The following is a 49177-nucleotide window of genomic DNA, read 5'->3' on the forward strand; positions in this document are numbered from 1 at the left end:
GTGGCGCCCAGGCCTGCTCGACCAACGAGTGAGCGCCGGATGCCAGCACGTCGTGCACCGAACACGGCGGCCCGACGTAGCCTAGATGGCGGCACATCTAGAATTCTTCTCCGGAAAGATCTCGGGCACAACGGAATCCGGAGAAGATCTGACGCCTGACGGGGTGGTCCCAATTTCGGAACGATCCCCGGCACGCCACGGAGTCGGTCCCGAAGGAACCTCCACGCAGAATCCGGTAGTCACCGCCGAAGAACACCTCGGAATACTCGCGGTAGGGAAAAGCCACGAAGCCCGGGTACGGCTCGAACGCCGACGAAGTCCATTCCCAGACGTCGCCGATCAATTGATGCACGCCGAGTGCAGACACACCTGCCGGATAGGAGCCGACGACCGCCGGCCCGAGGAAACGTTGCCCCAGATTGGCGGTCGCTTCGTCCGGGTCGGCGTCACCCCAGGGAAATCGGTGCGAACGGTTCGATGCAGGGTCCCATCGGGCGGCCTTCTCCCATTCGGCTTCGGTCGGCAAGCGCTTCTTCGCCCACTTCGCGTACGCCTGCGCCTCGAAGTAGCAGACGTGCACGACCGGTTCCTGCAGATGAATCGGCTCCATCACACCGAAACGGTCTCGCCACCACGTCCCACACCCGTCGTTCTCCCAGAAGAGCGGAGCAGCGAGTCCGGCCTCGCTGCGATGTTCCCATCCTCGCTCGCTCCACAGTTCGGGCCGCTCGTACCCGCCGTCCGACATGAAGGCGAGATACTGCTCGTTGGTGACCGGTGTCGTGTCGATGGCGAACGCCGGGACGTTCACCGGGTGCGCCGGCCGCTCGTTGTCGAGCGCCCACGCTTCGTCCGAGGTTCCCATCGTGAATACCCCGCCAGGGACCAGAACCTCGTCCGTGGCCACCTGTCCACCGATCCGAGGTGCCGTCGGTGCGGACAGCACCGGATCACCCGTCCGCAGTTGGTGCGTGGCCAGCATCGTTTCCGCGTGCTGCTGTTCGTGTTGGGCGATCATTCCGAACACGAATCCCCGCTCCTCGAGCGGTCCTCCCGAGAAGTCGGCGGAATCGAGTACTTCCCAAGTCTTTTCGCGAACGGTACGTACGTATGCACGAGCCTCGGCCGGGTCGAGCAACGGCAGGCCCGGCCGGTCCGCCCGAGCGTGCCGGAAGGCGTCGTAGAGTTCGTCGATGTCACCACGGACGGCGGCCTGCCCACCTGCCTCGCGAACCAGCCACAGATCTTCCTGATTCCCGATGTGAACGAGGTCCCACACGAGTGGGCTCATCAGAGGTGAGTGCTGCGCGGTCAGATCTGCGTCGTTCACACTGTCGGTGAGAACGTGGGTGCGCTCGCGCGCCCGGCTCAAGGCCGCGTGAACGCTTTCCCGGATATCACTCACCGAGCGGCTCCCGGCGACTGTCCCCGACAGCAACGTTCGGCCGCGGCGTCGAGCAGACGTACGAACTCCGGATCCGGTGAGTACGACGCCGCGAGCGACAAGAGCGCCGTGGCCGCCGACCGTAAATCGACGTCCGACAGTCCGAACTCTGCCGCGTCGCGCCACCGCCCGGCCGTCGTCCGTGCCGCTCCCCGCGCCTCGCTCATGGCGCCCGGCCCCGACAGCAGAGCGTCGAACGCCGCTACCGGAACCCGCCACAGATCGCCTGGCTGCGCGTCCACATAACGCACCTCCAGATGCCCGGTCGCCCGTACCGGCGGGAACATGGTGGTCAGGTGGTAGTCGAGATCGGCGTACGCAGGAGCGCGCCCGATCTCGTTGCCGAGTGCGCCGTCGATCCAGTCGCCGAAGGTGGCCCCCGGCGGTGCAGTCCAGTCGGCACCGTCATTTCGGACGCACATCAACGGCACGTCCAGTACCCACGTCGCGTAGTCGCCGGCGTGAATCGGCGCGGCCGTGCGTGACGAGTCGAGACACAGCCAGGTTCGCATTCGCTGAGACGCCCACGCGCCCTCTGGAATTCCGTACAGATGCGGCGAACACGCGAACGCTGCAACAAGAGCAGGACCCACTTCGTGCAGCAGAGTCCAGCGGTCTTCGACAGCGCTCGCGTCACTACCGGCATCGACGCTCACCTGGGTGGCGGCGGTGTTGCACATCATCAACTTGCCGTACGGGCCGATTCCGCCGAACCGCGATTCCATTGCGCAGTACCGGGGCGACTGCAGCAGACGTTCCGGTGGCCGGGCTGCATCGGCCGCCGCCGCGTGGAGCTCGATCGAGTGCGCGCCCAGAAGGCTGCGCAGCACCTGCTCGTCGGCGGAAAGGTCGTCGCACAGTTCACGAGCCGAACGCCGCGGTGAGCTGGAGAGCTCCACCTGCCCACCCGGCTCGACCGTGACCCCGCTGCCACCCGGCAACGGCTGCGCCGGTGACCAGGGATTGATCGTCTTCGGTGCGTGGGGACCCAGTGCGGACGCCATATCCAGGAGATCAGGTCGCTGACCGTCCGTGGTGCGGGCCGACATCCACTCCAATTCGGCACCGAGCAACTGCGGTGGAGCAAGCTCGAAACACACACCTTCGATGTATGCCTCGGCCGCGGCACGTGAAGCGAGGTGCCCGTCCTCGAACATGTCGAACTCGAAGGATTGAACTGCGGTAGCCATTCGACCTCCCGTTCCGGGTAACGCCCGAGCGTCATCACCGACCTTAGAACTCTCCGCCGACATGTGCACGCATACACGCGCGGCCGGCCACCACTAGCTTGGACGTCACGGCCCGAAGGAAAGGACGCTCATGCTCGATCTCGCACGTGCCCGGCTCGACACGCCAGGCTGCACCGACAAGGTCTTTCTCGACAGTGCAGGCTCGTCGCTGCCTCCCACGCCCGTGCTCGAGACGGTGATCGGTCACCTGCGCCGTGAGGCCGAGGTGGGTGGGTACCTCGCGCAGAGCGAGCGGGCCGCGGATCTGCACGCGGTGAAGGAGTCACTCGGGAAACTCCTTCGGAGCAGCGCGTCGAACATCGCACTGAGTGACAGCGCGACCCGGTCGTGGAACGACTTCTTTCGAGCAGTCCCCTTGCGCGCCGGTGACCGTGTCCTGATCTCGGAGGTCGAGTACGCCAGCAACGCCATCGCCGTGCTGCAGCGGGCCGGAAGGGTCGGAGCGGAAGTCGACGTGGTCCCGAGCGATCCGTCCGGCCAGATCGACCTGAGTGCGCTCGAGACGATGCTCGACGAGCGGGTTCGATTCGTGTCGCTGGTGCACGTCCCCACGAACAGCGGACTGGTCAACCCGGTCCGAGAGGCCGCCGACATGGCACATCGCGTCGGCGCGCTGGTCCTGCTCGATGCGTGCCAGTCCGTCGGACAGGTCGACATCGACATGCCTGCGCTGGGAGTGGATGCACTGTCGGCGACGGGCCGCAAGTGGCTTCGAGGCCCACGTGGCACCGGATTCCTGGCACTTCGCCCGGGTCTCGACGAGTCGGTGCAACCACACGCGCTCGACCTGCACAGCGCCGAATGGACCGCTCCCACCGACTTCACGATGGCGACCGACGCGTCCCGGTTCGAGTTCTGGGAATGCGACGTGGCCGCTCGGCTCGGCCTGGGCGCCGCCGTCGACCTCCTCCTCGAACTCGGTGCGGACACGGTGGAGCGGGAGATTTCGGAGCGCGCCGACTATCTGCGTGGCGAACTGAGTCGACTCCGCGGCGTCACCGTTCGTGATCTCGGCGAGCGGCAGTGCGGGATCGTCACGTTCACGGTCGAGGATCGTGATGCGCAGAACGTCCGGAGGTCACTGGCCGCCCGAAATGTGACCGTCACGGCCAGCGGACGGTCGTCGACTCTTCTCGACATGACAGGACGCGGCCTCGATGCCGTCGTGCGCGCGTCGCCGCACTACTTCGTCTCGTACGAGGACCTCGACATGGCGGTGACGCAGCTCCGCTGCCTGTGAGTGGTCTGCGAGTCCAGAGACTCGTCAACCACTCACGGGAGAACGTGTAACACGTTACAGTTTCGAGAACTTCCGCCGCCTCGAAAGGACCGCCATGTCCGACTCCACTCCGGTTCACCCCCGCTCCGCCGAGAGCATCGACGTCTGGGACAGGGAAGCGGACGTCGTGGTCGCCGGTTACGGAATCGCCGGTGTCACGGCCGCCATCGAGTCTGCACGTGCAGGCGCCGAGGTGCTCGTTCTCGAACGGACGAGCGGCTGGGGTGGCGCAGCCGCCCTCGCAGGCGGATTCGTGTACCTCGGCGGCGGAACACCGCTGCAGACCGCGTGCGGATTCGAGGATTCTCCGGAGAACATGAAGAAGTTCATGATGGCCGCCCTCGGTCCCGGCACGGACGAGGAGAAGGTCACCGACTACTGCAACGGCAGCGTCGAGCACTACAACTGGCTCGTGGAGTGCGGGGTTCCGTTCAAGCCGTCGTTCTGGGGTGAGCCCGGGTGGGAACCGCCGTTCGACGACGGCCTCATGTACTCGGGCGGCGAGAATGCAGCACCGTTCAACGAGATCGCCACACCGGCACCGCGCGGTCACGTTCCGCAGATGGAGAACAAGCGCACCGGCGAGAAGGGCGGCGGCTACATGCTGATGCAGCCGTTGGTGCAGACTGCCGAAAAGCTCGGGGCGCGAGCCGAATACGACGTGCGGGTGCAGACCCTGGTCACCGACGACAGCGGCCGGGTCGTCGGAATCGTCGCCAAGCAGTACGGCAAGGAGGTGTCCATCAAGGCACGTCGCGGTGTCGTGCTGGCCACCGGCAGTTTTGCCTACAACGACAAGATGATCGAGTCGTACGCGCCGCGCATGATCGGTCGTCCCGGCGCTGCCATCGAGGAGCACGACGGCCGTGCGATCCGAATGGCACAGGCCCTCGGCGCGGACCTTGCTCACATGGACGCCACGGAAGTCGCATTCCTGTGCGACCCACAGCTGATGGTCCGCGGAATTCTCGTCAACGGCCGAGGCCAGCGCTATATCGCGGAAGACACCTATTCGGGACGTATCGGCCAAGCGACCCTGTTCCATCAGGACAACCAGGCGTTCCTGGTGATCGACGAGGCCGCCTACGACGAGGGTGCCGCGGGCACGTCGTCGACACCGTTCCTACGCCAGCGTCCGAAGTGGGTCGCAGAGACGGTCGAGGAACTCGAGGCGGAGATGGGTCTGCCTGCCGGCGCGCTGCAGACGACCGTGGAGGTCTACAACAAGCACGCCGCAGAATCCGCCGACCCGCTGCTGAAGAAGAAGTCGGAGTGGGTGAAGCCGATCGGAACTCCCGTCGCTGCCGTCGACCTGCGCGGGATGACGTTGGGCTTCACCCTCGGCGGCCTCCGGACGACCATCGACTCGGAGGTGGTGCACGTGTCCGGCGAGCCGATCGCCGGGCTTTTCGCTGCCGGGCGGTGCACGTCCGGAGTGTGCGCAGGTGGCTACGCGAGCGGTACCTCGCTCGGCGACGGCAGCTTCTACGGTCGGCGCGCCGGAATCAGCGCGGCGAAGAACCCGCAGTCGTAGGCGCGATCACGTCTTCGAGGTAGGCGCGGCTCACATCGGGGTCGGCCTCGTCGCTCAGGAGTCCGAGGAGATCGCCCGGCGACAGTGAGGCAGTGTCCCGGTAGGTATCGCAGGCGAGGTCGACTTCCCACTGGTTCACCCCGTAGAAGGTGGTCCGGTCCTTCTTCGGATGTCTCGTCCACTGCGACAACAACATCTGCGACCGAGCGATGCTGCCGAACGGGTGGATGCACGGCGCGTACAGACAGGGCGCCTCGGCCGGTGACACGTGAATTCGAGGAACCGTCCACTCCCCTTCCGGGCGCTCTGCCGTCCGCGTGACCGCTCCTAGGGCCCCGTCGCAATACGACAGCACCACGCGGCCGTCGATGAATTGCGTCGACAGTTCACCGATGGCGCCCCGCGGCAGCGTGGGCATCAGGATCGGCGTCGAGTAGCCGCCCCGTCGCCATGCCCACTCTCCCGACGAATCGCATCCCCAGAATTCGTAGGTGCTGCGATTCCACATCGTTTCCCAATGCACGCGCATCAGATGCACACCGCCGCCGGGCCTACGACCTTCGTCGGTTCCGTGGATGTACACCCACGGTTCGTCCGGGATCATCGTCATCGAGTGGTTCTGGAAGTGCCGCCACTCTCCCGAGTTCGGGAAGTCCATGTTCGGGTGGTCACCTTCGATGTCCCAGGTGCGCTCCCAGTTCTCGGCATCCCGGTCGGTCGACGTCCACATTCTGGAATGGAACGTGGACCAGCTTCCGTCCGTCGTCACCGGATCCCAGGATCGGACGGCGGCGGTCGTCATGATGAAGCGCCCGTCCGGCAGATGAATCAGATCGTTGGGGATGTTCGTGAAACCGTCGGGAAGTCGCCCGGCATGCGGCGTGCCCGAATGTCGGTACGGAAGCATCTGTCGCGCAACGTCTCCACCGATCGCGTTGTCCCAACAGATTCCGTTCTCGATGTCCCGGTTGGATTGCCGAAGACCGACCGGACACCGCCAGTTCTGCGGAACCGAGACCGGGTCCGGTGTGTCGTCGAACGTGTCCCCGAAGATCGCGATCGTGTAGGCGTGGTTCGTTCGCGACACGTAGCCGAGGTCGGTGGCCCGGAAACCGAAGCGCACGGTCTCGTCACCGGTCAGGGCCTTCTTCAGCACTGCCATAACCACTCCTTTCGAAGTCGCACGATGGATTCGAGTCCCACGGTATTCACACTGATGCATCCCCGCATAACATCGAGCACGTGGACGAACGGCGCGTGGCAGACCCCCTCTCTCTCACCGGGACGTGGGCGTTTTCACGGGTGATCGACGACCGTCTGACGGGAACACGCAGCACGGTCACCGGCAGAACGGAACTGGTGGCCGAAAACGAGCATCGGGTTCGTTGGCACGAAACGGGAACCCTGGTCACGGGTGGCCAGGAGCTCCCCGTGTACCGCACCCTGCTGATCGTGATTCAGGACGGGTCGTGGGTGGTGACCTTCGAAGACGGCCGATACTTTCATCCGTGGGCACCCGGTGAGCAGGTCGAACACCCCTGTGGACCGGATCTGTACGTCGGCCACGTGGAGGTCGGCCACGCCGGCCCCGACTCCGTCGATGGTTGGACGGTGCGGTGGGACGTCTCCGGCCCTGCCAAGGACTACACGATGACGACGGTTCTCTCACCTCCCTGACCTGAGGAGATCTCCGACTCGCCGCGAAGACGCCGCCCGCGCAGCGCTTGCTCTCACCGCCGACAATGCGGAGGGGCGGCTCCTTGCGAGCCGGTTCGCATCACTGCGCGGTGCTGATTAACGCAGTGGGTTGGATTTCCGGTAGAGTCGATCAAGTTGTCTCGGCGAGGGTGAACCGCGAAGCTCCAATAGCTGGCTCACCGTGATCGACGCGGCCACGGCTCTGCTCGAGCGTTTTCGCTCCTGGCCGTGCGCGCCTGTCCTCGCCCGAGGCATGAAGACGCCAGCCAGTAATCACCGTGAGTTGTAGGAGCCGTTTCACCATGTCCGACGAAAATCGTCTCGTAGCCTCCACCCGCACCGAGTTCGGCAAGGGTGCCGCACGCCGTGCACGTCGTGACGGGCAGGTGCCCGCGGTTCTGTACGGCCACGGAACCGACCCCCGCCACCTGAACCTTCCGTCCCTCGAGTTCGCCGCGATCCTGCGTAACCACGGCACCAACTCGATCCTGCACCTCGACGTCGACGGCGAGGAGCACATCGCGCTGACCAAGTCGGTCGTCGTGCACCCGATCCGCCCGTACATCGAGCACGCCGACCTCCTCGTCGTGAAGAAGGGCGAGAAGGTCGTCATCGACGTTCCCGTCGTCGTCTCCGGTGACGCTGCCGCAGGCACCCTCGTGTCGCACGACTCCACCGTCGTGTCCATCGAGGCCGACGCACTGAAGATCCCCGAGCAGATCGAGGTCTCCATCGAGGGCGCCGAGATCGGCACCCAGATTCTCGCCGAGAACCTCGAGCTGCCCAAGGGCTCGACCTTGCAGTCCGATCCCGAGCTGCTCATCGTCAACGTCCTCGAGGCGCCGTCCGCCGAGGAGCTCGAAGAGGACCTCGACGAGGACCTGGTCGCCGACGAGGCTGCACCGGCGGAAGAGGCTTCCAGCGAAGAGGCCGGCGAAGAGAAGTCCGACGACTGAATCTCTCGTACCTGACTCGACGGCGCGTCGTCCCGGCTTCCGGGACGACGCGCCGTTCGCGTACGAGAATCGGTGTCATCGATGGCCAACCGTGACGACGAAAAAGGGACGACGATGAGTGACGACACCGCCCTGGTCGTGGGGCTCGGGAACCCCGGACCGCAATACGAGAAGACCCGTCACAACGTGGGATTCATGGTGGCGGACGTGCTTGCCGGAAGAATGGGCAGCAAGTTCAGCGCGCACAAGAAGAGCGGGGCCGAGATCGTGCAGGGCCGCCTCGCAGGGCGCCCCGTGATTCTCGCCAAGCCACGATCCTTCATGAATCTGTCGGGCGGTGCCGTGTCCGGCCTGACCCGCTTCTTCTCGATCGAACCGTCGAACGTCGTGGTCGTGCACGACGAACTGGACCTCGACTTTCCCACCCTCCGCCTCAAGCAGGGCGGCGGTGAAGGTGGGCACAACGGTCTGCGGTCCATCTCGAGTTCTCTCGGCACCAAGGACTACCTGCGCACGCGCGTGGGGATCGGACGTCCTCCCGGCCGCCTGGACCCGGCGTCCTACGTGCTCAAGCCCTTCTCCTCGGTCGAACGCAAGGAATTGCCGCTCGTCTGCGAGGAAGCGGCCGATGCTGTCGAACTGCTCCTTCAGGTGGGGCTCGAAGCCGCCCAGAATCGACTCCACCAACCCCTGTGAGTGGTCTGCGAGTCCCTGGACTCGTCAACCACTCACAGGGGGGATGAGGGCGGAAGAGGAGTTGCGGCGCAGTTTTCCCGAGGACGTCTTGGGAATACTGCCCGGCCCCAACACCGCCACGGTGCGCGGTCGGGCGCCGACCTCGGAGAACACGGCATGCACCACCTCACGCTCGATGCGTTTCACTTCTTCCGGATCGTCGATGCTGTTCGTCTCGACGGCGACGCCGAAGCTTTCACGTTTCTGTCCGGCATCGATGCGGATGGCCACGGCATTGCCCGGACGGACGCCGACAACCGATCCGGCGGCCCGCTCGATGTCGGTCGGGTAGATGTTGCGGCCGCCCATGATGATGACGTCCTTCACACGTCCGCACACCACCACGAGACCTTCCTCGGTGAAGTATCCGACGTCCCCGGTATCCAGCCATCCTTCGGCGTCCTGCGCCACCTTCTTCCCTTGCAGGGTGATGTAGCCGGGCGTCACGGCGTTGCCCCGGACCTGAATGACACCGACACCGCGATCGGGTAGCACCTGCCCGTCCTGATCGACGACTCTTCCTTCGAGGTCGGGGACCAGCTTCCCCAGGGTTGCGAGGCGACGCGCGTTGGGCTTCGTCGACGGCACTGCCCGATGCATCGCTTCGAGAAAGTCCGGGTCTACGAGATCGAGCACCTGTCCTCTGTCGGGCTCCGGGATGGACACCGCGAGCGTCGCCTCCGCCATCCCGTACGTGGGCGCGAGTGCAGTCGGCTCGAGCCCGAACCGGGAACCCGCCTCGGCGAGCGCGTCCATGGTGTCCGGATCGACCGGCTCGGCGCCGTTCCACATGTAGCGGACGCTGGACAGGTCGACCGCCCCGTCCTGCGCTTGCCGCAACCGCCGAGCCAGCAACGAATACGCGAAGTTCGGTGCGGCCGTGACGGTGCCCCGGTACTTCCCGATCAGTTCTGCCCACAGCAACGGGTTCCGCAGGAAGTCCATCGGCGTGATGCTCACGACCTCGGCACCCACCTGCATCGGAACGCTCAGGAACCCGACCATCCCCATGTCGTGGAACAGCGGCAGCCAGCTGATCATGACGTCGTCCTCGAGGGAGAACTTGATCCGATCGATCATCGCGTACGCGTTCACGTAGAAGTTCTCGTGCGTGATCAGCACCGCTTTGGGCGCTCCCGTCGACCCGGACGTGAGCTGCTGCAGAACGATGTCCGTCTCGGCGGTCTCGACTGGGTCGACGGCCACCCCACGTCGGAGATCTTCGACGGTGACGACCGTGATGCCACGCTCTTCCAGAAGCGGCTTCGCGACGTCGAACGGCGCACCGAGCACGACCGCCTTCGCCGCGATCATCCCGATGACGGTCTCGGTGTCCTTCGCCCACACCTCGAGATCGGTTCGCGGCGTCGGCTGGTGCAGCATGGTGACTGCGCCGCCGCGCATCCAGGTGGCCTGACATGCCGGCGCGATGTCCACCGGTTGGCCCGCCAGAATGCCGAGAGCATCACCGGGGCCTATTCCGGCCGCCGCGAGCGCCCCTGCCATGTGCCGGGCGGTCTCGTGGATCAGGCCCCAGGTTTGCCTGTCCGGGGTATCCGGCTCACCGGTGACGAGCCCCTTCCCGGAGCGCTGCGCGGTGGCGAACATTTCCTCGGTGAACCTGCTCACGAGAATCTCCTCCTACGTGGCCCCGCCTACTACTTGTCATCAGGCCAGGGGAAGACATCGTTACCGGCACCGCTGCGATCGGATCCGCAGGCGGCCCCGCGTATCCTGGTATGCGGTCGTCGGCCGAACACGTCGTTACCGGCCTTGCACGCACACAATCTTCGAGAGGCTTTCCGTTGACTACCCCGTCCGACTCGGCCGAACACATTCCAGCCGAGGAGACCTCCTCCGTCGCGCGCACTGCGCCGAAGGGTCTGGCCGCCGAGGCTCGGCGTCGCCGCACCTTCGCCGTCATCTCCCACCCCGACGCCGGAAAGTCGACGCTGACCGAGGCGCTCGCGCTGCACGCCAAGGTCATCACCGAGGCGGGAGCGGTACACGGCAAGGCCGGCCGGAAGTCGACCGTCTCGGACTGGATGGAGATGGAGAAGGCTCGCGGAATCTCCGTCAGCTCGACCGCGCTGCAGTTCAACTACCGCTCGACCGAGAGCGACGAAGAGATCGACAACGTCGTCAACCTCGTCGACACCCCGGGTCACTCCGACTTCTCCGAGGACACCTACCGGGTGCTCACGGCCGTGGACGCCGCAGTGATGCTCATCGATGCCGCCAAGGGCCTCGAACCACAGACCCTGAAACTGTTCCAGGTGTGCCGTCATCGCGGCATCCCGGTCATCACGGTCGTCAACAAGTGGGACCGGCCCGGTCGCGCTCCGCTCGAGTTGCTCGACGAGATTCAGGAACGGATCGGGCTCACCCCCACCCCGCTGTTCTGGCCGGTCGGCATCGCCGGCGACTTCCGTGGACTACTTCGTCGCGGCGAAGACGGGCTTCCCCTCGAGTACATTCGCTTCACCCGCACCGCCGGCGGCGCTCGGATCGCACCCGAGGAAATTCTCGATGCCGACGGCGCACAAGCGAAGGAAGGCGAGGAATGGGAGACCGCCGCCGAGGAAAGTGAGCTGCTCTCCGCCACCGGGCAGGACCACGATCAGGAGATGTTCCTCGCCGGGCAGACGTCGCCGGTCATCTTCGCATCGGCCATGCTCAACTTCGGTGTTCGCCAGATCCTCGACACCCTGGTGTCGATCGCACCCGAACCCAGGGCCCGCGAGGACGTTGCCGGCACACCACGTGAGGTGACCGACCCGTTCAGTGCCGTGGTGTTCAAGGTGCAAGCCGGTATGGACACGGCGCACCGCGACCGCCTGGCGTTCATGCGCATCGTCTCCGGCGAGTTCGAGCGCGGCATGGTGGTCACACACGCTCAGACCGGTAAACCGTTCACCACCAAGTACGCGTTGACGGTCTTCGGTCGTGAACGTTCGACCGTCGAGACCGCCTACCCGGGCGACGTCGTAGGCCTCGTCAATGCGACGGCTCTCGCTCCGGGGCACACCCTCTTCTTCGACAAGAAGGTCGAGTTCCCGCCGATCCCGTCCTTCGCGCCGGAGCACTTCGCCATTCTTCGTGCCGAGAGCGCCGGTAAGTACAAGCAATTCCGGCGGGCAGTGGATCAGCTCGATTCCGAAGGCGTCGTACAGATTCTGCGAAACGACATCCGAGGAGACGCGTCGCCGGTCATGGCGGCAGTCGGTCCGATGCAGTTCGAGGTCGTCTCGGCACGTATGAAGGCGGAGTTCGGTGTGGAAGCGCGAATGGAGCCGCTCGGCTACGCACTTGCGCGGCGGACCGACACCGCGTCCGAGAACGAACTCAACCGCCAGCGGGGGCTCGAGGTGTTCACCCGTACGGACGGCGTCCTCCTCGCGCTGGTCAGCGACAAATGGCGCCTGCAATACATTCAGAAGGAATTTCCGGACCTGACGCTGGAACCGCTGGTCGCAGCGGCAGACTGATTTTCGGGCCCGACACGCAGTCCTCACCGCGGTGCGGTGCCCGAAGCACTACTGGTAGCTTTCAGGTCCACCGAGCAAACTGGCTGGCTGTTTGCGGTACCAGGAGCAACGACAACGATGGACAACGGCATCTCCACCAACGGCTCGACCAACGGGACCACCAACGGGTTGACCGGTACGACTTCGAACAGAGACAACACCGACGGTTCTGCAACCAACGGCAGTTCCTCGTCGTCCGAGTCGTTCACCTTCCCGCTCCCCCGCCGCAAGCCGGGCGCCTCCATCGAGTCCGCGGGACAGCACAGCACTCCCGAAGAGACCCCGGAACCGTTCGACGCAAACCCGTCGACGCGCACAGACTCTTCGTTCGGCACCGACTCGTATGGGAACTGGAGCGCTCCACAGCCCGAGCCGGCGAGCGCCCCCGAGCCCGAGTACCGACCTGAGCCCGAGTACTCCGCCGACGCCGAGATCTCGTCCTCCACAGGCGTCGCGTCCGCCACGCCAGCCGCATCCATTCCGGCTACCCCAGCCACGGACTTCGATGCGATGGGACGAACCTTCAGGCGCCGAAAGGCAATGGGGGAAGCCGCCGTTCGAGTCGCGGGCCGTCTCGCGCACGCAGAACTCCTCGAGGAGTACTCGAAGACCTCCGATGCCGTGGACACGGACCCGGGGGCCGACGCGGATCTCCTTCTGACTCTGCTCGGCGACTACCTCGCCGCAGCGGGGTTCGATCGCCCCGAGCTGCATGCCAAGTTGTCGGGCCAGTCGATCGTCATCGATCTGGTGTCACTCCAGAAGTAGTCGCACCCACGAATTCGGCCGGTCAGGACTCGATCGGTGGGGCCACCAGCATCCAGCGGTGGCCGAACGGATCGATCAACGTGGCGTTGCGGTGTCCGTGGCTCTCGGATATCCAACGCTCCACGTCCCCGCCGGCGTCTCGTGCCCGCATGAGCACGCCGTCCGGGTCACTCACGGGAAGCATCAGGCTGACCGAAGTGGAGCCCGACTCGGGTGCGGTCAGTCCCATCTCCGGAAATTCCTCCGCGAGATAGACCATCCCCGCCGAGAACTCGAGTTCGGCGTGACCGATTCGCCCGTCGTCCATCACGACGGGATCCCCGACGACCGCCGCCCCGAACACCGTCGCGTACCAGTCGATTGCCTCTTTCGCGTTTCGGACCGTCAGGTACGGCAGGGCACCGGAATTCGGCAGCGCCCCACCCTGCGAGGACGATTCGGTCACGCGATGAGTCCGTCCGGAGTCGACACGTTCACCATGTTGGACGGCAGCATCGCCAGGGTCGCCCACTTGTTGGACGTGAGCCGGAAGCTCGGCACATCCGAGAGCGAGACCACGGTCTCCCACACCCGGTCGTATCCCGTCTGCGCAATTCGCCATTGTCCGTCTCGGCAGCGCGAGTACCTGTCGTGGTAGTACGCCGATCCCCGTAACAGAATTCCGTCCTCGGGCACCACGACCGTGTCGGCCAGGCACCAGATGCCGGTGGCCTCGTCGCCGTCCACGTCGATCTCGGGTTGCCCGCACTGATGCTCGGTGATCATGTGCGTTCCGAGGGTGTTCTCCAGAAAAGACACGAACGAGTCTCGGGAGTCGAACTCCAATTGTTCGCCGTAGATCGCGCTGACGTCCGGCATCAGAGTCTCCGCGAGATCACTCCACGCCTTCGTATCGAGAGCACGCGCGTAGCGGTACTTGAGCCTCTCGATATCCTTGACCGCTTCGAGATCCATGTCCCCGCCTCCTGTGCAGCAAGCATGTAGCCCTTTCATGAAGGCTAGCCCGTCCGGGACGAAATCGGGGCCTAAACTTGACCAAATGCCCTTGACACCCGAGGGCACAGTGCCGCGAGCGAACTTGCGACAAGCACGCTCACGGCCACAGTTCGCGGTGGGACCAACCGTTCCGGTCACGTTGGTAAACCCACCGCAAATGTCGACGCCCCGGGTCGGCCTGCCAGAATTCGACGCTGTCCGGGACAAGGCACCACGCCCGCCACGTCTCCGACACGTACTCCGGGTCGGACTCGATCTGCTGCGCTGCCGTCTCGATCGCGACCGTGTACTCGGCAGGGTCCTGGAGCACCTCGCTCTGCCGACTGGCCGCTGCCACCGCGCGCGCCGTGACGGAACGCTCCAAGTAGTCACGCGCGGAAAGCTCGCTGCCGCCCTCGCGCACCGAGCCGCGCACCCGCACCTGCCGTCCTTGTTCGCGCCAGTAGAAAGTCAGGGCGGCGGCAGGATTCTCGTTGAGCTGCAACCCTTTCGGTGAGCGAACGTCACCCGAGAACCAGAACCCTTCGTCCGTGACGTCCTTCAGAATGAGGAACCGCGCGTCCGGCGCACCGGCGTCGTCGACCGTCGACAACGTGGCGGCATGCGGCTCCGCCACAGTAGTCACCGCCTGCTGCAACCACTCCAGAAAATTCGCGATCGGCGACTCCGGTAGCGGGCCCGACCCGGAAACGGCACCACCCAGCGTGGGAAAGGATCGAATCCACGCGCGGGTGTCCGGGTACCGGTTCGGGTCGCTGTTCACTCCAGCTCCGCGGCCAGTTCCATCCAGCGCTCCTCGGTGGTCTCCTTCTCGGCCACCACCTGCTTGAGCTCGGCGTTCAGGGCTTGCAGCTTCTCCGGGTCGCTCGCCGCGTCCGCAAGCTGAATATGAAGCTTGGCTTCGCGATCGTCCAGCTTCACGATGGACCGCTCCAGCCGGGACAACTCTTTTCTGGCCGAGCGGTCGGCGGCTCCGTCCCGATTTTTCTTGGCGGTCGCTCCGCCCGCTGCAGTGGAGGCCACGGACGGCGCTCCCCCGTCGCCCATGCGGGCGCGACGTTCGAGGTACTCCTCGATCCCGCGCGGCAGGTTCGTCAACTTGCCGTCCCCGAACAGCGCCCACGTCGTGTCGCAGATGCGTTCGACGAGGTACCGGTCGTGACTGATGACGACCATGGTGCCCGCCCACCCGTCGAGCAGATCTTCGAGCTGCTGGAGGGTGTCGATGTCGAGGTCGTTGGTGGGCTCGTCGAGGAGCAGTACGTTCGGCTCGGCCATGAGCACACGTGTGAGCTGAAGTCGACGCCGCTCACCACCGGAGAGATCACCCACAGGAGTTCGCTGCCTGGCCGGGGTGAAGCCCAGCCGTTCGGCGAGCTGGCCTGCAGATATTTCTTTGTCACCCAGAGTGATTCGTTCCGCGACATCCTTGACGGCGTCGAGGACGCGCATATCCTTCGGCAAATCGTCGAGCTCCTGACGCAGCCATCCGATATGGACGGTCTGACCCTGGATTCGTTTGCCCGACGCGGGCGCGATCTCGCCGGCGAGTGTGCGCAACAACGTCGTCTTACCGGATCCGTTGACTCCGACGAGGCCGACGCGTTCGCCCGGAGCGAGTCGCCACGTCAGGTCTTCCACCAGGACGCGGCCGTCCGGGGTCTCGAGGCGAGCATCCTCGAGCTCGACGACCACCTTGCCGAGTCGACGTTGAGCAAATGACGCGAGGGCCACCGAGTCCCTGGGCGGGGGGACGTTCGCGATCAAGGCCTCCGCCGCTTCGATCCGGTACTTCGGCTTCGAGGTCCGGGCAGGTGCGCCGCGCCGCAGCCACGCGAGTTCCTTACGGGCCAGGTTGCGGCGACGTTCTTCGGACGCGTCCGCCTGCCGTGACCTCTCCGCGCGAGCGAATACCCAATCGTTGTAGCCGCCCTCGTAGCTTTCGACCTTGCCGCCCACCACTTCCCACGTGCGGTTGGCGACGGTGTCGAGAAACCAGCGATCGTGGGTCACGACGACGAGCGCGCTACGCCGCGACACCAGGTGCTCGGCGAGCCACTGCACGCCTTCGACGTCGAGGTGGTTGGTGGGCTCGTCGAGAATCAGCAGGTCCAGGTCCTGAACAAGAGCCGCGGCCAAGGCGACGCGACGGCGCTCACCGCCCGAGAGCCCGTCCACATTGGTGTCGAGTGCGGATTCACCGCCCCCACCGAGGCCGTCGATACCGATGCCGGTGAGGATGCTGCGGATCCTCGAGTCCCGAGCCCACTCGTGATGGGCCACGTCCAGCGGCCCGAGTACGACCTCGCCCACCGTGGAACCTGCCGGAAGCACGCCGCGCTGTGTCACCACCGCAACCCGCAGACCACCGACGCGCGACACTCGGCCCGAGTCCGGGGGCTCGAGCCCGGCGAGAACCTCGAGCATGGTGGTCTTGCCGCCGCCGTTGAGTCCGACGACACCGATACGCTCGCCTTCCTCGACGCCCAGAGACACCGATTCCAGCAAAGGCTTGATGCCGAACGATTTCGACACCTGTTCGAGATTGATCAGATTGGCCATGTCAGCGTGATCCTTCCGCCGCGTGGTCGACTATTCGTGCGCCGTGCACCGGGCCGTGCGCAACCCGAACGGTGCGGCAGACCCCCGCCCCGGCGAGTTCGGCGCCGACCCGGACCGCGGCATCCGCGTCGGCGCACAAGAAAGCACAGGTCGGACCGGAGCCCGACACGATTCCGGCAAGCGCCCCGGCGGTGACGCCGGCGCGCAGTGTGCGGCGCAGCGCGGGGGCCAGTGACAGCGCCGCCGCCTGCATGTCGTTTCCGAGAAGTGGTGCCAGCGCCGCCGCATCACCGGATGCGAGTGCCTGCATCAGTGATTCCGCTCCCCCGAGTCTCGGCGGCGCGCCCTCGGCCCGCAAGCGATCGAGTTCACCGAACACCGTCGGAGTGCTGAGGCCGCCCTTCGCCAGAGCGAGTACCCAGTGGAAGGAACTCCGGGACAACACCGGGAGCAGCTTCTCACCGCGGCCGGTGCCCATGGCAGTGCCGCCGTGCAGTGAGAACGGAACGTCGCTGCCCAGTTCTGCTGCGAACATGGCCAGCTCTTCCCGGCTCATCTCGAGCTCCCACAGCGCGTTCAGCCCCACCAGCACAGCCGCGGCGTCGGCGCTGCCACCGGCCATTCCGCCTGCCACCGGGATTCCCTTCTCGATCGTGATCTCGAGGTCGGGGCTGTATCCCGCTTCCGCGCCCAGCAGTTCGGCTGCTTTCCACACCAGGTTCGAAGCATCCGTGGGTACAGAACTCGCGTCGTCACCGCGCACCGTCACCGAGAGGGCTTCCGCGGGCGCGACCGTCACGGTGTCGCACAGCGACAACGCCTGGAACACGGTGGTCAGTTCGTGATAGCCGTCGTCACGCAGGTCACCGACCGCAAGGTGCAGGTTGACCTTGGAAGGAGCCCGGACCGTAACCGGGCGTTGCACGACTGAGAGCACAAGGAACAACAATAGGCGCTGCTCACGCTCACGGAGGAATCGCCAGTTACCGCATGCTCCGGATTCCCGCGCCCAGACCGACGACGGCGACAGTCACGGCGGCGATCACGCCCGTCGCAACCTCACCCGTCCAGATCTGTCCGGCGAACAACGCACGCTCCGCCTCGACGACGTAACCGAGCGGGTTGATCGCGACGAGGCCGCGCATCCAGCCCGGCGCACCGTCGAGGGGAAGCATCGTCCCCGAGAGGATGAGTAGGGGGAACATGAGCGTCTGCTGCACCACCCAGAACATCCAGTCCTGCTCACGCACCGCCAGGGCCAGCGAGTAGGAGAGGGCGCCGAGGCCGATCCCGAACACCCCGAGCAACACGATTCCGATGGCCGCGCCGGCCACGTTCAGGTCCAGGCCGAGCGGCAGCGCGATCACCACGATCAGTACCGCTTGCGCCGCCAGCGGAACCATCTCCTTGCACGCTCGACCGATGAGCAACGACGAGCGCCGGAGCGGTGTCACGAGCATTCGCTCGTGCGAGCCCTGCTGCATCTCGAGAAGGAGATTCGAGCCCGTCATACTCGTTCCGAATATCGCGATCATCACGAGCACCCCCGGCACGAACCAGTTCCACACGCCCGCATCCAGTCCCGGGATGTTCTTCAACAAGGGACCGAACAGTGCGAGGAGAATCAGAGGCTGAACGAGACTGAAGATCATGCTCACCGGATCCCGGAGCGCGGGCCGAAGCTCGCGATTCATCACGATCGTGCTGTCCCGGACGATGCTGCTGTTGCTACTCACTGCTGTGGTCATGACGAATCCTTACGGTGGGAAGACGGAATCAGGCGGCGACGGTTGCGGATTCGCGAAGGCTGCGACCCGTCAGCCCGAGGAACACATCGTCGAGGGTGGGTCTGATCAGGTCGGCGCTCGTCGCGAGAACTCCGCGAGATTCACCGGCACGCAACAGTTCCGGTAGCAACACGTCGCCGTGCACGCAGCGCACCGAAACTCGGGATTCGGTGACAGTCACATCCTGCGCACCCGCCACCGCGGCAAAGCACGTCGCGGCGGTTTCTGCCCGCGCGCGGTCGGCATATCCGACCACCACGAGATCACCGGCGAGGTCCGCTTTGAGTGCGGGGGCCGTGTCGTCGGCGATGATCGTGCCGTGGTCGATGACCACGACTCGTTCGGCCATCGAGTCGGCTTCTTCCAGATAGTGGGTGGTGAGGACGATCGTGGTGCCCATCTCACGCCGCAATCGCAGAATATGGTCCCAAAGGTTGGCACGATTCTGCGGATCCATACCCGTCGTCGGCTCGTCCAGGAACAGCAACGGCGGACGATGCACGAGCCCGATCGCGATATCGAGGCGACGACGCTGACCACCCGACAGCGTGCTCACCTTCCGGTCACCGAGTTCCTCGAGGTCGAGATCGGCGAGCAGTTCGCGCGCCCGTGCTCTCGAATCCGTCTTGGGCATGCCGTAGCACCGTCCCTGTGTCTCGAGTTCGTCGCGAACGCGCTGGTTGTACCCGGCTCCACTCCCCTGGCCGACGTATCCGATGCAGCGCCGAACCTGTTGCCGGTCGGCCCGGACGTCGTGGCCGGCGATCCGCGCGGTTCCCGAAGTGGCGGGCAGGAGAGTCGTCAACATACGCAGGGTCGTCGATTTCCCCGCCCCGTTGGGACCGAGGAAGGCCACCAGCTCGCCCTCTGCCACGTCGAGATCGATGCCGCGTACCGCCTCCACGGTCTTCTTGCCTTGCCGAAAATTCTTGGTCAACGCCTCGGTATGAATCATGTGAGCCAAGCTAGAACCAATTGTGGACACCCACGGTCCGCGATTTCTGGCATCGTTCGATTCATGAGAGAAACATCGGCACGACTACTGCGTCTGCTCTCACTTCTCCAGACACGACGCGACTGGTCCGGCGCAGAGTTGGCGGAGCGACTCACGATCACACCACGCACAGTCCGTCGAGACGTGGACAAGCTCCGCGAACTGGGCTATCCAGTCGACGCGACCGTGGGCGTGGGCGGCGGCTATCGCCTGGGCGCCGGCGCAGAGATGCCGCCACTCCTGCTCGACGACGAGGAGGTGGTCGCGGTCGCGTTCGGCCTCCAAGCAGGGTCGACCGGTTCGGTCGTGGGCATCGGCGAGGCATCCATGCGCGCGCTCGCCAAACTTCGGCAGGTGATGCCCTCGCGCCTTCGGCATCGCCTCGAGAGCCTTCAGGTGGACGTCGTTCCGCACGCGCCCGCGCCGAGCGCCGTGGACGCGGGTGTGCTCTCGGCCGTGGCATCGGTGTGCCACAACCACGAGCGGCTGCGGTTCGACTATCGGACCCACGGCGGCGAGGAAAGCCGTCGCGAGGTGGAACCGCATCGCCTCGTGCGGTCCGGAATGCGGTGGTACCTGGTGGCCTGGGATCTCGGCCGCGAGGACTGGCGTTCGTTTCGCATCGACCGGATGACTCCCAGGATTCCGACCGGCCCGCGTTTCACGCCGCGCGAACTGCCGGCAGGAGGTGGAGCGGAGTTCGTGGTCAGGGGCATAGATCGGGCACGGACGAGCGTGCACGGCCGAGTGATGCTGAACGAATCGCTCGAGCGGATGGCACCCATGGTGCACCCGGACTGGGGCGTCATCGAAGGACTGCCCGACGGCAGATGTGCAGTCACCGTCATGGGGCACTCGTTGGCCTCGATCGCGAGCTGGCTCAGAGCTTTCGATATGGACTTCACCGTGTTGGATCCACCCGAACTGCGTGCCGAATGCCGCGCTGCGGCCGAGCGACACCGAAAGATCGCTGACCGATACGAGTCCGCGTGAACGCTGCGGACACGACGAAGACCCCGCTCCATCAGGAGCGGGGCCTCGTCGAAATCGCCTGGGTCCCGGATCACCGGGAAGTCATGGCGAGTCTTAGACCAGCGTCACGCCGGTGGCCTGCGGGCCCTTGTTGCCCTGGCCGATCTCGAACGAAACGCGCTGGTTCTCCTCGAGCGTGCGGAAGCCGCTGCTCTGGATCTCCGAGTAATGGACGAACACGTCAGCGCTGCCATCCTCGGGGGCGATGAAGCCGAACCCCTTCTCGGAGTTGAACCACTTCACGATGCCCTCTGCCATGTAAATCTCCTCTAACACAGTGTTTCTTCGAACATCCGTTTCGGATGTTCGGGTCAAGTAACACGACCGTTCTGAAACTTTCCTGTGGAGGAAATCAGAACGCCCGCAACTTCGTTTTGCGAGCGTGGTAACACAAACACAAATACTTACGACCGGAACTAGTGAACCACACTCCTGCCGCAAACACCCGGTAATGTGTCGTGCGTCACATCATGGCTCCTGTGCCGCCAGCGCGACGAACGCCGCGGCGTCCAACGTTTCACCGCGCGCGGAAGGTGCGATTCCCGCGGCGAGCAGTCGCCGCTCCGCCTCCGCCGAGGAGCCGGCCCAGCCGGCGAGAGCAGCCCGTAACGTCTTGCGGCGCTGCGCGAATGCCGCGTCCACCACACGAAACACCCGCCGCCTGCTCGCTTCGTCGATCGGCCACGGGGGCTCTTCGTATCGGTCGATCCTCACCAATCCGGACTCGACCTTCGGTACCGGCCAGAACACCGAGCGCCCCACCGAACCGGACCTGCGAACTCGACCGAAGAAGTTCGCCTTGACGCTCGGAATGCCGTAGATCTTGCTGCCCGGCGTCGCGGCCAGACGGTCGGCGACCTCGGCCTGCACCATCACCAGCCCTGCGCGCAGACTCGGCAGTTCCGAAAAAAGGTGCAGCAGAACGGGAACCGCCACGTTGTACGGCAAGTTGGCGACCAAGGCCGTCGGCTCGCCGGGAATCTGCGCCGACGTCACTCGCATGGCGTCGGCCTCTACGACGGTGAGCCGATCCTCGAGATCCGGGGCGCGGTCGGCAACCGTCACCGGCAATCGAGTTGCAAGGTTGGGGTCGATCTCCACCGCAACGACCTTGTCCACGACGTCCAGCAACGCCAGAGTCAACGAACCGAGGCCGGGGCCCACTTCGAGGACGGTGTCGTCGCGCCCCACACCGGCGGAAGCGACGATGCGGCGCACAGTGTTGGCGTCGTGAACGAAATTCTGACCCAGTTGCTTGGTAGGGCGGACACCGAATTCCTCGGCAAGTGAACGTACCTCCGCGGGGCCGAGAAGGGCGGCCCGACCTCGGGGTGACGTGGGATTTTCGGCGTCTGACACCAGGTGAACCTAACGCACGCCGATCTTGCTGGAGCAGGACGGCCAGGCTCCCCAGCCCTGAGTCTCTTGCGTGCGACTGGCGATGGCGATCTGTTCCTCGCGGGTGGCGAGGTCGGCGCGGGGTGCGTACTTCAACCCACCCTGGCGTTCCCACGTGTTCTGATCGAACTGGACGCCACCGTAAAAGCCGTTCCCCGTGTTGATCGCCCAGTTTCCGGTGGCCTCGCACTTGGCCAACGCATCCCACGCCGAGCCGTTCGTGACCGGCGGAACCTCGGTACCCGGCTTCGCGCCCACTCGGACCACCTTGGGCTGCGCCGGGGTAGTCACTTCGGAGCTCACCTCGTGGCGTTCGGTCTCGACACCGTTGACCTTGTTCACGGCGAAGGTGACATCTTGAACTCCGGGCTTACCGGGACTCTCGACGACCGTCCTGCTCATGTTCAGAGTCGGATCCTCGATGCGCTCCACCGGTGGATCCAGCGGAAGCGTCTCGACCGCATTCTCGACGCGGTCGCGGGTCACCGTAATCTTCAGATCCTCGCTCATCGGTGTGTCCGCGGGAGGCGAGACCGTGTCGGCCTGCTCGAGAGGATCGCCGTGGGCGGCAAGAAATTCACCGACAGTGGGCGCCGCGAGCCGAACGTCCACCGCGGGCATTCCACCGTCGGACAGCCGAGCAACCACCGGCTCGACGACGTCGAGGGCGGCGCCGTCCAGCGGCAGGCGCTGTCCACGTGATGCCGACACGTGCACGTCGTCGGCGAGATCGAGCTGCTCCAAGGCCTCGTCGACGGTCAGGGCGGTGGTCCACACCTCGCGTTCGTGTCCGTCCACCGTCAGCGACACCTCACGAGCGCGACGCAGGACCACCGTGTCACCGTCCGACAGTTCCGCATCGGCGGCGGGGGCCACCACGTCACGCTCTCCCACCGGGTGGCCGGCGGCCGCGAGAACCCCGTCCACCGTCGTCGACATCGTGCTCATCGACCGGACCTCACCGTCCACGTCGACGGTGACGGTCTTGTGACGCGAGACGGCCACCACCCCGCCCACGAGCAACGTCAGCAGGAGTGCCGCCACCACCGCGTAGAGCAACGGCGACCTGGCTGAGTTGATCTTCGCAAACGGTGACATGAATCCCTTGGTGTCGGTTGTCGCTATCGCAATCCGAGCTTGCTGGTGCAGCTGGGCCATGCGCCCCAGCCCTGTCCGGCGCGCACCTTTTCACCGATGGCGATCTGCTGCTCACGGCTTGCAAGGTCGGCGCGGGGAGCATACTCGGTGCCGCCGAAGGAGGCCCAGGTGCTCTGCGTGAACTGCAGTCCGCCGTAGAAGCCGTTGCCGCTGTTGATGGCCCAGTTGCCGGTGGCTTCACACTGTGCGATCGAGTCCCAGGTGGAAGCGTTCGAAACAGCCGGTGCGGACGGACGCGGCTTGGTTCCCACCCGAATGGTTGCGGGTGCCGGCTCGCTGAGCGGCTTGGCCGAGACCTCGTCTCGTCCGACCTCGACGCCGTTGACCTTGTGCACGGACAGCGTCACCTCGCGCTCACCGGGTGTGCCGGGATTTTCGACGTTCGTCTTGCCCTCGTCGAGACTCGGGTCGTCGACACGGTTCTCCGGCGGTGCGATTGCCTGCTTCTCCACGACGGTCTCGGTGCGGTCGCGAGTCACCTTCACCACGAGGCCCTCCGTGAGGGGCGAATCTGCCGGCGGCGTGGTCGAATCGGCCTGCTCGAGCGGTGCACCCAGCTGGTCCAGGAACTCACGAACGGTGGGAGCGGCGGCCCGCTTGTCGATCGGCGCAGTCTCGCCGTCGAACAACTTCACGTTCTTGGGGTTGACCACATCCAGGGAGCTGCCTTCGAGCGGAAGACGCTGCGAGCGCGAGGCGGTGACGTGAACGTCGTCCGCGAGCTCGAACTGTTGCAGCGCCTCGTCGACCGTGAGGGCCGTGGTCCACACGGTGCGCGGCTGACCATCGATGGTCAGCGTCACTTCGCGGGCACGGCGCAGAACGACTGTGTCACCGTCGGAAAGCGAGGCATCGGTGGCCGGCGCGACGACGTCTCGGTCGCCGACTTCGTAGCCGGCGTCATCGAGCGCCGTACCCACCGACGAGGACATGGTGCCGAGCGCGATGTGCTCGCCGTCCACGTCCAGGGTGATGTTCTTGTGCTGAGTCACAGCGAACAGGCCACCCCCGATGAGGGTTACGAGGAGGGCAGCGACCACGACGAAGAGCAGTGGCGACTTGCTGGCGTTGATCTTGGCAAAAGGTGACACGTGAATTCCCAAAGCAGACGAATGTATTGTCACGGTACGGTAACGAATAGGCTCCCATCTGGCAACTTATAGCCTTTGACGTGCATCAATAGTTGATAACAGGTTGATTTTCGGATGATCCGCCAGGTCGGCGAACCTGTCCCCGAGATACCGGCGAACGCAGTATCTTTCGTGTGCAACCAAGTAGGTAACGCGCCGAACGAAAGCTGGGAACTGCGTGCACACCACACCCCACCGATCCCCCGGATCCACCAGATCCGCCCGATCGACACGACTCCTGCGAACTTCGGCGCTTGCTGCCGCACTCGCCCTCCTGGCGATGGTCTTCGCCCCCGCCTACGCGGCGGCGCAACCCCCGCCGGACGGGGATCGGCCGATGTATCGCATCGCCACCGACACCACTTTCGCGCCGTTCGAGTTCGAGGACGAGAACGGCAACTTCGTCGGTATCGACATGGACCTGCTCCGCGCGATCGGTGAAGACCAGGGATTCGACGTCGATATCCAGCCGGTCGGCTTCGACTCCGCCCTGCAAGCAGTGACCAGCGGCCAGGTCAACGGAATGATCGCCGGCATGTCCATCACGGACGAGCGGAAGGCGACATTCGACTTCTCGGACCCGTACTTCGATTCGGGCGTCCAGATGGCCGTCCCTGAGACGACCGACGACATCAAGGGCTACGAGGACCTGAAGGACAGGCAGGTAGCCGTCAAGAACGGCACCGAGGGCGCCGAATTCGCCGAGTCCATCAAGGACCAGTACGGATTCACCACCAAGTACTTCGCCGACTCGTCCAGCATGTTCGACGAGGTCCGCACCGGAAACTCGGCCGCAGCCTTCGAGGACTACCCCGTCCTGGCGTACGGCATCAAGCAGGGCAACGGCTTCAAGACCGTCACGGAGAAGGAACCCGGCGCGAGTTACGGATTCGCGGTCGCAAAGGGCCAGAACGCGCAGCTGCTCGAATCGTTCAACGCGGGCCTGGCGAACCTGAAGGCCAGTGGTGAGTACGACAAGATCCTCGACGAGTACCTGAACGCCGACGCGTCGACGGACGACAACAGCATCGTCGGGCTGATCAAGAGCACCTACCCGCAGCTCCTGAAGGGCCTGTGGCTGACGATCGTTCTCACGGCCGTCTCGATTGCGATCGCCCTCGTACTCGGCGCCATCTTCGGACTGTTCCGAGTGTCGACCAACATCATCCTGCGCGGAATCGGCACCACCTACGTCGACGTCTTCCGTGGGACACCACTGCTGGTGCAGGCTTTCTTCATCTACTTCGGTATTCCGGCGGCCATGGGATTCCAGATGTCCGCGTTCACTGCCGGCGTCATCACGCTGTCCCTCAACGCGGGCGCCTACATGGCCGAGATCGTGCGCGGCGGCATCCTCTCCGTCGACAAGGGACAGATGGAGGCATCTCGAAGCCTCGGCATCAGCTATCTGAAGTCGATGCGGAAGGTCGTCATGCCGCAGGCGATTCGGACGATGATCCCGTCCTACATCAACCAGTTCGTGATCACGCTCAAGGACACCTCGATCCTGTCCGTGATCGGGTTGGCCGAGCTCACTCAGACCGGGCGGATCATCATCGCTCGGAACTTCCAGTCGTTCAACATGTGGCTGATCATCGGCATCATGTACTTCATCATCATCATGGCGCTCACCAAGCTGTCGAACCGCCTCGAGAAGAGGATCAACGCATGACCGACCAGACCAAGACAGCCGTGCCCGCCACTGCCGCACCGGAAGCGAAGATCCGCGTCGTCGGGTTGAAGAAGTCCTTCGGCGACAACGAGGTGCTCAAGGGACTCGACGTCGACATCGCCGCCGGCGAGGTGGTGTGCGTGATCGGGCCGTCCGGCTCCGGCAAGAGCACGTTCCTTCGCTGCCTCAACCGACTCGAGGACATCACGGGCGGCAGTGTCGTCGTCGACGGCACCGACATCAGTGACAAGAAGGCCGACATCGACCAGGTGCGCCAGCACGTCGGGATGGTGTTCCAGCACTTCAACCTTTTTCCGCACATGAGCGCTCTCGAGAACGTCATGCTGGCGCCCGTCCAGACGAAGAAGTCCACCAAGGAGGAGGCGCGGGCCGCAGCCGTGAAGCTGCTCGATCAGGTCGGTCTCGCAGAGAAAGCGGATGCGAAGCCGGCCAACCTGTCCGGTGGCCAGAAGCAGCGCGTGGCAATCGCCCGCGCGCTCGCGATGAACCCGGACATCATGTTGTTCGACGAGGCGACCAGCGCACTCGACCCGGAAATGGTCGGCGAGGTGCTCCAGGTACTGCGCGATCTCGCGAAGGGCGGCATGACGATGGTCGTGGTCACCCACGAGATGGGGTTCGCCCGCGAGGTGTCCGATCGCGTCATCTTCATGGCAGACGGCTACATCGTCGAAGAAGCCACACCGGAGGAGATCTTCGACCACTCACAGGCCGTAGGCTTTTCGTGCGTTATCGGTCGAGACCTTCGCCAATTCCTCCGGGTCCTCGCCGCGGAGTTCGGCGAATGCCCGGACGGTGTACGGCAGGCAGTAGGACTCGTTGGGCGCGCCCCTGAACGGATGCGGTGTGAGGAACGGCGCATCGGTCTCGAACAGAATCTGTTCGCGTGGCACGAGCAGAGCGGATTCGTGCAAAGCCTTCGCATTCTTGAAGCTGACGGTCCCGGAGAAGCTCAGCAGGTACCCGGCGTCGATGCATTCCCGAGCCATGGAAGCGTCCGACGAGAAGCAGTGGAAGATCACCGTGTCGGGCGCACCCTCCTCGGCCAGTACGCGCAACAGGTCCGTATCCGCTTCCCGGTTGTGAATCATCAGCGGCTTCGACAGACGCTTGGCGAGATCGATGTGCCAGCGAAATCCGTCGACCTGTTCCGCCAGGGAAGCGCAGCCCTCCAACTTGCCCGGCCAATACAGATCGAGTCCCGTCTCCCCCACCGCGACCACGCGGGGGTCGGCGGCAAGCTTCTCGATCTCCGCTCGCGTCGACTCGTCGAGAACGTTCGCGCGCGTCGGGTGAATCGCGACTGCCGCGTACACCCGTTCGTCCCAGTGGGCAGCGTCTACCGCGAAACGAGCGGCGGCGAGGTCGTCGGCAACCGTGACCACACGTTCCACACCCACCGCCGCAGCACGGTCGACGATGACTCGGACCGACTCGGCATCACTCGCACCGCACGCGTCGAGATGCGTGTGAGCGTCGACGAGTGGAGCCAACGGCGCGGGCGCTTCGGGGGCGGGGCGATCTTTGCTCATGGGGTCATTATGACGAGGACGACGCAACCCGGTCTCGGGCCGCCTCGAACAGCGTGACGCAGACTGCGATCAACTCGGTGGAGTCCTGCTTCCGGCCGCCGAGCAGCCAGTCGACCAGCAGGTGATTGACGGCCCCCACCATCCCGACCGCCATGGAAGAAGCGAATCGTCGATCCACGCCGCTCACGTTCTGCATCCACACGGTCCCGACCAGCTCGGCGAATTCGCTCAGGACCGCGTAGCGCCGCTCCTCGAGATCCGGCGAGACCCCCACAACTTCGATCATGACGATCTGTGCCAGTAACGGATCGGCGGTGAAATGTTCCACGAAGGCTCGAACCCCGAACAGCGCCATCTCGTCGAACTCCGACGCCTCACCGAGGGCTGCAAGTGTCGCGTCACGCACCTCGTCGATGATGCCGTCGTACACCGCTGCAAGGCACGCGTGCCGATCCTTGAACGACTCGTAGAAATATCGCTGCGTGAGTTCTGCGTGATCGCAGATCTGCTTCACCGTCGTCGCCGTGTAGCCCTGGGTGCCGAACAGTTCGATCGCCGCTGCGGTCAGGGCACGGCGGCGCGCAGCTTTCCTCTCCTCGGGCTCCAACCCCGAGTAACGGCGACCGATTCGGGTACCCGTTCGACTCATTCTGTGGCTTCTCGCACTTCGGTATGGGATAGTTGGACCATCATCTGACACACAATCGTGTCACATTCACAACGGGGAGACGACAGGTACGTGAGCATTCAACTGAATGGCAAGGTCATCGCGGTGACCGGCGGTGCACAGGGCATCGGTCGCGAGATCGCGAAGCAGCTGGCAGCCGCAGGCGCCCGAGTCGCGATCGGCGACCGAGACGCAGAAGGCGCCCGCAAGACCGCCGCAGAACTGCCCGGTGACGTCGAAGGTCACGACCTCGACGTCACGAACACCGAGTCCTTCACTGCGTTCCTGGCCGCGGTGGAAGCACAGTGGGGACCTCTCGACGTGCTCGTCAACAACGCCGGCGTCATGTGGGTCGGCGACTTCGACGAGGAGCCGGAATCGGCAACCCGTCGCCAACTGGACGTCAACCTGCACGGACCCATTCGCGGCGTGAAGCTGGCAGCGCCTGCCATGCGCGCCCGAGGCCGCGGACACATCGTCACGGTCGCCTCCGCCGCATCGAAGTTGGCACCCGCCGGTGAGTCGACCTATGCAGCCACCAAGCACGGAATCTTCGGCTACCTCAGTGGAGTGCGTGAAGAGCTGCACAAGAGCGGCGTCCAGCTCTCCGTGGTGATGCCCGGAGTGGTGGACACCGAGCTCGCAGCCGGTACGGCGACCGGTTCGGCGAAGATGCTGCAGCCCGCAGACGTCGCCGAGGCCGTGGTCGGCGTCATCGCGAAGCCGAAGTTCGAGGTGCCGGTACCCGCATTCATCGGACCCGCCGTTCGCTGGGCGAACGTTCTGCCGCAGGCAGTCCGCGACATCCTCATGCGAAAGATGGTTCCCAACCAGATCACGTCCACGGACCGATCAGCGCGCGCGGAGTACGAATCGCGCGTGGTCACCGCCGAGAACGAAGGAAAGAAGTAATGACGACCACCTCATCCGACGTGGAATACGACACAGAGCATGCCGACTTGCGCCCGATTCCCGAGTTCGACGGCGTTCACCAGGTCTGGCCCCGCGGCGACCGCCTCGACGCCGTTCGTGAAGGCGCAAAGAAGTACCGCGAGCGCTTCCTGAAGCAGGGCAAGGTCGCGGCAATCAAGAGCTTCGACATCGTCGCGGCTCCGTACCCGAGCCGGTTCGCGTTCCAGGGCTACAACCTGAGCGTCAACCCGTTCATCACCATCATCAACCGCATGTTCGTCATCCAGTTCGAGGGATTCGACGGCAAGCTGAAGACGATGGTGTGGGAGCCGACCGTGCCGGCCGGATCGGCAGAATCGCCGTTCTACCACAAGCTGGAAGAGTTCGGTAAGAAGCTCAAGGCCGACAAGTTGATGGTCAAGTACTACAACGACCCCGACACGATCCTCCCCCGGTTGGGCCTGCGGAACGAGGACGTCGACTACATCAGCTTCGACCACCTGCACGTGCAGGACATGCGCATGGTGCTCGGCAGCGACGAGGTCATCGAGGGTGAGAGCACCCCGCGCGAGCCCATGTTTCCGAACGCCAAGCTTCTGGTGCACCGCAAGGAGCTGGGCACTTTCGAGTCCATGCACCCGATGCAGTGGGCGTGGTACGTCGAGAACGGTATGGCCGGAGTGCCCGAAGACCGGCTCGAGGTGTTCGAGGGCGATGTGGAGCTCGGCGTGGGTGTCAGCCTCCTGTGGACCCCCGGCCACACCGACGGCAACCACTCGCTGTGCGTGAACACCGAGGACGGTGTCTGGATCTCGTCCGAGAACGGCATGGCCCCCGACAGCTGGCAGCCCGAGCAGTCCAAGATTCCGGGCATCAAGGCTCAGGCCGGTTTCTACAACCGCGAGGTGGTGCTCAACAGCAATACCCTCGAGGATTCCCTCGACCAGTACGACTCGATGGTCAAGGAAAAGACCATGGCGTCACGCTCCCCCAGGGATTCGCGATGGCTGCAGGTCATCCCGTCGTCCGAGTGCTCGAGCTGGAAGCGTCAGTGGCCGGTCATCCCGACATTCAGCCACGGCGGTCTGGACTACGGAACCATCACGGTTCCCAAGCGCTGATCCGCACCGGGTAGGGAGTGCACTCTATCTGCGCGTCGCGAACCTGGGACGCGCAGATAGAGTGGTTCCACCATGAATGCTGCTGACTCCACCGCCTCGCGACCCCCCTTCTATCTGACGACGGCAATCGCGTACCCCAATGGCGTTCCGCACATCGGCCACGCGTACGAGTACATCTCCTCCGATGCCCTGGCCCGATTCAAGCGCCTGGACGGGTTCGACGTCCGCTTCCTGACCGGAACGGACGAACACGGTCTGAAGATGCAGCAGACTGCCGCGAAGGAAGGCATCGACGTCCGCGATCTCGCGTCTCGCAACTCCGATGTGTTCGAGGCGATGGACGAGAAGCTGAACATCTCGTTCGACCGGTTCATCCGCACCACCGACGCCGATCACGAGACTGCCAGCCAGGCCATCTGGGAGAAGATGCGCGAACGCGGCGACATCTACCTCGATACCTACGCAGGCTGGTATTCGGTCCGCGACGAAGCGTTCTACACCGAGGCGGAAACGACTCTCCAGGAGGACGGCTCACGGTTGTCCACCGAGACGGGAACGCCGGTGGAGTGGACCGAGGAGTCGACCTACTTCTTCAAGCTGTCCGAATACCAGGACAAGCTGCTGAGCTTCTACGAAGACAATCCCGGTTTCATCGCGCCGGCCACCCGCCGCAACGAGATCGTCAGCTTCGTCAAAGGTGGCCTGAAGGATCTGTCCATCTCCCGCACCACCTTCGACTGGGGTGTCCAGGTCCCGGAACAGCCCGATCACGTCATGTACGTGTGGGTCGACGCCCTTACCAACTACCTCACCGGCGCCGGATACCCGGACACCGATTCCGAGCAGTTCACCAAGTTCTGGCCGGCCAACCTGCACATCATCGGCAAGGACATCACCCGGTTCCACACCGTGTACTGGCCTGCATTCCTGATGTCCGCAGGGATCGAACTGCCCGAGCGGGTGTTCGTGCACGGCTTTCTGTACAACAAGGGCGAGAAGATGTCGAAGTCCGTCGGCAACGTCGTCGACCCGCTGGCGATGGTCGAGCAGTACGGCCTCGACGCCGTGCGCTTCTTCCTGCTCCGCGAGATCTCCTACGGCCAGGACGGCAGCTACAGCCACGAGGCCATCGTCACCCGCATCAACGCCGACCTTGCCAACGAGCTCGGCAATCTCGCACAGCGTTCACTGTCGATGGTCGCCAAGAACCTCGAAGGAAAGGTCCCCACGCCGGGCGACCTCACCGACGACGACCGTGAACTTCTCGCGCTCGCGGACGGCCTGCTCGAACGCTGCCGGGCGGAGTACGACGTGCAGGCGCTGCACCTGGCACTCGACGCGATCTGGTCGACGCTGAACGAGACCAATCGATACTTCTCGCGTCAGGAACCGTGGGTACTGCGCAAGACGGACCCGGCCCGGATGGCCACCGTGCTGTACGTGACCCTCGAGGTCGTGCGCATCGTCGGCATCCTGGTCCAGCCCGTGATGCCGGACGCGGCCGCGAAGATTCTCGATCTTCTCGGTCAGGACCCCGATCGGCGGCAGTTCGTCGATCTGAAGAATCGCATCGTGTCCGAAACGCCGCTCCCCGCGCCGTCCGGCGTGTTTCCCCGGTACGTCGACGAGGAGTGACGCGGGCGGTGGCCCGAGTCAGGCGACGGCGATGCGGTACGGGCCGAGTCCTTCCACCACTGCACCGACGCAGCCGGCCTCGTCCCACAACTCGAACCATCCGTTGTCGTCCTTGACCGCGATCCGATCGAACGTCTTGGACGCGTGGTCTCTCAACTCTCGTGTCGCTTCGAACGGGTTGGAGGCGAGGAACGTAGCACCGGACGGATCGTCGCCCTCGGCACCTGCGCGGAGCGCGACCAGCGATGCGGCGGCCACTGCGGCCTGCGCCCGATCGGTCTCGATGTAGGTCTCGCTCGCGACCACTGCGTCCATCGCCGCAACGAGTGCTGCGGAAATGCCCTGCGGACCGGCCTTCTCGATTTCTCCGAGTGCGTTCATCGCGCCGTCGTTGTCGAAAGGCCCGAGGTCCCATGCGCCCATTCGGGTGCTCCTGCCGTCGTTGTGGTGTGGTGCCGACCGGGAGACATTAGCGGAAGTAAGCGACAGCCACCCGACGACAGGGTTCCGGGTGTGGCAGATCACGGACGCCGGACACCACTGGCGATCGCGGGTGTCGGCACCCGGGTGCACACTTGCCGCCATGACGGCGAATAGAACATACTTTCGATCGGAAACGGGACGAGAGAGGGGCGCGGGTGTGTTCGAAGAAGAGGTGAGCGCGCAGGCGACCGAGGCGGTTCAGCGCCTGGTGCACGAACTTCGCGAAGGCTACGAGCGAGGATGGCAACCGTCAGATCTGGTTCATCTGAGTCGACGCTCGAAGGAGCCGTCGGAAGCGAGTCTCGCGTCCACGGTGATCCTCCACGAGTCACGAATCGGCGGAGCGGGCGAGAGGGCGCCGCAATCCTGGCTTCGGCAGCTCGAGACGATCGCCGAGCAGTACCCCGCCAGCGCGGTGATCGCGGAGCGAGCCGGTGATTCGACGGACGAGATCCGGGCTCTCACGGCAGGATTACTCTTCTCCGATCCGTATCACTCGATGTACCAGATCACGGATCTCACCTCGATCTGGTCCGGCCTGCCTGCGTGGTCGATGCTCACTCCCCCGCCGTCCGAGTGGCTCGGCCATCGTCTCGCAGCAGACCACCGTGACGTTCTTCTGGACGGAAAGATCGGCAACAAGATTCGAGGGTTGCTCGCCAAGGCGGAGGCAACCGAGTTCGCCGAGGAAGCAGAGACGTTCACGGCGAAGGCACAGGAGTTGATGACGCGGTACGCGATCGACACGGCCCTCCTCTCTGCGCGTACCGGAAACGGCTCCACCGCCGTGACCAGCCGACGGGTTCACCTCGAGAACCCCTACGTCAAGGAGAAGGTTCACCTTCTCACCGAGATCGGCGAACCCAATCGAGTGCGTACCGTCTGGTTCGACAAGGTCGCCATCGCCACCGTCGTCGGGACTCCTGTCGATCTGCAGCAAGTCGATCTTCTGTTCACCTCGTTGCTCGTCCAGGCGACGCGTGCGATGCAATTCGCGGACGCCGCCGGACGCAGCGGCTCGCGCACCACGTCGTTCCGAAAGGGTTTCCTCGCGGGCTACGCCGGCAGGATCGGTCAGCGGCTTCGGGACGCCGACACTCGCGCCACCGTGGAGGCCGCCGACGCCGCCCACATCGACGTGGACGACCTCCTCCCGATCCTCGCGTCCACCTCCGAGGCGGTGGACGACGAGTTCGAGCGGTTGTTTCCCCGAACCAAGAAGTCCCGCGGACGTTCCGTCGACGCGGACGGATGGCATGCGGGCCGGGCGGCAGCAGAGAACGCCACCCTCACGCCCGACCAGCGATCCCGGATCAGCAGCTGACGGGTGGTGACCTCGGTACCCGGTTCAGTCGCGCCGTGCCGCCAGAACGGTCTCGTAGAGCTCGCGCTTCGACACCCCGGGGGTTGCGACGAAAGCGCAGGCGTCCTTGAGCCGGGTACCGCCCTCCACCAACCGTTCCACGTCGTCCACGAGATCTGCCGGATCCGCCGCCTTACGGGTCGCACCCTCGAGAACGACCGTGATCTCGCCCCGGACACCGTCAGCCGCCCACTCCGCGAGTTCGGCGAGCGTTCCGCGACGAACCTCTTCGTACGTCTTGGTCAGTTCCCGGCACACAGCGGCTCTGCGATCGCCTCCGAGCACCTCGACTGCGTCGGCAAGGCAGTCGACCAGACGGTGCGGCGCCTCGAAGAACACACACGCACGTTCCTCCGCGACCAACGCCTGCAGCCAGGTCTTCCGTTGCCCCTGCTTGCGCGGCGGGAACCCGTCGAAACAGAACCGCTCGACGGGGAGTCCGGAGAGCGCGAGGGCGGTGGTCACCGCAGAAGGCCCGGGCAGGCACGTCACCGCCAGACCCTCGGCCACGCACGCCGCAACCAGTCGGTATCCGGGATCGCTCACGGACGGCATTCCCGCGTCCGTCACCAGCAACACGGTCTTTCCCGCCGACACGTCCGCCACCAACCCCGGCAGCCGCGATACCTCGACCTGGTCGTAGAAGCTGACGACACGACCGCCGATACTCACCTCGAGTGCGGACGCCAGAGACTTCGTCCTTCTGGTGTCTTCGGCGGCCACCACATCCGCAGTTTCGAGTGCGGAACGCAGCCGCGGCGACGCGTCACCGACATCCCCCATAGGCGTTGCGGCGAGCACCAGACGACCAGTCATGTCCCACAGCCTACGATTACGGGGTGAGCACGCTGACCGACGAGCACCCTGCGCCCTCGGCACAGCCCCCTACGAAGGTCAGTCCTGCACCGTTGGTGCCGGCACCCGACTTCGGACCGACCGACCGTTTTCGCGGTTGGGTCGTCACCCTCTTCCTCACCACGATCGCGGCCGTGACCCGGTTCGTGATGCTCGGCTACCCGACCGATGCCGGCACTCCGATCTTCGACGAAAAGCACTACGCCCCACAGGGTTGGCAGGTCTTGACCGGTGGGGTGTGGCTCGAGGACAACCCGGGTTACGGCCTGGTGGTGCACCCGCCTGTCGGTAAACAACTGATCGCGATGGGCGAGGCGATCTTCGGGTACAACGGCTGGGGTTGGCGTTTCGCTTCCGCCGTGGCCGGAACGATCATCGTGCTTCTCGTCATTCGAATCGTCCGGCGTCTGAGCCGCTCCACTCTCATCGGTGGCTTCGCGGGCATCCTCGTCATCGCCGACGGTGTGATCTTCGTGTCCTCGCGGGTGGGGATGCTGGACATCTTCCTGGCCCTGTTCGCGGTCGCCGCCTTCGGCTGCCTCGTCGTCGACCGCGATCAGACCCGCGAACGCATGGCGCGGGTGTACGAGGAGGGCCGCATCCACGTCACCGAGTGGGGGCCGCGCCTCGGAGTGCGCTGGTGGCGGTTCGGCGCGGGAATCATGCTGGGCCTGGCCTGCGGAACCAAGTGGTCAGGTGTCTACTTCATCGCGTTCTTCGGTCTCCTGTGCGTGGCGTTCGACGTGTCGACTCGCCGGGCGTACGGCGTCTCACGTCCGTGGCTGGGCACCGCGGTCCGCGACATCGGCCCCGCTCTCTACGGGTTGGTGGTCGTTCCTCTGCTCGTCTATCTGGGGACCTACTGGGCCTGGTTCGCGAGCGAGACCGGGGTGAACCGACATGTCGTGGGTACGGAGGTCGGTTCGGGCGGGCCGTGGTCCTTCGTTCCCAGTGCCCTCCGGTCGCTCTGGTACTACAGCGGCAACGTTCTCGAGTTCCACTCCGGCCTGACCAATTCGGCCGGCAATCATCACCCCTGGGAGTCGAAGCCGTGGACGTGGCCCATGGGGCTTCGCCCGATGCTCTATTACTTCGCCGACGGCGGGAACGTCTCGGGCTGCAGCGCACAGTCGTGTGTGAAGGCGATCATGCTGATCGGCACCCCGGCGATGTGGTGGCTGGCGCTGCCTGTCCTCGCGTGGGCACTGTGGAAAGCACTGGTCCGACGCGACTGGCGGTTCGGTGCGGTTCTCGTGGGGTACGGCGCGGCGTTCCTGCCGTGGTTGGTCACGCTCGATCGCCAGATGTACTACTTCTACGCAGTGGCATTGGCGCCGTTCCTGGTAATGGCGATAGCGTTGACCCTCGGCGACATTCTGGGAAGCGCGCGAGCATCGTTCGAGCGACGCGGAACGGGTTTGTTGGTGGTGTGCCTGTACGTGGGGCTCGTGGTGGCCAATTTCGTGTGGTTGTGGCCGATCCTCACGGCCATCCCGATCACCCCGGAGACATGGCAGAACCAGCTGTGGTTACCCAGCTGGCGTTGACGAGGAGAGCCGACAGCGTCGGAACGCAATACGTACGGAACGGAACTTGTGAGACCCGATCGATCGACTACGAGCGGGGACACGACTCTCTTCTCACCTGACGACCGTGGCGCGGCCACGTCCACTCCGTATCGCTACGACCTCGACGGGTTGCGCGGTGTCGCGATCGCTCTGGTCGTCGTCTATCACGTCTGGTTCGGCCGGGTGTCCGGTGGCGTGGACGTCTTCCTCGTACTGTCCGGCTTCTTCTTCACCGGAATGCTGCTGCGACGGGCAGAGTCCGAATCGGGCCCTTCCATTCCCACCGTCGTACGGCGCACGGTAAGGCGCCTGTTCCCGGCCCTGATCATCGTGTTGGCTGCCACCACGCTCGCCACCGCGATCCAGAGACCGTTCACGCAGTGGTCTGCCCTCGCAGATCAGGTCATCTCGTCGATACTCCACATCCAGAACTGGGAGTTGGCGCGTACCTCCGCCGACTATCAGGCAGCTGACGCATCGGTCAGCCCGATGCAGCACCTGTGGTCCATGTCGGTGCAGGTGCAGTACTACCTGCTCGCCCTCGCGCTCGTTGCCGGTGTCGCGTGGTGGTGCCGCCGTACCAATCGCCGTCAGCTCGTACGGCCGATCATCGGCGCCGTGATCGTGGTCGGACTTGTCTCGTCCTTCCTGTACGCGGCCGTCCGCTCGCAGGAACACCAGATGTGGACGTATTACGACTCGTTCGCACGTCTGTGGGAATTGCTCGCCGGCGCAGGACTGGCACTGGTGATCCACCGTGTCGTCCTACCGAGGCCGATCAAGGTGGCCCTTGCCGTAGCCGGGATCGTCGTGGTCGTCGGGGTCGGGTTCGTGGTGGACGGTGGTTCGTCGTACCCCGGTCCCGCCGCACTGATTCCGGTGGGCGCCACCCTGGCGATGATCCTCGCGGGTACGGGTTCCACAGACGCCCACAGCGACCGCCCGGGCATCGTCCAGACCCTTGCCACCCGCCCGTTCGTCGAACTGGGTGCCATCGCGTACTCGCTGTACCTGTGGCATTGGCCGCTCCTCATCTTCTACCTCACCTGGCGCGAGCGCCCCGCAGTCGGTGCGGTGGGCGGACTTACCGTGGTCTGCGTGTCACTGGTTCTCGCCTGGATCACGTATCGGGTGGTCGAGCTACCGATGTCCGGGAAAGGCGATGCAGGGTCGCTCCCCCGGTTCCAGGTCCGCACCATCGTCGCGGCGATCTGCATTCTCGGGGTGGCCATCGTCGGCGCGACCGGGGCATGGAAGTGGTACCTCGCGCAGAATCCCGAGACCACCGCCCGAGTGGGCGACCTCGACCCCTGGCTGTACCCGGGCGCCGCCACGCTCACCGACGGCACCTTCGCGCCCAGCGCGGACATGCGTCCGACAGTGCTCGAAGCCGAACACGACGTTCCGCAGCCGACCACCGATCTGTGCATAACGGATCTCATGAGCACCGACGTCATCGAGTGCACGTACGGCGACCCGGAAGCCGACACCACAATCGCCGTCGTCGGCAGCTCACACGCCGAGCACTGGATTCCCGCGCTGGACATGATCGGCAAGGACCGCGGAATCAAGATCAAGACCCTGCTCAAGATGGGCTGCCCGGTCACGGTGAATCCAGTGCCCATGCTCCACGACACCGAGTACCCGGGGTGCGGGCAATGGTCCACCGAAATCCTGGACCGACTCAGCGCCGAGCGCCCCGATTGGGTGTTCTCGACCGCCTCACGTCCCAACGAGAACGGGGCGGGCGACGTCACCCCGGACGACTATCTCGGAGTGTGGCAGCGTCTCGGCGCGATGGGGATTCCGTTGCTGGGTATCCGCGACACCCCTTGGCTGCACGAGGACGGCTCTCCCTATGGCGCCCCGGACTGCCTGGCCGATGGCGGCGACGCCGACTCCTGCGGGGTGCCACGGGACTACGTACTGGACCCGGTCGATCCGGTCTCTACCGCCGCAGCGGCCTTTCCACTCGTACACCCGATCGACATGAGCGACGCCGTGTGCGACGCGGTCATATGTCGAGCCGTCCAAGGCAATGTGCTCGTGTACCACGACTCGCATCACCTGTCGGCGACCTACACCCGAACGCTGGCTCCCGAACTCGACCGCAAGATCGGTGCAGCCACCCGATTGTGGTGACACTGTGTGGCGACTGTCCGGATCAACGTTCGAGCAGCCCGTCCGCCCACGTGTTCAGGGTGCCGGTGAATTCGAACGACAGCGGCAGCGGCGCCACCGAGTCGAACTGCGTGGGCGGCACCGGGCCGAGCTCGCCGAGACCGTGATTGGACGTCGTCAGATGGACGAAGTCGAGGTCGGTGTGTTCGAGCTTCGTTCGAAGCCCTTCGACCTGTTCGCAGCTGACGTTCAGGTCCTTGTCCGAGCAACTCAGCAGGGTGTGCGAGGAACCGGGTAGCTGCGCGGCAAGTTCTCGCGGATCGTATTGGTCGGCCTCGCTGAAGAACCGGGCCGTTGCGGCCGACACCCCGACCTCGGGAAGCAGCGGATGCAGATCGTCGGGAACGACGCCTTTGGTGCGCATCGAGTCGATGGCTTCTTCGAGACTGGACCGCACCTTGTCACCCTCGGCCGGCTCCATCTGCCCCGCCGCGACAGTTCTGTCGACGTAGGCGTGCACCTGAGCCCGAATCAGATCGAGGTACCGCATTGCGAGCGGTTGCAACAGCCCGAGTCCGCCTACGGCCTCCGGGTTCCGCTCGCTCACGGCAAGGGCTGTCAACGACCCCTCACTGTGTCCGAGGATCGCGGTGCGCTGCGGATCGGTTCCGCTCAGCTTCTTCAGCTCCGCCAACGCCGAACTCGCGTTCTCGATCTGCTGCTCGAAGCCGTAGTCGGTCATAGCCTGCTCGGGCGGGCCGTCCGTTCCGGTGATGCCGGTTCCGTACTTGTCGAATCGAAGTGTCGCAATACCCTTGGCAGCCAGCGCATCTGCCAGCCGAGCAATCGTCTCGGCGCGGTACTCCTGACCGGCGGCGCCGTTGCGATCGATGGGACCGCTCCCCGGCAGCAGAAGCGCCGAGGCGGCCGGCGGCGCAGCAGTTGGACCTGCGGGTCCGCGGTAGGTGCCGTGAAAAGTGTGGCCGCCCGACTCGAAGGAGATGTCGTTGTCGACCATCGCTTGCGCGCTCGGCTGACCAGGGAATCCGGGTAGCCCAGGAACGGACAGTGGGTCTGCGGCCGAGACCGCGGCCCCGCTGGTGAGCCCCACGGAGCCGAAAAGGATGGCTGACGACAAACCGGCGAGAACGCGCGTGAAAGTGGACATCGTCAGCCATCCTACGACGGCTCGACCGGACCTACCGGCGAGTGGGTGCCTTCTCTCGGCTCTTCTCCCGACGCTGTTTTGCGGCCATCCGCCTGAGTTCGCGGCGCATCGCGCGGGCATCGAGCATGAGCGGGTCACGTGAGAGGTCCTTGTACAGCGCCACACACAACCCGATCATCACGAACACGAACGGCGCCGCCGCAATGATCGTCATGGTTTGCAGCCCGTCCAGGGCGTCCGAACCACCGGTCCAGAGGATGAGCGCGGCGACCCCACCGGTGAGGGCACCCCAGAACACGACCACCCAACGTCGCGGCTCCAGCGTTCCGCGCTGGGACAGCGAACCCATCACCATCGATGCGGCATCCGCACCGGACACGAAGAAGATCGCGACCAGGGCCATCACGAGAACAGTGGTGATTCCGGCGAGCGGCAGGTTGTCGAGCATCCCGAACAGCTGCGCTTCCTCGGTGCCACGCGATGCAAGGTCGATGCCGTCTCGCTGGTCACCGATTCCGGCGCCACCGAAGATGGCGAACCACACGAGGCTCACCGTGCTGGGAACAGCGATCACGCCGATGATGAACTGGCGAATGGTGCGTCCCTTGCTGATACGTGCCAGGAACATGCCGACGAACGGGGTCCACGACACCCACCAAGCCCAGTAGAAGATCGTCCACGAGGAGAGCCAGGTGCTCGTCTCCGGATTCGAGGAGGCGCCGGTGCGCGCCGACATCTGCGCGAGGTCGGCGACATAAGCGCCGATGGTCGTGGGGATCAGGTTCAGTATCAGCACCGTGGGCCCGAGGACGAACACGAAGACGGCGAGAACCAGGGCCAACACCATGTTGATGTTCGAGAGCCACTGGATGCCCTTCGCGACACCCGACACGGCGGACGCCACGAACGCGAGCGTCAGGACCGCAACGACGGCGACCAGGAGAAAGGTGCTGACCTCGCCCATCCAGCCGACGACCTCGACACCCGAACCGATCTGCAGCGCACCGAGCCCCAGCGAGGCCGCGGTACCGAAGAGGGTCGCGAAGATCGCGAGAATGTCGATGATCTTGCCGATCGGGCCTTCTGCACGGCGGCCGAGCAGAGGAATGAACGCCGAGCTGAAGAGCTGCTTGCGGCCCTTGCGGTACGAGCCGTATGCGATCGACAGGCCCACCACCGCGTACATGGCCCACGGATGCAGGCTCCAGTGGAACATCGTCGTGGCCATTGCGGCGCTGACGCCCCCTTCGGACCCGGGAGGCGGGTTGACGAAGTGCGCAAGCGGCTCGGACAGTCCGAAGAACATCAGTCCGATGCCCATGCCGGCGCTGAACATCATCGCGATCCAGCTCACGGTCCGGAACTCGGGCTTCTCGCCATCTTTGCCCAGTGGGATCGTGCCGAACCGGCTGAGCGCGAGCCAGATGGAGAAGAGAACGAATCCGGTCGCCGAAAGTACGAACAACCAACCGAGGTCGGTGACGATCCAGTCCAGCATCGACCCGGTCGTCGAGTTCAGATTATCGGGAGCGACGAGGCCCCAGACCACGATTGCGAGTACGGCGACCGCCGCTACAGAGAAGACCACGTAGTCGGTACGGATACCGACCGGGGTGAAACTGCTGCGCGCAGACCCCGATCCGTCGTCCGCGGTATCGCGGTCCGAAGTGTCAGTGTTCATCGCCATGGTGTTTCACATTCCTCGAGTTCGTTCGCAAAAGCAAGCTAGGACGTGACTCGTCACCGGATCGCGACCCATCACACACCCCTCTACTCTGCAGTTCTGCCCCATCCCGAGCCCCTCCCGATCAATCCGTCGATTCCCAGACGACCGGCACCCGATACCGCGAGCAACAACGCACCCGCACCCAGTGCCACCACCAGTTCGTAGCCTCCTTCGGTGACGAAGACGCCCTTGTCGACGTGAACGATCAGGAACGCACCCAGCATGTCGAGGAACAGGAGGAAGCCGGCGATCGATGTCAGCAGGCCGGCGATCAACGCCACACCTCCGCCCAGTTCGATCGCGGCCGCGGCGATGGCGCTCACGTTCGGCATCGGCACGTTCATGTCACGAAACGAGGCCTGGGTGGCGCTCACCCCGTAGTCGAAGAACTTCTGCCACCCGTGAGCCACGAAAACGACTCCGATTCCGATTCTGGCGATGAGAATCGCAATATCGCGAAACAGTGTGGATGCCACCGGAGTCCTTTCTGTCGAATCGTCAGTCCGCTCCCTGCCGTCAGTCCGCTCCCCTGAGGGCGGAGCGAACGAACCCAAGTACATCTTCGTCCGAGATTCCCAGATTTCGCAGTTCTTGGACATATTGAGTCGCGGCGCGTTCCGCATGTGTTCTCGTGGGGTCCCCACCCGCCGCGATGAACGTCCCCTGTTTGCCGTGCGTCTCGATGACGCCCTCGCGGCCCAATTCTCGGTAGGCCTTCGCGACCGTGTTCGGAGCGAGGCTCAATGTGGACGCCAACGCTCGCACCGTCGGGATCTTCGTTCCGGCAATCAACTCACCGGACCGAACCTGCTCGATGATCTGCAATCGGACCTGATCGAACGGGGCAACGCTCGAATTCTGATCGATCGTCAGGTGCACGGTCCCTCCCTTCCGTCACGCTTCTGCGTCAACGCTAAGCGAAGAGGGGGGTCGGGACGTGCACAATGACGGGCATGGCCAAGAACGCGACGATCTACCACAACCAGCGCTGCAACACTTCCCGCACCGTTCTTCGACTGATCGAAGAGGCGGGCATCGAACCGACCGTGGTGAAATACCTCGAGACGCCACCGTCACGTGACGGCTTGCGCAAGCTTCTGGACGACGCCGGTCTTCAACCGAGCCAGGCGATTCGCACACGTGAATCCGTGTACAAGGACCTCGGCCTCGCCGACGCCACCGAGGATCAGTTGTTGGAGGCCATGGTCGACAACCCGATCCTCATCGAACGGCCGATCGTGGTGACCGACAAGGGCACCGTGCTGGCGCGCCCGGCGGAGAAGGTCGAAGAAATCCTCTGACCACGTAGGCCGGTCAGACCGGATCGCGGGCGACCGGGCACGACATGCAACGCGGCCCGCCGCGGCCCGACCCCAGTTCGGAGCCCGCGATCCGCAACACCTCGATGCCCGACGCCTCCAGCCGGGCATTGGTTTCCACGTTCCTCTCGTACGCAACGACCACGCCGGGCGCCAATGCCAGCGTGTTGTTGCCGTCATCCCACTGCTCACGCTCGGCAGTCACGTTGTCGAGGCCCGTGTCGATGACCCGGAGCTTTCCGATACCCATCGCGTCGGCTGCGGCCTCGAGAAACGGATCCGCCCCGCTGATGCTCACGCCCGTGTCCTCACGGCGGATCGTGAATGCGGACAGTGTGTCCTGGATCGCCGGATACATCACCACCGCATCGACATCGACCATCGTGCACACGGTGTCCAGGTGCATCGATGCACGCTCTTGCTCGATGGGAACGACGAGCACGGTGTGCGCCAACTCGTCCTCGAACACGCTCCGAGCCAGCGCCTCCGCTCCTGCGGGTGTGGTCCGTTCGCCGACACCGACCGCGACCACACCGGGCGCGAGCAGCACCACATCGCCGCCCTCGACCGGCGCGGTGTGCGATTCGTAGGCACGTCGAACACCGCGAAAGGTGGGGTGATGGGCGTAGATCAGGTCGGTCAGCGACGTCTCGCGAGCGCGTGCGGGCAGCGCCAACGACGTGATCGCCACCCTCGGTCCGATCCAGAACGACGAGTCTCGTGTGAAGAGCAGATTGGGCAGTGGATCGATGACGAAGTCGCCGCCGTGGTGCATGCGCCTGACCAGCGACGAGGAGCTGGCGTCCACGGGCAGTTCGTCGAAAGTCATTCCGGCGGTGAGGATCGTGGACAGCTCTGCGGCGGGGACGGCGCGCAGGTGCGAGGTGAGTTCGTGCGCCAAGGTGTGTCCGAGCTTTCGCGGGTCGACCGCAGCGCCGATCCCCTGCATGCGTGCCGCCCCGCTCGCGGTCAACGCCTCGGTGAGCAGATCGGACAGCAACATCACCTCCACCCCGCGGCCACGTAGGAGATCCGCGAACGCATCGTGTTCCTCCTGCGCGCGATCGACCCACGGAAGCCCGTCGAACAGCAACTGATCGTTGTTGCGTGGAGTGAGTCGCTTGAGCTCGTCCCCCGGCCTGTGCAGCAACACGCCCCGGAGCGTGCCCACCTCGGAATTCGCCCCCATCGCGGCCGATCCCGTTGCGTTCATGTCTCGACGGTAATGCGCGGAGGGCGTTCGGTCACCACGTACGCGGTTCGACACGACAGGACCTCGAGTATGGTTCGGGTATCCGAGTGGGAGGTGCGTACATGGAGATGCCCGAGTGGTCGGCGAAAGAACTCACGCCCGGCCAGTTGTCGGAACGCAGCGGAGTCGCGGTGTCCGCACTGCACTTCTACGAGCGCGAAGGTTTGATCTCGAGCCGACGAACGAGCGGCAATCAGCGCCGATACCGACGGGACACACTGCGACGCGTCGCGTTCGTTCGCATTTCTCAACGGGTCGGGATCCCCCTCGCCGAGATCAGGCACGCATTGTCGACGCTGCCGGAGGGACGCACACCCAACCGGAAGGACTGGGCACGATTGTCCGCCGAGTGGCACTCGGAGCTCGACGACCGGATCGAGCAGTTGGTACGTCTGCGCGACAACCTCACGGGCTGCATCGGTTGCGGATGTCTGTCACTGAGCAGCTGCACGATCGTGAACAGTCACGACAAACTCGGAGCCGCCGGACCGGGCGCCCGCAATCTGGACGTAGAGCTACGGGACGAACCTCACCGAGTGAGGCTGTCACAGGAGCTCACCGAGTGAGGCTGTCACAGGAGCTCACTGAGTGAGCCAGGCGTGAATCTCGCCGCCGTCGCGTTCGACCATCTGCATCACCATCTGTTTCGCCAGTGACTCGATCTGCCCGCCGACGAGGCGGATCTTGACGGTGACGGCCCCCTCGACGTCGATCACCGAGCCGGCATCGGCGCCGCGGAGTACGAACGTTCCCTCGATGGTCAAGGGAAGCGCCGTAGTGCTCCCACCGAAGCGCCCCGCGGCCCGGCCGGCCGCGAGTGGACCCCAGGAATCGTTGCGTTCGATCTTCATCGGACCGCGCACGACGGCCCGCACCACGGCAGGAAACTTCTCGGGGTCCGTCGTTTCGGTCACCGAGACGGACAACGCGCCCGGGCCCGAGGACTCGATCCGAGTCTGCGCGGTCTCGCTCTCACGCAACCGGTACTGCCAGTAGGCCTCGTCCGTGAGTGCCGCGTGCACAGCCTCGACGTCGTGATCCAGTTCGATGGTGGTGGTGAAACGCTTCGGCATACGGCGACGCTACCGGAAGTCGGCCTAGAGGAACTTGCTGAACTGGTCGTTCGCCTTCTGCATGACGAACTCGTACGGTGGCGCGAATTTACGTGCCCACCAGTAACCGAAGCGAATGTCGTTGGACGTGTAGACCATGTAGCGGTTCTTCGAGATTCCGGCGAGAATGCTGTTCGCGACCTTGGTGGGTGACACGGCGCGCTTCTCGAAGCGGTGCACGAACTTGTTCACGCGAGGATCCTCGCGGTCGATGCCCGCGATCTCGACGGTTCCCACCAACGGTGTCTTGACCGCGCCGGGAACGACGAGGCTGACCCCGATCCCGTGCCGCTTCAGGTCGAACCGGAGCACCTCGGAAACGCCGCGCAGGCCGAACTTGCTGGCGCTGTACGCAGCATGCCACGGAAGAGCGAGGATTCCCGCGGCAGAGGACACGTTGACCAGGTGTCCACCGCGGCCGGCACGAACCATCGGCGGGACGAAGTTCTCGATGATGTGAATCGGACCCATGAGATTGACGTCGACCATCGATTTCCAGTGGCGATGCTCGAGGTTCTCCACCGTCCCCCACGCCGAGATGCCTGCGACATTCATCACCACGTCCATGCTGCCGAACTGGCCGTGCACGTCGGTCGCGAACCGAGTGACCTCGTCGAAGTCCGACACATCGAACGCTCGCGAGAAGCTCACCGTCCCGCCGTTCGCACCGACCTCTGCGACCGTCTCCGCGAGCCCGACCTCGTTCACATCCGTAAGGAACAGTTCTGCGCCTGCGGCCGCCGCAGCGAGGGCAGTGGCATGCCCGATTCCGCTGCCGGCGCCAGTGATCAGAGCCTTCTTACCGTCCAACGTCTTGATCGCCATCGTCTCTCCGAACCCCGTCGCCGCAGATCGCCCTTGCGCCCGGCAGTCTACGCACGCTCGGTCGCGACGGGACGGAACAGAGACTTCGTCAGAGCCTCGAGCAGTCGGCCCGATTCACGGTCACAACCGCTGCCCCATCTCCTCCTGATACTTCCGAATCGATTCCTCGATCGTCGTGACGGCCCCTTGGTCGTCGTGCTTCTTCGCATAGTCGGCTCGGTCCCGCAGGGTCCTGATCGCCCTGCGCAACTCGGCGTCACTCATTCTGTGTTCCATATCACAATGATGGCCGAGAGTGACGCATCAAGCCACCCCTTCGGCTCACCCATCGAGACCTCCGTCCCCCACGACAGGAGGCCCGACGCCATACGGAATTCCACAACCTCGCACCGACCGCCGGCCGATCGATACACATCGTCGGAATCGAGCGACCCGTTACCCCTTCATCCTTACCAACGAGTAAGCTGCACAGGACCGAGGGGGCATCGAGCGACGTTTTGTAAGTTGCATTACGCAACGCAACGCGCGGGCCTGATCAGGACAGATGTCCAACTTTTGGTATACGGACTCCAGAGTTGAAGTGACGTAGTTAACTTTTGGCAATCCCGAGTGAGATTGGTCGCACACCCCACTGGAGCGCGACGAATCCCGGCTGTCGGAACATGAAATTCTCGCTCGGTCCACGTGTGCGCCACCGAGTTCAATGGGGAGCAATTGCGCCGAAGTATCAATCGCTGAACAGACCCCGTGCACCACTCGTCGACAACCGGGACGACTGTCGGTTTCAGACATTTCACGAGCTACTGACCGGTTATTTGGATGGTAGGGTTTTCAACACATTCCAGATGCGCCAACGAGAGAGGACCACGGCGGCTCACATGGCTGATTTTGCCGAGCGGTTGAACAAGCTCTTCGACACGGTCCATCCTCCAGGCCGCAAGCCTCACACCAATGCAGAGGTCGCGTCGGCACTAATAGGCGATGGGCACCAGATTTCGAAGCCGTACATATCGCAACTTCGATCCGGTCAACGCACCAACCCCTCCGACGAGACCGTCGCCGCATTTGCGCGCTTCTTCAAGGTCAAGGCGGACTACTTCTTCAACGACATCTACGCGGCCAAGATCGATCACGATCTGGAACTGCTCTCCCAACTCCAGGGGTACGGGCTTCGCAAGCTGTCGAGCCGCGCGTTCGATCTGTCGGAAGAATCCCAGAGCCTTCTGACCACCATGGCCGAGAAGCTGCGGTCGAGCGAGGGACTCCCCGAAGTTCCGCCCGACGCATCGCGCTAGTTCTCCAGCGTCGTTCAGGCCGTCCGGGCCACCGTCTTCCGGCCACCCGTGTTGTACTCGTCCGCGATCTGCAACGCCCAGCGGCGGGGCGAACAACCTTCCGGCGGAGCAATCCATCGAGTGTCGATCACCGCACTACCCTCTGGGTCCCGAACCCATTTCGCCACCACTCGGGCGTGATCGCGTGACGACGTCGGAGGATCCTCGCGAGTCGCGAACAGACCCGCACCGGCCTGCACGTACATGGCGTCCATGACCTGCGCGACAGAATCGGATGCTCGCAGCACCGTCGTTCCGGCGCCACCGACACCGTCGATCACCTCGGGGAACCGCTCGATCAGCGTGTCGTGCATCGGTCGCAGGCGGCGTAGATCCATTCGGGCCCGCACCCACATCTCGGCCAGAACCCAGACGGAACCGATCGAGATCAACAGGGCCGCCCCCGCATACACGGCCGCCGAGTGCAATCGCTGATCGTGATTGCCCGACAGCTCCCCCGCCAGGGCGACCACTACGGAGATCCACAGCAGTGCAGCGCCCCCGACGATGAGTGCGATTCCGCGCCCCAATGGCGCCCAGGCAACATGCATGAGTCCGGTGCCGACGACAGTCGCCAGCGTCACCGTCATGAATACGAACGCCGGTATCACCAGGTCGAGGCACGCAGCGACGCCGACCACGACCGCCGTCCCGTAGGTCAGCAAGGCCATCGGTCGCATCCAGCGCCGAGACACCGACGGCCACACTGCAATTGCTCCCACGGCGCCGCCGGCGGAACAGAAGAGCCACGACAGCAGGGCCACGGTGCGCGGGAGATCGGAACCGGGCGCGATCTCCGCCACGACAGACGACACCTGTGGAATCACCACCGTCGACGCCACTGCTGCGCTCACCACCGACACCACCATCGCGTTGCGCAGTGAAGTGGGGTGGCGCGCGAGCACACGTCCGATGCGTGCGCCGGCGGCGATCCACACCACCAATGCCACAAACCAGGCAATCACCCGATCGCCTCGTCGTATCGGAGAACTGACACCGGTGCGCCTCGTCCCTTCAATGTCGTCAATCGCATCATCATCATCGAAGCAAAAGTCTCGGCTTCCCATTCGGCGATGTCGTCGGGAACCGAATCCTCGGCCTTCCGCAGCGACCGCTGACTCAGCATGTATGCGATCAGGTCGTCGCTCGCCTCCAAGGTTGCTTCCGCTGCTTCTGCACCTTCGTGCCGAAAGACCACGTGGCCCAGTTCGTGGGCAAGTGTTCGGTCGGTGTCGGGCAGGTTGGGCGCCAACACGATGACGTCGCGATCCGGGTAGGCACGCCGCTGGCCACACACGCCCACAGCGAGATCCTCGGAGTACTCGAGCTCGATTGCGCGCTGGCGTTGATGGGCCACGGACTCCACCACGTCGACGAGCGTGACGGCCTCAGCTGCCACGGCAGCGTCGAGGACTGCGTCGACCGCAGCTGCAACGCGTCGATGAGATCTCCTCGATGACACGACTCACGCACCTCCCATCGATGTAGGTGCCAGGAATTCTGCGCGTGCCGCCGCGAGCCTCGCCTGTTGTGCGCGGGCACCACGGAAGCTCGCAGCACCTGCGCCGGCCGCACAGACGAACAACACGCCGACTCCACCGAGTGTGGCAGCAACCGGCAACGGCTCGGTGTGGACCACCGGCATCGCCGCGGGATTGTCCGGCGGACTCGTGGCGGCGGAGGCGCTCTCCGCGGGCGGAGCAGGAGCGGGCGGAGCAGGAGCGGGCGGAGCAGGAGCGGGCGGAGCAGGAGCGGGCGCTGCCGGAGCCGGAGCCGCCGGTGGTGCTGCAGCTACCGGTGGTGGTGCCGAAGGACCCTGCGCTGCAGGACCGCCGGGCGATGCGGGTGCTGCCGGGGCCGGAGCACCCGGAGGAGGCGCGCCGGTTCCACCACCCGGCCCGGCGGGAGGCGGCGGGGGCGCGCCACCGCCACCAGGAGCCGACGGAAGCTCCGCCGGCTCGTCGGAAAAGTCGCTCGGATCCGAATCACTGTCCGCAGGCGGAAGCGGCACTCCCGGAGCGGACGGCTTGTCGTCCGGTTCCGGGATATGCGGGATGTCGGGGGCCTGAGGCGTCGGCTTGTCCGGGGCATCTGGCTTGTCCGGACGATCAGGGCGATCAGGCTTGTCCGGACGATCAGGCTTGTCCGGACGATCAGGCTTGTCGGGCCGATCAGGTTTGTCCGGCCGGTCAGGGCGATCCGGCCGGTCAGGGCGATCCGGCCGGTCAGGGCGATCCGGCCGG

The 49177-nt window shown here is 64.8% G+C and carries 47 protein-coding genes and 2 pseudogenes; 19 read left to right on the forward strand and 30 right to left on the reverse strand.

The window, feature by feature from the left end:
• Positions 1-97: 97 nt before the first annotated feature.
• Entirely contained in the window at positions 98-1405 is a 1308-nt protein-coding gene (gene egtB / locus ACZI8R_RS20280; protein WP_463381382.1) for an ergothioneine biosynthesis protein EgtB, read from the reverse strand.
• Positions 1402-2634 (reverse strand): ergothioneine biosynthesis glutamate--cysteine ligase EgtA, encoded by a 1233-nt coding sequence (gene egtA / locus ACZI8R_RS20285; RefSeq protein WP_463381381.1) that lies wholly within the window; start codon positions 2632-2634, stop codon positions 1402-1404. Before egtA ends, egtB begins: the two co-directional genes overlap by 4 nt.
• 130 nt (positions 2635-2764) lie before the next feature.
• On the opposite strand from egtA, the gene ACZI8R_RS20290 reads away from it, so the two are divergent.
• Complete coding sequence (locus ACZI8R_RS20290; RefSeq protein ID WP_463381380.1) at positions 2765-3934, forward strand: aminotransferase class V-fold PLP-dependent enzyme; 1170 nt, start codon at positions 2765-2767, stop codon at positions 3932-3934.
• A 94-nt stretch (positions 3935-4028) separates the two neighbouring features.
• On the forward strand, positions 4029-5507 hold the full coding sequence (locus ACZI8R_RS20295; protein ID WP_463381379.1) for an FAD-dependent oxidoreductase: 1479 nt from the start codon (positions 4029-4031) through the stop codon (positions 5505-5507).
• On the opposite strand, the gene ACZI8R_RS20300 is transcribed toward ACZI8R_RS20295, so the two are convergent.
• Positions 5479-6669, reverse strand: a complete 1191-nt coding sequence (locus ACZI8R_RS20300) for a glycoside hydrolase family 183 protein (protein WP_463381378.1) — start codon at positions 6667-6669, stop codon at positions 5479-5481. The two genes, ACZI8R_RS20295 and ACZI8R_RS20300, sit on opposite strands and share 29 nt — an antisense overlap.
• Positions 6670-6749: 80 nt before the next feature.
• Here ACZI8R_RS20300 and ACZI8R_RS20305 point away from each other — a divergent pair, with 80 nt between their 5' ends.
• From ACZI8R_RS20305 to pth, 3 genes are all read left to right on the forward strand, one after another.
• On the forward strand, positions 6750-7184 hold the full coding sequence (locus ACZI8R_RS20305) for a DUF6314 family protein (RefSeq protein WP_463381377.1): 435 nt from the start codon (positions 6750-6752) through the stop codon (positions 7182-7184).
• Positions 7185-7507: 323 nt separating this feature from the next.
• The gene (locus ACZI8R_RS20310; protein ID WP_463381376.1) at positions 7508-8161 is read left to right on the forward strand and encodes a 50S ribosomal protein L25/general stress protein Ctc; all 654 of its coding nucleotides are present in this window, start codon (positions 7508-7510) and stop codon (positions 8159-8161) included.
• Positions 8162-8275: 114 nt separating this feature from the next.
• On the forward strand, positions 8276-8857 hold the full coding sequence (pth, locus tag ACZI8R_RS20315) for an aminoacyl-tRNA hydrolase (RefSeq protein ID WP_463381472.1): 582 nt from the start codon (positions 8276-8278) through the stop codon (positions 8855-8857).
• A 24-nt stretch (positions 8858-8881) separates the two neighbouring features.
• Here pth and ACZI8R_RS20320 read toward each other — a convergent pair whose 3' ends face one another.
• Complete coding sequence (locus ACZI8R_RS20320; RefSeq protein ID WP_463381473.1) at positions 8882-10525, reverse strand: fatty acyl-AMP ligase; 1644 nt, start codon at positions 10523-10525, stop codon at positions 8882-8884.
• A 176-nt stretch (positions 10526-10701) separates the two neighbouring features.
• On the opposite strand from ACZI8R_RS20320, the gene ACZI8R_RS20325 reads away from it, so the two are divergent.
• Both ACZI8R_RS20325 and ACZI8R_RS20330 read left to right on the forward strand, forming a co-directional pair.
• Entirely contained in the window at positions 10702-12384 is a 1683-nt protein-coding gene (locus ACZI8R_RS20325; protein ID WP_463381474.1) for a peptide chain release factor 3, read from the forward strand.
• 117 nt (positions 12385-12501) lie between these two features.
• Positions 12502-13191, forward strand: a complete 690-nt coding sequence (locus ACZI8R_RS20330; RefSeq protein WP_463381475.1) for a hypothetical protein — start codon at positions 12502-12504, stop codon at positions 13189-13191.
• A 22-nt stretch (positions 13192-13213) separates the two neighbouring features.
• Here the strand turns inward: ACZI8R_RS20330 and ACZI8R_RS20335 are convergent, their stop codons facing one another.
• The 7 genes from ACZI8R_RS20335 to ACZI8R_RS20365 all read right to left on the reverse strand — a co-directional run bounded on the left by ACZI8R_RS20335 (position 13214) and on the right by ACZI8R_RS20365 (position 19491).
• Positions 13214-13636 (reverse strand): VOC family protein, encoded by a 423-nt coding sequence (locus tag ACZI8R_RS20335; protein ID WP_463381476.1) that lies wholly within the window; start codon positions 13634-13636, stop codon positions 13214-13216.
• Complete coding sequence (locus ACZI8R_RS20340) at positions 13633-14145, reverse strand: nuclear transport factor 2 family protein (RefSeq protein ID WP_463381477.1); 513 nt, start codon at positions 14143-14145, stop codon at positions 13633-13635. Before ACZI8R_RS20340 ends, ACZI8R_RS20335 begins: the two co-directional genes overlap by 4 nt.
• 139 nt (positions 14146-14284) lie before the next feature.
• Complete coding sequence (locus ACZI8R_RS20345; protein WP_463381478.1) at positions 14285-14950, reverse strand: pyridoxine/pyridoxamine 5'-phosphate oxidase; 666 nt, start codon at positions 14948-14950, stop codon at positions 14285-14287.
• Complete coding sequence (locus ACZI8R_RS20350; protein ID WP_463381479.1) at positions 14947-16749, reverse strand: ABC-F family ATP-binding cassette domain-containing protein; 1803 nt, start codon at positions 16747-16749, stop codon at positions 14947-14949. Before ACZI8R_RS20350 ends, ACZI8R_RS20345 begins: the two co-directional genes overlap by 4 nt.
• Before the next feature lies 1 nt (position 16750).
• Positions 16751-17686 (reverse strand): 4-(cytidine 5'-diphospho)-2-C-methyl-D-erythritol kinase, encoded by a 936-nt coding sequence (locus ACZI8R_RS20355; protein ID WP_463381480.1) that lies wholly within the window; start codon positions 17684-17686, stop codon positions 16751-16753.
• 46 nt (positions 17687-17732) lie between these two features.
• Positions 17733-18497 (reverse strand): ABC transporter permease, encoded by a 765-nt coding sequence (locus ACZI8R_RS20360; protein WP_463381481.1) that lies wholly within the window; start codon positions 18495-18497, stop codon positions 17733-17735.
• A gap of 28 nt (positions 18498-18525) precedes the next feature.
• Positions 18526-19491 carry an ATP-binding cassette domain-containing protein gene (locus ACZI8R_RS20365; RefSeq protein WP_463381482.1) on the reverse strand — a complete coding sequence of 322 codons (966 nt, stop codon included), beginning with the start codon at positions 19489-19491 and terminating at the stop codon, positions 18526-18528.
• 63 nt (positions 19492-19554) lie between these two features.
• Between ACZI8R_RS20365 and ACZI8R_RS20370 the strand changes: the two genes are divergently transcribed.
• Positions 19555-20523 (forward strand): helix-turn-helix transcriptional regulator, encoded by a 969-nt coding sequence (locus tag ACZI8R_RS20370; RefSeq protein WP_463381483.1) that lies wholly within the window; start codon positions 19555-19557, stop codon positions 20521-20523.
• Between the two features lie 93 nt (positions 20524-20616).
• Here the strand turns inward: ACZI8R_RS20370 and ACZI8R_RS20375 are convergent, their stop codons facing one another.
• From ACZI8R_RS20375 to ACZI8R_RS20390, 4 genes are all read right to left on the reverse strand, one after another.
• Positions 20617-20820: a cold-shock protein gene (locus tag ACZI8R_RS20375; RefSeq protein ID WP_463381484.1), complete on the reverse strand. Its 204-nt coding sequence runs from the start codon at positions 20818-20820 to the stop codon at positions 20617-20619.
• A 210-nt stretch (positions 20821-21030) separates the two neighbouring features.
• Positions 21031-21921, reverse strand: coding sequence for a 16S rRNA (adenine(1518)-N(6)/adenine(1519)-N(6))-dimethyltransferase RsmA (gene rsmA, locus ACZI8R_RS20380; protein ID WP_463381485.1), 891 nt, complete (start codon positions 21919-21921; stop codon positions 21031-21033).
• 9 nt (positions 21922-21930) lie between these two features.
• Positions 21931-23058 carry a resuscitation-promoting factor gene (locus ACZI8R_RS20385; protein ID WP_463381487.1) on the reverse strand — a complete coding sequence of 376 codons (1128 nt, stop codon included), beginning with the start codon at positions 23056-23058 and terminating at the stop codon, positions 21931-21933.
• A 23-nt stretch (positions 23059-23081) separates the two neighbouring features.
• On the reverse strand, positions 23082-24209 hold the full coding sequence (locus ACZI8R_RS20390) for a resuscitation-promoting factor (RefSeq protein ID WP_463381486.1): 1128 nt from the start codon (positions 24207-24209) through the stop codon (positions 23082-23084).
• A gap of 319 nt (positions 24210-24528) precedes the next feature.
• On the opposite strand from ACZI8R_RS20390, the gene ACZI8R_RS20395 reads away from it, so the two are divergent.
• Together ACZI8R_RS20395 and ACZI8R_RS20400 are read left to right on the forward strand one after the other, a co-directional pair.
• Positions 24529-25920: an amino acid ABC transporter substrate-binding protein/permease gene (locus ACZI8R_RS20395; protein ID WP_463381488.1), complete on the forward strand. Its 1392-nt coding sequence runs from the start codon at positions 24529-24531 to the stop codon at positions 25918-25920.
• A pseudogene (locus tag ACZI8R_RS20400) lies at positions 25917-26651 on the forward strand (amino acid ABC transporter ATP-binding protein); the annotation flags it as partial. The gene ACZI8R_RS20395 and the pseudogene ACZI8R_RS20400, both read left to right, overlap by 4 nt.
• On the opposite strand, the gene ACZI8R_RS20405 reads toward ACZI8R_RS20400, so the two are convergent.
• Both ACZI8R_RS20405 and ACZI8R_RS20410 read right to left on the reverse strand, forming a co-directional pair.
• Positions 26646-27473: a TatD family hydrolase gene (locus ACZI8R_RS20405; RefSeq protein WP_463379976.1), complete on the reverse strand. Its 828-nt coding sequence runs from the start codon at positions 27471-27473 to the stop codon at positions 26646-26648. The pseudogene ACZI8R_RS20400 and the gene ACZI8R_RS20405 sit on opposite strands and share 6 nt — an antisense overlap.
• A 7-nt stretch (positions 27474-27480) precedes the next feature.
• Positions 27481-28122 (reverse strand): TetR/AcrR family transcriptional regulator, encoded by a 642-nt coding sequence (locus ACZI8R_RS20410; RefSeq protein ID WP_463379977.1) that lies wholly within the window; start codon positions 28120-28122, stop codon positions 27481-27483.
• 90 nt (positions 28123-28212) lie between these two features.
• Between ACZI8R_RS20410 and ACZI8R_RS20415 the strand changes: the two genes are divergently transcribed.
• The 3 genes from ACZI8R_RS20415 to metG all read left to right on the forward strand — a co-directional run bounded on the left by ACZI8R_RS20415 (position 28213) and on the right by metG (position 31808).
• Complete coding sequence (locus ACZI8R_RS20415) at positions 28213-29052, forward strand: SDR family oxidoreductase (RefSeq protein ID WP_463379978.1); 840 nt, start codon at positions 28213-28215, stop codon at positions 29050-29052.
• Positions 29052-30173 carry an MBL fold metallo-hydrolase gene (locus ACZI8R_RS20420; protein ID WP_463379979.1) on the forward strand — a complete coding sequence of 374 codons (1122 nt, stop codon included), beginning with the start codon at positions 29052-29054 and terminating at the stop codon, positions 30171-30173. Before ACZI8R_RS20415 ends, ACZI8R_RS20420 begins: the two co-directional genes overlap by 1 nt.
• Positions 30174-30245: 72 nt before the next feature.
• Entirely contained in the window at positions 30246-31808 is a 1563-nt protein-coding gene (metG, locus tag ACZI8R_RS20425) for a methionine--tRNA ligase (protein WP_463379980.1), read from the forward strand.
• A gap of 18 nt (positions 31809-31826) precedes the next feature.
• On the opposite strand, the gene ACZI8R_RS20430 is transcribed toward metG, so the two are convergent.
• Entirely contained in the window at positions 31827-32231 is a 405-nt protein-coding gene (locus tag ACZI8R_RS20430; protein WP_463379981.1) for a DUF4259 domain-containing protein, read from the reverse strand.
• A 160-nt stretch (positions 32232-32391) separates the two neighbouring features.
• Here ACZI8R_RS20430 and ACZI8R_RS20435 point away from each other — a divergent pair, with 160 nt between their 5' ends.
• On the forward strand, positions 32392-33615 hold the full coding sequence (locus tag ACZI8R_RS20435) for a DUF2786 domain-containing protein (RefSeq protein WP_463379982.1): 1224 nt from the start codon (positions 32392-32394) through the stop codon (positions 33613-33615).
• Between the two features lie 24 nt (positions 33616-33639).
• Here ACZI8R_RS20435 and rsmI read toward each other — a convergent pair whose 3' ends face one another.
• Positions 33640-34470, reverse strand: a complete 831-nt coding sequence (gene rsmI, locus ACZI8R_RS20440) for a 16S rRNA (cytidine(1402)-2'-O)-methyltransferase (RefSeq protein WP_463379983.1) — start codon at positions 34468-34470, stop codon at positions 33640-33642.
• A gap of 23 nt (positions 34471-34493) precedes the next feature.
• On the opposite strand from rsmI, the gene ACZI8R_RS20445 reads away from it, so the two are divergent.
• Together ACZI8R_RS20445 and ACZI8R_RS20450 are read left to right on the forward strand one after the other, a co-directional pair.
• The gene (locus ACZI8R_RS20445; RefSeq protein ID WP_463379984.1) at positions 34494-36056 is read left to right on the forward strand and encodes a dolichyl-phosphate-mannose--protein mannosyltransferase; all 1563 of its coding nucleotides are present in this window, start codon (positions 34494-34496) and stop codon (positions 36054-36056) included.
• Between the two features lie 48 nt (positions 36057-36104).
• The gene (locus ACZI8R_RS20450) at positions 36105-38219 is read left to right on the forward strand and encodes an acyltransferase family protein (RefSeq protein WP_463379985.1); all 2115 of its coding nucleotides are present in this window, start codon (positions 36105-36107) and stop codon (positions 38217-38219) included.
• A 22-nt stretch (positions 38220-38241) separates the two neighbouring features.
• Here ACZI8R_RS20450 and ACZI8R_RS20455 read toward each other — a convergent pair whose 3' ends face one another.
• From ACZI8R_RS20455 to ACZI8R_RS20470, 4 genes are all read right to left on the reverse strand, one after another.
• A complete protein-coding gene (locus ACZI8R_RS20455) occupies positions 38242-39366 on the reverse strand; it encodes a serine aminopeptidase domain-containing protein (protein WP_463379986.1) in 1125 nt (374 codons plus the stop codon).
• Between the two features lie 31 nt (positions 39367-39397).
• Positions 39398-41053, reverse strand: coding sequence for a BCCT family transporter (locus ACZI8R_RS20460; RefSeq protein ID WP_463379987.1), 1656 nt, complete (start codon positions 41051-41053; stop codon positions 39398-39400).
• A gap of 83 nt (positions 41054-41136) precedes the next feature.
• Entirely contained in the window at positions 41137-41568 is a 432-nt protein-coding gene (locus ACZI8R_RS20465) for a DoxX family protein (protein WP_463379988.1), read from the reverse strand.
• Between the two features lie 40 nt (positions 41569-41608).
• Positions 41609-41971: a GntR family transcriptional regulator gene (locus ACZI8R_RS20470; protein ID WP_463379989.1), complete on the reverse strand. Its 363-nt coding sequence runs from the start codon at positions 41969-41971 to the stop codon at positions 41609-41611.
• Positions 41972-42036: 65 nt separating this feature from the next.
• Here ACZI8R_RS20470 and arsC point away from each other — a divergent pair, with 65 nt between their 5' ends.
• On the forward strand, positions 42037-42393 hold the full coding sequence (arsC, locus tag ACZI8R_RS20475) for an arsenate reductase (glutaredoxin) (RefSeq protein ID WP_463379990.1): 357 nt from the start codon (positions 42037-42039) through the stop codon (positions 42391-42393).
• 13 nt (positions 42394-42406) lie between these two features.
• Here the strand turns inward: arsC and arcA are convergent, their stop codons facing one another.
• On the reverse strand, positions 42407-43624 hold the full coding sequence (gene arcA, locus ACZI8R_RS20480; RefSeq protein WP_463379991.1) for an arginine deiminase: 1218 nt from the start codon (positions 43622-43624) through the stop codon (positions 42407-42409).
• A gap of 101 nt (positions 43625-43725) precedes the next feature.
• Between arcA and soxR the strand changes: the two genes are divergently transcribed.
• On the forward strand, positions 43726-44229 hold the full coding sequence (gene soxR / locus ACZI8R_RS20485; RefSeq protein ID WP_463379992.1) for a redox-sensitive transcriptional activator SoxR: 504 nt from the start codon (positions 43726-43728) through the stop codon (positions 44227-44229).
• A gap of 15 nt (positions 44230-44244) precedes the next feature.
• On the opposite strand, the gene ACZI8R_RS20490 is transcribed toward soxR, so the two are convergent.
• The 3 genes from ACZI8R_RS20490 to ACZI8R_RS20500 form a co-directional block, all read right to left on the reverse strand.
• Positions 44245-44736 carry a DUF2505 domain-containing protein gene (locus ACZI8R_RS20490; RefSeq protein WP_463379993.1) on the reverse strand — a complete coding sequence of 164 codons (492 nt, stop codon included), beginning with the start codon at positions 44734-44736 and terminating at the stop codon, positions 44245-44247.
• A 24-nt stretch (positions 44737-44760) separates the two neighbouring features.
• Entirely contained in the window at positions 44761-45600 is an 840-nt protein-coding gene (locus ACZI8R_RS20495; protein ID WP_463379994.1) for an SDR family oxidoreductase, read from the reverse strand.
• Positions 45601-45720: 120 nt separating this feature from the next.
• Entirely contained in the window at positions 45721-45864 is a 144-nt protein-coding gene (locus ACZI8R_RS20500) for a hypothetical protein (protein WP_463379995.1), read from the reverse strand.
• 614 nt (positions 45865-46478) lie between these two features.
• Between ACZI8R_RS20500 and ACZI8R_RS20505 the strand changes: the two genes are divergently transcribed.
• The gene (locus ACZI8R_RS20505) at positions 46479-46895 is read left to right on the forward strand and encodes a helix-turn-helix domain-containing protein (RefSeq protein ID WP_463379996.1); all 417 of its coding nucleotides are present in this window, start codon (positions 46479-46481) and stop codon (positions 46893-46895) included.
• Between the two features lie 14 nt (positions 46896-46909).
• Here the strand turns inward: ACZI8R_RS20505 and ACZI8R_RS20510 are convergent, their stop codons facing one another.
• From ACZI8R_RS20510 to ACZI8R_RS20520, 3 genes and pseudogenes are all read right to left on the reverse strand, one after another.
• Positions 46910-47899: a hypothetical protein gene (locus ACZI8R_RS20510; protein ID WP_463379997.1), complete on the reverse strand. Its 990-nt coding sequence runs from the start codon at positions 47897-47899 to the stop codon at positions 46910-46912.
• Positions 47896-48396, reverse strand: coding sequence for an ImmA/IrrE family metallo-endopeptidase (locus ACZI8R_RS20515; RefSeq protein WP_463379998.1), 501 nt, complete (start codon positions 48394-48396; stop codon positions 47896-47898). Before ACZI8R_RS20515 ends, ACZI8R_RS20510 begins: the two co-directional genes overlap by 4 nt.
• A 3-nt stretch (positions 48397-48399) precedes the next feature.
• A pseudogene (locus ACZI8R_RS20520) lies at positions 48400-49177 on the reverse strand (hypothetical protein); the annotation flags it as partial.

Source organism: Rhodococcus huquni (assembly GCF_055231055.1).

Excerpts from the sequence above, each read along its gene's own strand:
- ACZI8R_RS20460 (WP_463379987.1), bottom strand. The coding sequence starts at position 41,053 with ATGGCGATGAACACTGACACTTCGGACCGCGATACCGCGGACGACGGA.
- ACZI8R_RS20405 (WP_463379976.1), bottom strand. The coding sequence starts at position 27,473 with ATGAGCAAAGATCGCCCCGCCCCCGAAGCGCCCGCGCCGTTGGCTCCA.
- ACZI8R_RS20365 (WP_463381482.1), bottom strand. The coding sequence starts at position 19,491 with ATGATTCATACCGAGGCGTTGACCAAGAATTTTCGGCAAGGCAAGAAG.
- ACZI8R_RS20490 (WP_463379993.1), bottom strand. The coding sequence starts at position 44,736 with ATGCCGAAGCGTTTCACCACCACCATCGAACTGGATCACGACGTCGAG.
- ACZI8R_RS20420 (WP_463379979.1), top strand. The coding sequence starts at position 29,052 with ATGACGACCACCTCATCCGACGTGGAATACGACACAGAGCATGCCGAC.
- ACZI8R_RS20505 (WP_463379996.1), top strand. The coding sequence starts at position 46,479 with ATGGCTGATTTTGCCGAGCGGTTGAACAAGCTCTTCGACACGGTCCAT.
- ACZI8R_RS20395 (WP_463381488.1), top strand. The coding sequence starts at position 24,529 with ATGGTCTTCGCCCCCGCCTACGCGGCGGCGCAACCCCCGCCGGACGGG.
- ACZI8R_RS20350 (WP_463381479.1), bottom strand. The coding sequence starts at position 16,749 with ATGGCCAATCTGATCAATCTCGAACAGGTGTCGAAATCGTTCGGCATC.
- ACZI8R_RS20435 (WP_463379982.1), top strand. The coding sequence starts at position 32,392 with ATGACGGCGAATAGAACATACTTTCGATCGGAAACGGGACGAGAGAGG.
- ACZI8R_RS20500 (WP_463379995.1), bottom strand. The coding sequence starts at position 45,864 with ATGAGTGACGCCGAGTTGCGCAGGGCGATCAGGACCCTGCGGGACCGA.
- ACZI8R_RS20300 (WP_463381378.1), bottom strand. The coding sequence starts at position 6,669 with ATGGCAGTGCTGAAGAAGGCCCTGACCGGTGACGAGACCGTGCGCTTC.
- metG (WP_463379980.1), top strand. The coding sequence starts at position 30,246 with ATGAATGCTGCTGACTCCACCGCCTCGCGACCCCCCTTCTATCTGACG.
- ACZI8R_RS20495 (WP_463379994.1), bottom strand. The coding sequence starts at position 45,600 with ATGGCGATCAAGACGTTGGACGGTAAGAAGGCTCTGATCACTGGCGCC.
- ACZI8R_RS20330 (WP_463381475.1), top strand. The coding sequence starts at position 12,502 with ATGGACAACGGCATCTCCACCAACGGCTCGACCAACGGGACCACCAAC.
- rsmI (WP_463379983.1), bottom strand. The coding sequence starts at position 34,470 with ATGACTGGTCGTCTGGTGCTCGCCGCAACGCCTATGGGGGATGTCGGT.
- ACZI8R_RS20360 (WP_463381481.1), bottom strand. The coding sequence starts at position 18,497 with ATGACCACAGCAGTGAGTAGCAACAGCAGCATCGTCCGGGACAGCACG.
- pth (WP_463381472.1), top strand. The coding sequence starts at position 8,276 with ATGAGTGACGACACCGCCCTGGTCGTGGGGCTCGGGAACCCCGGACCG.
- ACZI8R_RS20310 (WP_463381376.1), top strand. The coding sequence starts at position 7,508 with ATGTCCGACGAAAATCGTCTCGTAGCCTCCACCCGCACCGAGTTCGGC.
- ACZI8R_RS20290 (WP_463381380.1), top strand. The coding sequence starts at position 2,765 with ATGCTCGATCTCGCACGTGCCCGGCTCGACACGCCAGGCTGCACCGAC.
- arsC (WP_463379990.1), top strand. The coding sequence starts at position 42,037 with ATGACGGGCATGGCCAAGAACGCGACGATCTACCACAACCAGCGCTGC.
- ACZI8R_RS20370 (WP_463381483.1), top strand. The coding sequence starts at position 19,555 with ATGAGAGAAACATCGGCACGACTACTGCGTCTGCTCTCACTTCTCCAG.
- ACZI8R_RS20295 (WP_463381379.1), top strand. The coding sequence starts at position 4,029 with ATGTCCGACTCCACTCCGGTTCACCCCCGCTCCGCCGAGAGCATCGAC.
- ACZI8R_RS20430 (WP_463379981.1), bottom strand. The coding sequence starts at position 32,231 with ATGGGCGCATGGGACCTCGGGCCTTTCGACAACGACGGCGCGATGAAC.
- ACZI8R_RS20410 (WP_463379977.1), bottom strand. The coding sequence starts at position 28,122 with ATGAGTCGAACGGGTACCCGAATCGGTCGCCGTTACTCGGGGTTGGAG.
- ACZI8R_RS20455 (WP_463379986.1), bottom strand. The coding sequence starts at position 39,366 with ATGTCCACTTTCACGCGCGTTCTCGCCGGTTTGTCGTCAGCCATCCTT.
- soxR (WP_463379992.1), top strand. The coding sequence starts at position 43,726 with ATGGAGATGCCCGAGTGGTCGGCGAAAGAACTCACGCCCGGCCAGTTG.
- ACZI8R_RS20385 (WP_463381487.1), bottom strand. The coding sequence starts at position 23,058 with ATGTCACCGTTTGCGAAGATCAACTCAGCCAGGTCGCCGTTGCTCTAC.
- arcA (WP_463379991.1), bottom strand. The coding sequence starts at position 43,624 with ATGAACGCAACGGGATCGGCCGCGATGGGGGCGAATTCCGAGGTGGGC.
- egtA (WP_463381381.1), bottom strand. The coding sequence starts at position 2,634 with ATGGCTACCGCAGTTCAATCCTTCGAGTTCGACATGTTCGAGGACGGG.
- ACZI8R_RS20375 (WP_463381484.1), bottom strand. The coding sequence starts at position 20,820 with ATGGCAGAGGGCATCGTGAAGTGGTTCAACTCCGAGAAGGGGTTCGGC.
- ACZI8R_RS20340 (WP_463381477.1), bottom strand. The coding sequence starts at position 14,145 with ATGGATCTCGAAGCGGTCAAGGATATCGAGAGGCTCAAGTACCGCTAC.